General features: G+C 63.9%; 57 protein-coding genes and 2 pseudogenes (1 of these 59 cut by a window edge). 25 read left to right on the forward strand and 34 right to left on the reverse strand.

Translation table 11 applies throughout. The features are described 5' to 3' along the window. A protein-coding gene (locus tag AC3A35_RS11015) for a DsbC family protein (protein WP_487436124.1) crosses the window boundary here: on the reverse strand, positions 1 to 37 show its 5' end (the start). 770 nt of this gene lie to the left of the window's left edge; only the first 37 of its 807 coding nucleotides appear in the window; the start codon lies at positions 35 to 37; the stop codon falls past the left edge of the window. A 26-nt stretch (positions 38 to 63) separates the two neighbouring features. Between AC3A35_RS11015 and AC3A35_RS11020 the strand changes: the two genes are divergently transcribed. Next, positions 64 to 366 carry a hypothetical protein gene (locus AC3A35_RS11020; protein ID WP_487436125.1) on the forward strand — a complete coding sequence of 101 codons (303 nt, stop codon included), beginning with the start codon at positions 64 to 66 and terminating at the stop codon, positions 364 to 366. An 8-nt stretch (positions 367 to 374) separates the two neighbouring features. Here AC3A35_RS11020 and AC3A35_RS11025 read toward each other — a convergent pair whose 3' ends face one another. From AC3A35_RS11025 to pilL2, 19 genes are all read right to left on the reverse strand, one after another. Further along, entirely contained in the window at positions 375 to 1,988 is a 1,614-nt protein-coding gene (locus AC3A35_RS11025) for a conjugal transfer protein TraG N-terminal domain-containing protein (RefSeq protein WP_487436126.1), read from the reverse strand. Between the two features lie 14 nt (positions 1,989 to 2,002). Beyond that, positions 2,003 to 2,365, reverse strand: coding sequence for a hypothetical protein (locus AC3A35_RS11030; protein WP_487436127.1), 363 nt, complete (start codon positions 2,363 to 2,365; stop codon positions 2,003 to 2,005). A gap of 2 nt (positions 2,366 to 2,367) precedes the next feature. Further along, positions 2,368 to 3,681 carry an integrating conjugative element protein gene (locus AC3A35_RS11035; RefSeq protein ID WP_487436128.1) on the reverse strand — a complete coding sequence of 438 codons (1,314 nt, stop codon included), beginning with the start codon at positions 3,679 to 3,681 and terminating at the stop codon, positions 2,368 to 2,370. A 2-nt stretch (positions 3,682 to 3,683) separates the two neighbouring features. Then, complete coding sequence (locus AC3A35_RS11040) at positions 3,684 to 4,214, reverse strand: hypothetical protein (protein ID WP_487436129.1); 531 nt, start codon at positions 4,212 to 4,214, stop codon at positions 3,684 to 3,686. After that, positions 4,211 to 7,063 carry a conjugative transfer ATPase gene (locus tag AC3A35_RS11045; RefSeq protein ID WP_487436130.1) on the reverse strand — a complete coding sequence of 951 codons (2,853 nt, stop codon included), beginning with the start codon at positions 7,061 to 7,063 and terminating at the stop codon, positions 4,211 to 4,213. Before AC3A35_RS11045 ends, AC3A35_RS11040 begins: the two co-directional genes overlap by 4 nt. 13 nt (positions 7,064 to 7,076) lie before the next feature. Beyond that, positions 7,077 to 7,604, reverse strand: a complete 528-nt coding sequence (locus AC3A35_RS11050; protein WP_487436131.1) for a TIGR03751 family conjugal transfer lipoprotein — start codon at positions 7,602 to 7,604, stop codon at positions 7,077 to 7,079. Continuing rightward, positions 7,537 to 8,985, reverse strand: coding sequence for a TIGR03752 family integrating conjugative element protein (locus AC3A35_RS11055; protein WP_487436132.1), 1,449 nt, complete (start codon positions 8,983 to 8,985; stop codon positions 7,537 to 7,539). The genes AC3A35_RS11050 and AC3A35_RS11055 overlap by 68 nt, the downstream gene beginning before the upstream one ends. 9 nt (positions 8,986 to 8,994) lie before the next feature. Beyond that, positions 8,995 to 10,080: a TIGR03749 family integrating conjugative element protein gene (locus AC3A35_RS11060; protein ID WP_487436133.1), complete on the reverse strand. Its 1,086-nt coding sequence runs from the start codon at positions 10,078 to 10,080 to the stop codon at positions 8,995 to 8,997. Positions 10,081 to 10,084: 4 nt separating this feature from the next. Next, a complete protein-coding gene (locus AC3A35_RS11065; RefSeq protein ID WP_487436134.1) occupies positions 10,085 to 10,861 on the reverse strand; it encodes a PFL_4703 family integrating conjugative element protein in 777 nt (258 codons plus the stop codon). Between the two features lie 15 nt (positions 10,862 to 10,876). Next, positions 10,877 to 11,311 (reverse strand): TIGR03750 family conjugal transfer protein, encoded by a 435-nt coding sequence (locus AC3A35_RS11070; RefSeq protein ID WP_487436135.1) that lies wholly within the window; start codon positions 11,309 to 11,311, stop codon positions 10,877 to 10,879. 9 nt (positions 11,312 to 11,320) lie between these two features. Further along, positions 11,321 to 11,752 (reverse strand): TIGR03745 family integrating conjugative element membrane protein, encoded by a 432-nt coding sequence (locus AC3A35_RS11075; RefSeq protein WP_487436136.1) that lies wholly within the window; start codon positions 11,750 to 11,752, stop codon positions 11,321 to 11,323. A gap of 82 nt (positions 11,753 to 11,834) precedes the next feature. Then, complete coding sequence (locus AC3A35_RS11080) at positions 11,835 to 12,071, reverse strand: DUF3262 family protein (RefSeq protein WP_487436137.1); 237 nt, start codon at positions 12,069 to 12,071, stop codon at positions 11,835 to 11,837. A gap of 7 nt (positions 12,072 to 12,078) precedes the next feature. Further along, on the reverse strand, positions 12,079 to 12,390 hold the full coding sequence (locus tag AC3A35_RS11085; protein WP_487436138.1) for an integrative conjugative element protein, RAQPRD family: 312 nt from the start codon (positions 12,388 to 12,390) through the stop codon (positions 12,079 to 12,081). A 10-nt stretch (positions 12,391 to 12,400) separates the two neighbouring features. Further along, positions 12,401 to 13,168 carry a TIGR03747 family integrating conjugative element membrane protein gene (locus AC3A35_RS11090; RefSeq protein ID WP_487436139.1) on the reverse strand — a complete coding sequence of 256 codons (768 nt, stop codon included), beginning with the start codon at positions 13,166 to 13,168 and terminating at the stop codon, positions 12,401 to 12,403. Next, entirely contained in the window at positions 13,165 to 15,300 is a 2,136-nt protein-coding gene (traD, locus tag AC3A35_RS11095) for a type IV conjugative transfer system coupling protein TraD (protein WP_487436140.1), read from the reverse strand. Before traD ends, AC3A35_RS11090 begins: the two co-directional genes overlap by 4 nt. A gap of 192 nt (positions 15,301 to 15,492) precedes the next feature. Continuing rightward, a complete protein-coding gene (locus tag AC3A35_RS11100) occupies positions 15,493 to 16,074 on the reverse strand; it encodes a lysozyme family protein (RefSeq protein WP_487436141.1) in 582 nt (193 codons plus the stop codon). Next, positions 16,071 to 16,568: a hypothetical protein gene (locus AC3A35_RS11105; RefSeq protein WP_487436142.1), complete on the reverse strand. Its 498-nt coding sequence runs from the start codon at positions 16,566 to 16,568 to the stop codon at positions 16,071 to 16,073. The genes AC3A35_RS11100 and AC3A35_RS11105 overlap by 4 nt, the downstream gene beginning before the upstream one ends. A gap of 9 nt (positions 16,569 to 16,577) precedes the next feature. Then, complete coding sequence (locus AC3A35_RS11110) at positions 16,578 to 17,264, reverse strand: hypothetical protein (RefSeq protein WP_487436143.1); 687 nt, start codon at positions 17,262 to 17,264, stop codon at positions 16,578 to 16,580. Beyond that, entirely contained in the window at positions 17,261 to 17,734 is a 474-nt protein-coding gene (gene pilL2 / locus AC3A35_RS11115) for a PFGI-1 class ICE element type IV pilus protein PilL2 (protein WP_487436144.1), read from the reverse strand. Before pilL2 ends, AC3A35_RS11110 begins: the two co-directional genes overlap by 4 nt. 598 nt (positions 17,735 to 18,332) lie before the next feature. On the opposite strand from pilL2, the gene AC3A35_RS11120 reads away from it, so the two are divergent. The 7 genes from AC3A35_RS11120 (at position 18,333) to AC3A35_RS11150 (ending at position 25,836) form a co-directional block, all read left to right on the forward strand. Beyond that, entirely contained in the window at positions 18,333 to 18,794 is a 462-nt protein-coding gene (locus AC3A35_RS11120) for a hypothetical protein (protein WP_487436145.1), read from the forward strand. Between the two features lie 3 nt (positions 18,795 to 18,797). After that, complete coding sequence (gene mobH / locus AC3A35_RS11125; protein WP_487436146.1) at positions 18,798 to 20,906, forward strand: MobH family relaxase; 2,109 nt, start codon at positions 18,798 to 18,800, stop codon at positions 20,904 to 20,906. Positions 20,907 to 21,122: 216 nt separating this feature from the next. Next, positions 21,123 to 22,025 (forward strand): ParA family protein, encoded by a 903-nt coding sequence (locus tag AC3A35_RS11130; protein WP_487436147.1) that lies wholly within the window; start codon positions 21,123 to 21,125, stop codon positions 22,023 to 22,025. Continuing rightward, complete coding sequence (locus AC3A35_RS11135; RefSeq protein ID WP_487436148.1) at positions 22,000 to 23,496, forward strand: hypothetical protein; 1,497 nt, start codon at positions 22,000 to 22,002, stop codon at positions 23,494 to 23,496. Before AC3A35_RS11130 ends, AC3A35_RS11135 begins: the two co-directional genes overlap by 26 nt. Positions 23,497 to 23,539: 43 nt before the next feature. After that, positions 23,540 to 24,094, forward strand: coding sequence for a DUF2857 domain-containing protein (locus AC3A35_RS11140; protein WP_487436212.1), 555 nt, complete (start codon positions 23,540 to 23,542; stop codon positions 24,092 to 24,094). 192 nt (positions 24,095 to 24,286) lie between these two features. Further along, positions 24,287 to 24,679, forward strand: coding sequence for a hypothetical protein (locus tag AC3A35_RS11145; protein WP_487436149.1), 393 nt, complete (start codon positions 24,287 to 24,289; stop codon positions 24,677 to 24,679). 11 nt (positions 24,680 to 24,690) lie between these two features. Next, entirely contained in the window at positions 24,691 to 25,836 is a 1,146-nt protein-coding gene (locus AC3A35_RS11150; protein ID WP_487436150.1) for a PFL_4669 family integrating conjugative element protein, read from the forward strand. A gap of 61 nt (positions 25,837 to 25,897) precedes the next feature. Here the strand turns inward: AC3A35_RS11150 and AC3A35_RS11155 are convergent, their stop codons facing one another. Further along, the gene (locus AC3A35_RS11155) at positions 25,898 to 26,263 is read right to left on the reverse strand and encodes a hypothetical protein (protein ID WP_487436151.1); all 366 of its coding nucleotides are present in this window, start codon (positions 26,261 to 26,263) and stop codon (positions 25,898 to 25,900) included. A gap of 89 nt (positions 26,264 to 26,352) precedes the next feature. Between AC3A35_RS11155 and AC3A35_RS11160 the strand changes: the two genes are divergently transcribed. Both AC3A35_RS11160 and AC3A35_RS11165 read left to right on the forward strand, forming a co-directional pair. After that, positions 26,353 to 26,766, forward strand: a complete 414-nt coding sequence (locus AC3A35_RS11160) for a single-stranded DNA-binding protein (RefSeq protein WP_487436152.1) — start codon at positions 26,353 to 26,355, stop codon at positions 26,764 to 26,766. A gap of 355 nt (positions 26,767 to 27,121) precedes the next feature. Beyond that, on the forward strand, positions 27,122 to 27,844 hold the full coding sequence (locus AC3A35_RS11165; RefSeq protein WP_487436153.1) for a DNA/RNA non-specific endonuclease: 723 nt from the start codon (positions 27,122 to 27,124) through the stop codon (positions 27,842 to 27,844). A 739-nt stretch (positions 27,845 to 28,583) separates the two neighbouring features. Here AC3A35_RS11165 and AC3A35_RS11170 read toward each other — a convergent pair. Continuing rightward, on the reverse strand, positions 28,584 to 29,609 hold the full coding sequence (locus AC3A35_RS11170; RefSeq protein ID WP_487436213.1) for an IS110 family RNA-guided transposase: 1,026 nt from the start codon (positions 29,607 to 29,609) through the stop codon (positions 28,584 to 28,586). A gap of 608 nt (positions 29,610 to 30,217) precedes the next feature. Here AC3A35_RS11170 and AC3A35_RS11175 point away from each other — a divergent pair. The 5 genes from AC3A35_RS11175 to AC3A35_RS11195 all read left to right on the forward strand — a co-directional run bounded on the left by AC3A35_RS11175 (position 30,218) and on the right by AC3A35_RS11195 (position 35,060). Continuing rightward, positions 30,218 to 31,474: a hypothetical protein gene (locus AC3A35_RS11175; RefSeq protein WP_487436154.1), complete on the forward strand. Its 1,257-nt coding sequence runs from the start codon at positions 30,218 to 30,220 to the stop codon at positions 31,472 to 31,474. 212 nt (positions 31,475 to 31,686) lie between these two features. Then, the gene (locus tag AC3A35_RS11180) at positions 31,687 to 32,652 is read left to right on the forward strand and encodes a hypothetical protein (RefSeq protein WP_487436155.1); all 966 of its coding nucleotides are present in this window, start codon (positions 31,687 to 31,689) and stop codon (positions 32,650 to 32,652) included. Between the two features lie 951 nt (positions 32,653 to 33,603). Next, entirely contained in the window at positions 33,604 to 34,026 is a 423-nt protein-coding gene (locus AC3A35_RS11185; protein WP_487436157.1) for a hypothetical protein, read from the forward strand. Positions 34,027 to 34,399: 373 nt separating this feature from the next. After that, positions 34,400 to 34,828 (forward strand): hypothetical protein, encoded by a 429-nt coding sequence (locus AC3A35_RS11190; RefSeq protein WP_487436158.1) that lies wholly within the window; start codon positions 34,400 to 34,402, stop codon positions 34,826 to 34,828. Between the two features lie 19 nt (positions 34,829 to 34,847). After that, positions 34,848 to 35,060 (forward strand): hypothetical protein, encoded by a 213-nt coding sequence (locus tag AC3A35_RS11195; RefSeq protein ID WP_487436159.1) that lies wholly within the window; start codon positions 34,848 to 34,850, stop codon positions 35,058 to 35,060. A 56-nt stretch (positions 35,061 to 35,116) separates the two neighbouring features. Here AC3A35_RS11195 and AC3A35_RS11200 read toward each other — a convergent pair whose 3' ends face one another. The 5 genes and pseudogenes from AC3A35_RS11200 to AC3A35_RS11220 all read right to left on the reverse strand — a co-directional run bounded on the left by AC3A35_RS11200 (position 35,117) and on the right by AC3A35_RS11220 (position 35,991). After that, entirely contained in the window at positions 35,117 to 35,317 is a 201-nt protein-coding gene (locus AC3A35_RS11200) for a hypothetical protein (protein WP_487436216.1), read from the reverse strand. Next, a complete protein-coding gene (locus tag AC3A35_RS11205) occupies positions 35,314 to 35,472 on the reverse strand; it encodes a type II toxin-antitoxin system RelE/ParE family toxin (RefSeq protein WP_487436214.1) in 159 nt (52 codons plus the stop codon). Before AC3A35_RS11205 ends, AC3A35_RS11200 begins: the two co-directional genes overlap by 4 nt. After that, a pseudogene (locus tag AC3A35_RS11210) lies at positions 35,468 to 35,515 on the reverse strand (hypothetical protein); the annotation flags it as partial. The pseudogene AC3A35_RS11210 and the gene AC3A35_RS11205, both read right to left, overlap by 5 nt. A 6-nt stretch (positions 35,516 to 35,521) precedes the next feature. After that, positions 35,522 to 35,653 (reverse strand): hypothetical protein, encoded by a 132-nt coding sequence (locus AC3A35_RS11215; protein ID WP_487436160.1) that lies wholly within the window; start codon positions 35,651 to 35,653, stop codon positions 35,522 to 35,524. Positions 35,654 to 35,859: 206 nt separating this feature from the next. Continuing rightward, a complete protein-coding gene (locus tag AC3A35_RS11220) occupies positions 35,860 to 35,991 on the reverse strand; it encodes a hypothetical protein (protein WP_487436161.1) in 132 nt (43 codons plus the stop codon). 250 nt (positions 35,992 to 36,241) lie between these two features. Between AC3A35_RS11220 and AC3A35_RS11225 the strand changes: the two genes are divergently transcribed. From AC3A35_RS11225 to AC3A35_RS11250, 6 genes are all read left to right on the forward strand, one after another. Next, positions 36,242 to 37,417: a DUF3616 domain-containing protein gene (locus tag AC3A35_RS11225; RefSeq protein WP_487436162.1), complete on the forward strand. Its 1,176-nt coding sequence runs from the start codon at positions 36,242 to 36,244 to the stop codon at positions 37,415 to 37,417. Positions 37,418 to 37,766: 349 nt separating this feature from the next. Continuing rightward, complete coding sequence (locus tag AC3A35_RS11230; protein WP_487436163.1) at positions 37,767 to 38,699, forward strand: IS1595 family transposase; 933 nt, start codon at positions 37,767 to 37,769, stop codon at positions 38,697 to 38,699. A gap of 98 nt (positions 38,700 to 38,797) precedes the next feature. Then, positions 38,798 to 39,721 (forward strand): polyphosphate kinase 2, encoded by a 924-nt coding sequence (gene ppk2 / locus AC3A35_RS11235; RefSeq protein WP_487436165.1) that lies wholly within the window; start codon positions 38,798 to 38,800, stop codon positions 39,719 to 39,721. Positions 39,722 to 39,883: 162 nt separating this feature from the next. Then, positions 39,884 to 41,404 carry a CYTH and CHAD domain-containing protein gene (locus AC3A35_RS11240; protein WP_487436166.1) on the forward strand — a complete coding sequence of 507 codons (1,521 nt, stop codon included), beginning with the start codon at positions 39,884 to 39,886 and terminating at the stop codon, positions 41,402 to 41,404. Between the two features lie 328 nt (positions 41,405 to 41,732). After that, a complete protein-coding gene (locus AC3A35_RS11245; RefSeq protein WP_487436167.1) occupies positions 41,733 to 42,416 on the forward strand; it encodes a hypothetical protein in 684 nt (227 codons plus the stop codon). A 96-nt stretch (positions 42,417 to 42,512) separates the two neighbouring features. Continuing rightward, positions 42,513 to 42,854, forward strand: coding sequence for a hypothetical protein (locus AC3A35_RS11250; RefSeq protein WP_487436169.1), 342 nt, complete (start codon positions 42,513 to 42,515; stop codon positions 42,852 to 42,854). A 90-nt stretch (positions 42,855 to 42,944) separates the two neighbouring features. On the opposite strand, the gene AC3A35_RS11255 is transcribed toward AC3A35_RS11250, so the two are convergent. Both AC3A35_RS11255 and AC3A35_RS11260 read right to left on the reverse strand, forming a co-directional pair. Then, entirely contained in the window at positions 42,945 to 43,454 is a 510-nt protein-coding gene (locus AC3A35_RS11255; RefSeq protein WP_487436170.1) for a CYTH domain-containing protein, read from the reverse strand. A gap of 662 nt (positions 43,455 to 44,116) precedes the next feature. Beyond that, positions 44,117 to 44,863 (reverse strand): CYTH domain-containing protein, encoded by a 747-nt coding sequence (locus tag AC3A35_RS11260; protein ID WP_487436172.1) that lies wholly within the window; start codon positions 44,861 to 44,863, stop codon positions 44,117 to 44,119. A 494-nt stretch (positions 44,864 to 45,357) separates the two neighbouring features. Between AC3A35_RS11260 and AC3A35_RS11265 the strand changes: the two are divergent. Continuing rightward, a pseudogene (locus AC3A35_RS11265) lies at positions 45,358 to 45,984 on the forward strand (diguanylate cyclase domain-containing protein); the annotation flags it as partial. 91 nt (positions 45,985 to 46,075) lie between these two features. Further along, complete coding sequence (locus tag AC3A35_RS11270) at positions 46,076 to 46,873, forward strand: putative bifunctional diguanylate cyclase/phosphodiesterase (RefSeq protein WP_487436173.1); 798 nt, start codon at positions 46,076 to 46,078, stop codon at positions 46,871 to 46,873. Positions 46,874 to 46,927: 54 nt separating this feature from the next. Here AC3A35_RS11270 and AC3A35_RS11275 read toward each other — a convergent pair whose 3' ends face one another. The 3 genes from AC3A35_RS11275 to AC3A35_RS11285 all read right to left on the reverse strand — a co-directional run bounded on the left by AC3A35_RS11275 (position 46,928) and on the right by AC3A35_RS11285 (position 50,761). Next, positions 46,928 to 47,083: a hypothetical protein gene (locus tag AC3A35_RS11275; protein WP_487436174.1), complete on the reverse strand. Its 156-nt coding sequence runs from the start codon at positions 47,081 to 47,083 to the stop codon at positions 46,928 to 46,930. Positions 47,084 to 47,213: 130 nt separating this feature from the next. Then, positions 47,214 to 48,836 (reverse strand): PEP/pyruvate-binding domain-containing protein, encoded by a 1,623-nt coding sequence (locus tag AC3A35_RS11280; RefSeq protein WP_487436176.1) that lies wholly within the window; start codon positions 48,834 to 48,836, stop codon positions 47,214 to 47,216. Continuing rightward, on the reverse strand, positions 48,833 to 50,761 hold the full coding sequence (locus AC3A35_RS11285; RefSeq protein ID WP_487436177.1) for a phosphate transport regulator: 1,929 nt from the start codon (positions 50,759 to 50,761) through the stop codon (positions 48,833 to 48,835). Before AC3A35_RS11285 ends, AC3A35_RS11280 begins: the two co-directional genes overlap by 4 nt. Before the next feature lie 928 nt (positions 50,762 to 51,689). Here AC3A35_RS11285 and AC3A35_RS11290 point away from each other — a divergent pair. Together AC3A35_RS11290 and AC3A35_RS11295 are read left to right on the forward strand one after the other, a co-directional pair. Beyond that, positions 51,690 to 52,217 (forward strand): CHAD domain-containing protein, encoded by a 528-nt coding sequence (locus AC3A35_RS11290; RefSeq protein ID WP_487436178.1) that lies wholly within the window; start codon positions 51,690 to 51,692, stop codon positions 52,215 to 52,217. Then, entirely contained in the window at positions 52,163 to 52,399 is a 237-nt protein-coding gene (locus AC3A35_RS11295) for a CHAD domain-containing protein (protein WP_487436179.1), read from the forward strand. The genes AC3A35_RS11290 and AC3A35_RS11295 overlap by 55 nt, the downstream gene beginning before the upstream one ends. A 143-nt stretch (positions 52,400 to 52,542) precedes the next feature. On the opposite strand, the gene AC3A35_RS11300 is transcribed toward AC3A35_RS11295, so the two are convergent. Further along, positions 52,543 to 52,971, reverse strand: a complete 429-nt coding sequence (locus tag AC3A35_RS11300) for an NUDIX hydrolase (RefSeq protein ID WP_487436180.1) — start codon at positions 52,969 to 52,971, stop codon at positions 52,543 to 52,545. A 280-nt stretch (positions 52,972 to 53,251) separates the two neighbouring features. Next, complete coding sequence (gene ppk2 / locus AC3A35_RS11305) at positions 53,252 to 54,175, reverse strand: polyphosphate kinase 2 (RefSeq protein WP_487436181.1); 924 nt, start codon at positions 54,173 to 54,175, stop codon at positions 53,252 to 53,254. Between the last annotated feature and the right edge of the window lie 1,058 nt (positions 54,176 to 55,233).

A 55,233-nucleotide genomic window follows, 5' to 3' on the forward strand; every position in this document is an offset into this window, starting at 1 on the left:
GGAGGGTGGCGTATGTTTTAAGGTGGGTAACTGTCATTGAATCAATCCTCACAGGAGACACGCATGAAGACCTTGGCGAGTGTTGGCCGCGCGGTGTTCGTCTGCGCCGCCGTGCTCATGGGGGCGGCGGCGAGACTGCTGGACTTCTTCTTGGTGACCGGGCGTGACGAAATGAAGCGCAGTGAGCGCGGTGCTGGCGTATTTGGGCGGAATGACATTGCGCCGTTCGACTGCGGGCCCGGTGGGCCCGAGAACGGGGATTACTGTAATGTCGGTTACACCGAGCACGGGCGCGAGCCCGTCGCCGTGGGGCGCGATGGGCAGCGGGTTGGAGCGTATTCTGGGGCTCCAATCCTCCATTACTGACCATGCGATCATCGTCGTGGTCCCCGCTGTTGCGCCTGCCGAGCTGCGCTAAGTACGCGGCCGAATTGCCCTAGGCGACCTGACAGAGCGAACGTGCCTGTCTGCCCGGCGGTCATGCCAGCATTGATGGCACTGGTTTTCATGGAATCGATGCCGTGCACTACGTGCAGGCTGGCCCAGGCCATCATCCCGCTCCATACCAAAGGCAGACCCACATACAGACCGATCAGCAAAGTATTGAGCGTGCTGCGCTTGAGGGCGGTATCGAGCTCGAGGTGCAGGATGTTGTGGAACAGCGTCTCGGCGGACGGGTACATGGCCACCCACAAGTGCTCGTCGAGCCAGGCGGCGATGAACCACATGACGGCCCACATCTTGACTGTGAAGATCGCGAGCGCTCCGAGGAACATGATCGACAGGCTGTAGCGCCCGAAGACGAGGATCAGCGGCAGGAACATGTAGATCGCCATCAGGATGAGGGGCTGAGCCATGGTGGCGAACTGGATGATCGGGAAGCGGGACGCCTGGGTATGGATCGCCTTGTTCACCATCCCGGCCATGCCGGCCACGTCTGGTACGGCGCTCATCAACGCCTGATACCAGGGCCTGCTATCGGGAAGCATGGTTTCCGGCGCGATCACGGGGCCCGAGCGGCCCATCGCGAGGCGGGCGAGGCCGTCCTGCCGGACCTCGGCCGAGACGGAGCTGAAAAGAGCGGCGACTTGCTGGGGGAGTGTGTCGTCCAGTGCGCCGCCAATTCCGATGCTTTGGGCAAGCCGGGCGCGCAGTCCGTTAGTGCCGTCCTGCCACCAGTGGAGGCACGTCGGCCGTCCGTGGTCCGGGACCACCGTGTTCGCGTCTAGGTCGGCGTCCCCATCGCCGATGTCCAGGGGAAAGCCGGCCACGCCGGACCGTGCGTGCAACGCCGGGTACAGGTTGGGATCGGCCTGGAGCACGTGGCTGCCGATCCAGTCCGGATCGGCCGGACCGAAGGCGGCGAGGGCTGTTTCAGCCGCCGGCGATGGCTCGTTGGGGAGATACCGTGAGCGTGCGGGCAGGTAGCACTCGTTGTAGAAGCGCTGCGTCTCGGCGCGCAGGGCAGGATCCTCGATCGCGGCGGTTCTCGCCAGATCCTCCACTTGCCGCAACCCGCTCAAGCCGCCCGAGATGCCCCCGCGGACGGCATCGTTGAACCCTGCGGACAGGCTCATCACCGTGAACCACCACGGCGGCAGGGCGATCTGCTGCGGCACACCTTTGAAGGCCTCGTCGAAGGTGCTGTCCGAGACCGATCCGGTGGCTTTCAAGGGCGCCGCGCTCACCGCTGTGGCAGGCGGGGTGTAGTAGAGATTGACGTTCTGAAGGCTGGCCCCGACGGGGGTGAAACAGAAGGCGAGTACGAAGACGGCGCTCCAGAACTCGACCTCCATCTTCCGGACCATCCATGCCGCATCCGCCCCTTCGCCGATGTTCATCTGGTGGGCATGGAGCCAGGTGCCGATGAGCACGATGAGGAACGGCAGGAAGATGAGGCCGGTGTCCACCAGGATGTCGCGGATCACACCGGCGAAGGCCCAGCCGTACATCGTGGTGAAAAGCTCGAGGTAGCTGTCGACGCCCATCGCTTGCGTACTCGTCAGAGAAGGTTGAAGGGGACGCCGAGCACGACCACGAGCTCGACCAGCAGGAGCCCGATGCAGATCCGGTGACGGGCCGCAAGCAGAGCGGCCCGGGCGTCTTCCGGCCAGCGCGTAGGAAGCCGGTCGACAAGCCATGGCCAGGCAAGCCACAGGGCGGCGATCGCCGCCAACTGGAACAGCGCCAGCCACGGCGTGGCCGCCTTGATCCGGTGATGCGCTGCCAGCAAGGCATTCTGCTGTCCGAACACGACGACGGCGAGCACCATGCAGACAATCAGCGACAGGACGACGAGGGCGGCAATCGCGGCCGTCCGAAGGAAGCGCCGCGGGCGCCGGGCCGACGGGTGCAGCGGATGCACGGTCACTTCTTCACCCGGCCGTCGATGAGGGGACGTTTGTCGACGGGCTGCTGGACGGAGTTCGCGGCCGATGCCGCGCGCAACGCGTGGTAGCTTTCGAGCAGCGTTCCGGCGGTCTCCGAGATGACCCGCTTGCGGAGGTTGGACTCGTACAGCACGTCGTCGATGTGGCGGTTCAGTTCGGCGAGCTTTGTCTCGATCTGCAGATTCGCGTATTTATATACTTCTGGAATCATCCGTCCGGTTAGAAGCAGGTTCCGGATAATCAACGCGTTGTCCACGGTTCGAGCCAGAGCGACGTCTTGCACCAGCCGCTCCTTGGCGATGTGGCGCTCGATGGGAGGCAGCTCTCGGATTGCGTCAATGACTTCGCGGGTGATTACAACACCGGGGGCGGAAGCTGCTTTCAGGGCGCTGCCTTGCGGTACGGACGTGCCCAGCAGAGTCTCGATCTGCGTGTGAGCGTCGGGAATCTCGAGTTCGAACTTCTGGACAAGTCCGAGCCCCAGTTTCGTCTCCGGCTCAGGGCAACCCTCAACGCATGTCGAGGCTTCGATGTCACCGAGAACGTCGGTTGCGTACAGGGCGGCCTTGTCCGGAGTCGCGAAGGCGTCCGTGAGCTTGACAGGTGGGTACGCAGCAGCGGTAGCGTCCGGTGAGTGGCCCATGGTCACGTTGAACCCACCGACGACGGTGTCGTAGACCACCCGGATAGGGTCCTGGCCCATTCCTCCTGCCTTTTTACCACCCAGCCACGTCACACCACCATTTCCGTCGCTTGCACCCACGTTCTCCTTCGCCTGCACCACATCCTTCCCTCCGGCGGCCTCCTTCTTCCATGCCTCGCCGCGCGCTACACGAATGAAGTCCTCATAGGGATCCTCGCCGGCCTTGACCTGTGCTTCCATTTCCTCGCAGGTCTTGGTGGCGATCTGGATGGCCACCTCGGCCTTCTTCGCGTAGGTCTGGAACAGCTCGTACAGCCCCGGTGAGGCGCGCTGGAACAGGTACAGCGGCAGGGCGGCGATGCCGGCCTGGACGGCATGGGTTACCTGGGTGCCAAGGTGGGCGAACTGGTTCATGAGGTTCTGGAACGACACCTCGAAGTCGTACGCACCGCAGGCGTAGTGCATCCTTGCCACGCCGGAGAGTCCCAGCTTGTACGGCACTCCGGAGGGGTTCGGCGCCCGCGACGCGGGGTCGCCGCCGCCGAGGCGGTAGTAGAGGGTGGATCCCGAGCTCGGGATCTCCACGGCCTCGGCGGACGTGGTCGCCACGCCGAAAGCGAGGAGTAGGGCGAGGGCGGTGGCGCGCATGGTTATGGGTCCCTTCGTGGTGTTTGGACGGCATGGTCGGCGAGGGTGGCGGCCATAACGCCGTCCGGGGCGTCGCAGAACTGCGAGACCGCCACGGCGCGGTGGCGCAGGCCAGCCAGGAAGCATCGGGCGTGGCGGGTGCAGGCAACGGTCAGGGGGAGATGGGCCGCGGCCCAGTCGAGCCACGCGAGGAACGGCTCGCCGAGTCGCTCAAATGCGATATCCGCGCCGGCGACGAGGACGAGGGTGCGTACCGTGAGGACCGTACGTAGGGCGTCGTCCAGGCCGTCGCCTTCCACGTCGTAGCCGGCGACGACGCCCGAGACGAGGTCTCGGCCATCGGCATAGAGATGGAGGTGAGCTACGTCCTCGGGCTCGGCGAGCGCTCTCGCGCGAGCGTAGGGCGCGAACGCGGCGTCCGGGACATGCTCCACGAAGAGCAGCCGGTGATGCGGCCTAGTCTCGGTCACCAAGCGGTCGAGCCGGACCGCCAAGGATGACTCGCTGCACGGGTGCGGATGGATGGCCATCATGCGGCCCTCTTTGCTGCCAACTCGCGGGCAATCGCGTAGGCCGCCTCGAGCTCCGTGCACCCGGTGGCGTTCATGATGTCCTGTCGCTGCGCCTTCTCGTGCTTCTCCGTCATCGCCAGCGCGATGGCGAGGGGCGGCGGGACGTTGCGGAAGAGCGCCTGCATCTTCGGATTCAGGATGACGCCCTCGGTGTACTTCGGCGGCTCCTTGCGCGCCGACTCCATCAGGGCGCGTTGCTCGGTGGTGAGGGTGCGGAAGCGGCCGACCTGCTCGATCTCGTCCCGGTCCATGGTGAGCAGCATCCAGTGCTCGCACATGTTCAGCATGCGCGAGGCGCTCTCCGGGAAATCCTTCATGTTCTGGGTTCCCAGCCAGAACCACGCACCGAGCTTGCGCCACATCTTGGTGATCTTGACGACATAGACGTTGAGGAGCTCGTTGATCGTCACGATGTGGCCCTCGTCGGTGAGATTTACGATGGGCCGATGGTCGTGCTGGGTGGCTTCCGCCAGGGCCTGAACGTGGTTCACGAGCGAGGTGTAGGCGACGGCAAGGGCGTCCTCGTAGCCCTCGTGGGCCAGGGTGCCCATCTCGACGATGGTCACGTCGACGTCCGGCCAGTTCATGCCATAGCGGTCGAAGAGACGCCCGCGCAGACCGTCGCAGAAGACCATCATCGCCTGGCCCATCTCCTCGGCCCGATCGCGGCGGCCGAGCCCGAGAGCGTCGTCATTGCGCATGGCCATGAGCGCCTGGGCCACGTCCTGGGCCCGTGGATGGGGCTTTCCCTCGTCGCGTGCACGCCGCGCCGCGGCCAGGATGCCCTGCGCGATCAGGTAGCGATCGGCGCGACTCATCTTGCGCATCTCGCCTTCCTCGCCCCCGGTGATCATCAGGGTGGCCGCGATGATCATCTCGCCCAAGACATCCCGTTTGCTGGGGTCGGCGCCTTCTTCATCGTCGTCATCCTTCACCTTCCGCGGTGGCTCCGCGTTCTCTGACGGAAGCGCCTCGAGCTCGGGCGACTCCATGGCGCGCGCGAGCGCCTTCTCTTCCTCTTGTTCGAAGAGCCGGGGGGCCATGACGAAGGGCGGCAGCGACAGGTCCGCGTCGGGGGTGAGCTCCACCCGGTGGACGTCGAGGCCGTGGGCGCGCAGATGGTCGCCCAGCAAGCCGAAGGAATTTCCCGCATCGACGATGAAGAGCCGCGGGCGGTAGATGGCCATCACCAGCATCGCGAGGTAGCAGAGGGTGGCCGACTTGCCGGCTCCCGTCGGACCGAGCGTGAGCAAGTGGGCGTTCTTGTTGCGATCGCGGGGGTTCAGCGGATCGAAGAGGAAGGGCTCGCCGCCGCGGTTCCACAGCCAGAAGCCCGGATGTCCGGTCCCGCGGGCACGCCCGTAGAGGGGGAGCAAGGCGGCGATCTGGGAGGCGAACATCAGCCGGCTGCGGCGGAGCTGCTTCCCGTCATAGGCAGGGTCGAAGCACATCGGCAGTGCGCGCAGAAAGACGTCGCAGCCCTGCAACTCGTCGGTGGGCCGGATCAGCTTGAGGCCCGACGTGTGCAGCACGGCGGTGAGATCGGCCACCTGGCGGCCTAGATGCTTCACGTCCTCGGCGCACACGAAGAGGACGAGGTACAAGGGGTAGAGCTTGTCGGCGCGCATGTGGTCGAGGACCTGCAGGGCCTCGTCATGGGTGTGGATCGCGTCGATCGTGTTGGCGCGCGAAGCGCTCATGATGCCCTCGACCCGTCGACGCATGGTGTCCTGCGGGTGTATCACCACGGTCGCGGAAAGCATGGTTCCGTCGGGGAGCCGCTCGAAGCGTGCGAAGTGCTTGCCGGCGTGCTCGCGTTCCGCAGTGAAATGACCGATCTCCGGCATTTTCGATACGGACTGGAGCGCAAGGGCGCGCACCGGACGACCGTCGAAGAACCACAGCCCGGCCTTGTGATCCGAGTGCGGCGGGGAGAGGAAGATGAGCTCCGCGAGGTCCAGCCCCTCCGCCGCCACATCCTCGGTGGGGTAGGTGCACAGGCGCAGCAACTCCCCGGCCGTGGCTGCGAAGTCCGGCTTGGGATTGAAGAAGGGCAGCAGCCACGCGTAGAAGTCCGCGGCGTTCATCGGCCGGGCCTTGACGCCCGTCTGGCCGAGACCGGCGATCAGGCCCCGAGCCGTCTGCTGGAGCTTCTCGACGGGGTCGAGGTCTTCCCGCGAGAAGTCGAAGCCCTCGGGAAAGCGGCGGTAGATCGCGCAGCGCACCCGCCGCAACTGGCCCCGCCAGCGATTACCCGATACGCCCTCATCGGTGAAGAGCCCTTCCGGTCGCGACACCTGGGCGAGGTGCTCGGCCATCTCGCCGAAGAAATGCCCGGTGAAGTCGCTCTCGAGGATGGCGCGGGCTCGCTCCGGGGCTTTCTCATGCACCGAGAGGATGTAGTCCCGAAGGCGCTCGATCTGCCACGAGAGATCCGTGTCGTCGTTGCAGAAGAACTGCACCACCCAGGGCGCCTCGTCGTACTCGGGCAGCGCCTGCAGCGCTGACTGGATCTCGATGCAGCGGGCCTGCAGGTACTGATTGGTGCTGGCCTCGGTGGCGATGGGCTCGAGCTCGAAGAGCAGAGCACGGGAGACGCCGTCCTCCAGGAGGAAGGTGTTCGTCTCCGGCTCGTAGTCCACCCAGGGCAGCTGATCGGTGATGCTGGGCGGACGCGCCGCGAAACGGCGCCGGTCGCGAATCCGGAACGGCTGGCGGGGCAGGACGGGCGCGCCGGACCGGGACGCATCGGCACCTGGCAGATCCTCGTGGCGCGGACCAAAGCCCAGCATGCGGGTGAAGCCGAACATGCGCCGTCTCCTCTTATTCGCCGCCCGCGGCGCGGACGGTTGTTTCGCTCCCGCCCGGTGCCGAAGGCACGGCGGGCGTCGCTGGACGGGGCGGGCCGTCACCTTCTCCAGGGAGCAGGTACTCCACCGATTCGTGCATGGGGAAGGCGGTCACGTACCCGGGCACCGGATACTTGCCGCGGGCGAGGTGCGGGAAGACGACCATGATGAGATCCGGGTTCTCGAGCCGCGCGAAGCGCCGCTCGATCTGCTGCAGAGCCGACTCGCGCACAGGCCCAGGGCGGATCTCCGCCGCCGGGCGCATGGGCAACGCCTCCCGTGCGCGGTTGCGGTCGGCCTCGCCGGTGCGATCCCGGTAGATCTGGTCCATGGTCGGCCCGTCCGCGGGCAGGGGAGACGAGCGCGGCCCGGCGCCGCTGCAGGCTGTGACAATCATGGCAATCAGGAGTGCCAGGACGATTCGGAAGGTCGGGTCAGTCGAGTCCATAGTAGGTGCCTCTGAGTTGGGAGAGCCGCGCGGAGCCGGTGTCCAGGCGCCCATAGTCGAGCCGGCGGGCTTCGGGGGATTTGTCGATCGGGATCTCGGCGTCGATGTGCACCACGACTTCCCCGCCGGCGGGAACGACCACGGCGTCGAAGGAGTTGGTCAGCCGCCGCATGATCCAGCTCGTCACCTCGTCGGTGGCGCCGCCGATCATCTGGCCCAGGATGTAGGTTCCCTTGTCGCCGGTGACGCGGCTCGTCGTCGTCCCGAACACGTTGCCCGTCTGGGTGGTCTGCGCAGCCGCGGCGGCCTGGCCCGCGATCGCCAGACTCCGCAGCCCGATCGCATCGGTAAGATGAGCCGGCGCGTTCGTGACAAATCGTCCCGGAATGCAGGGGTTCCCGTAGCGGTCGGAGATCCATCCGAGCTTGGGTGCCGCCGCGAGCGAGGGCATGTTCCCGCCTGAGCTATCGGTGGCGCCGAACAGGGGCGTGGTGCCGTTATTGCGTCGGCTCACGGTCTGGATGCTCCCGTCGTTGAACACGAAGGTGAGCGACTGGACGAGTCCCTCGGCGCAGGAAAGGGTCATGTCGCCGATGGCGATGCCGGAGACCACCACGCCCCTCAGGTTTCGCGGCAGGTAGTGACCGTTGGCAGCCAGGTTCTCCGGGCCCAGGAGCAGTTTGAACTGCATGGGATCGGTCACCTTCCCGTCCACTGGCACCCGGCCAACGATCGCCGTCATGTTGGCGACACCGGTGAGCGTCGCGTTCTCGGGGATGGTGTAGAAGGGGGTTGCGGCGGGGGCCGTCTTGCGTGCCTGGGAGGGAGCAGTGTGGGCGCGCCTGGCGGCCGCGGTGTCTGCCAGTGCCAGCTTGCGAACGACGCCCTCCTTACCATCGGCACCCTTGCCCATCTCGTACCCCAGTGGCAGCACGCGGGCCGGCATTGCAGCGACGGTCGTGGTCCCGCCGGCGTCGCCAGCTTTCGAGCCGCTGTCGAAACCGAAACCACGGGGGAGGTTGCCGGGGCCGAGCGCCGATTCGAGGAGTCCGCCCGCATCTGCCGTGGGTGCCTGGCTGCGGTTCAGGGACTCAATCTCGGCCGTCATCTCGGTCCGAAGCTCCTTGCGGAGTTGCTCACGGATCCGGTCCTCGGTGCGCTGCTTGCGCGTGTTCTCCTCGCGTAGGCGCTGGTTTTCGTCTACCAGCGCCGCTACGCGATCGTTGAGCTCGGTGTAGCCGGCTACGACGGTCTTGAGCGTCTCCTGGGGTGTATCGGCGTCGGCTCCTTTCTGGGTGGGCGGTAGGGGGACCTCCGTCATCGGCGCGCCCGGCGCGACGCCCGGATGCTCGCTCTGTTTGTAGAGGATGTAGCCCGTCACCGTCAGGGCAACGGCCGTGAGGACGGGTACCAGCTTGTTCTGGGTGACATGCATGATGAGTTCCTAGCGCCAGAGCGGAACGGCCGCGAAGGGGCGGTCCGAGACCAGGTACACGGCCGTGGTGTCAGCCTCGGAGCCGCGCGGCAACAGCCGCCAGTGCTGCGGGGTGGCGGCGATCCAGCGCCCGCGCAACTGCTCAAGGTCAAGCTCCAGGGGGCGGTCCGAACGGTTGGTGAAACGCACCGCCGTGACATGGAGTGGCCCGCTCGACCAGGCGCCCAGCGGGGCGGTCTCGATCTCGCCGCCGCGGTAAAGCCCGGACACCGCTTTGCGGTCTACGGGCTCCTGCTGCACGCCCGGCAGGACGGGCACCAGGCGGCTGGGGGCGTAGAGTGTCTGGGCCGCATAGCGGGTGAGCTCGATCATGTCGACGGTCGGCGCCTCCCGCGATCCGGTGGACGTTTCATCGTCCGCATCGCTGTCGCCTGGAAGATGCACCTGGAGCATGGGCGCCACCGCCACCCCGTCCGCCGCCTCGATGTCGAGCGGGATCTTGCTGGTGCCGTCGATCGCCTGCACATGCACGCGGGCTCGCGGGAATGGGGCGTTGGCGGTGAGATAGGCCGTGTCCTCAATGATCTGAACCTCGAGAAGCCCTTCGAGGCTGGGTGGCAGGTCCATCAAGGCCACGAACGGGAAGTGCACCAGACGCTCGGCGTCGGCGGCGAGCAGCACGTGAATCGGCAGGCGTTCGAAGAGCACGTGTTGCGTGCGTCCGTTGTCATGAGGGGCCTTGCGGACACGGGCAGTGGGTTTCGATGGCGCTTCCTCCGTACCGGGCTGCGGCGCGATACCTTGCTTCTCGGGCGCCGCGGCGCCTTCTTGAGCGGAAATGGGGGCAGGCGCCGGCGGCGGCGCCGCTTGCGGTGTGGTGCCCGCTTGCGGTTGCAGCATCCGCCCTTGCGGCAGCGCCCCCAGGCCCAAGGATTCCGCGCCTGCGCTCGAAGTGGCCGGCACGCCGGTGCTGGCAGGCGCGGTGAGCAGCACGGGCGTCGCGGGGCCTGGCGGCTGAACGATTTGCTGCGCCATGGCAGGTGCGCAGAGCGGCACACACGTGCCGGCGATCATGAGACGGGATGCGACAGACATTCGATCACTCCTCGGATTCGCCCGCCCTTGCGGCGGCAGGCTGCGGGGGCAGGGCGGGCGCTTGCGGCGCGGGCGCCAAGTCCGGCGGCTTGACGGTGCGGGGCAGGGAGGCCGCGGGCTGCGGCAGCGGAGCGGCCGGTGTTTCCAGGACCTGCGGGTCGATCCGCTCGGGATGGCGGCCTCCGAAGCAGTTGAGCGCAAGGCCCCAGGGGTTCTTCTCGCGGTCGACGTCGTAGCGCACGACGTGGAGGGGGTAGCGGACGAAGGCGTCTTTCACAGGCATGCCGCGGGACGTCTCGATGAGCTGCGCGTCAATGAGCACCGTCCAGCCGCCGTTGCCGTGGTTGGAGACGCGATTGGCGCTGTACCCGTAGCCGGGGATTTCCATCAGGGCGCGCGTGCGCTGGATGAGCTCGGCGTCGCCCGCCTTGATCCGCAAGTCCTGGAGGAGCTGCTCACGGCACGAGGGGGTGAGGTAGTGCTGCAGGGCGAAGATCTGCGCGCCATAGTCCTTCGAGCCGTCCTTGGCCCAGCGGTTGACCTGCTGCCAGATGTAGAACCCGAATCCATACACGTTGGGCTGCGGCACTTCGGGCACGTGACCCAGCCGCAGCGTGGTTCCGCGGGAGAGATCGGGCGGCACATGGGCGGTGACGTCGGTGGCGGTGGTGCGCCAACTGACCAGGGCGATCAGCAGCAGCACCATCAGCGCTGCGATGAACCACGCCTGGCGGCGGATCGTCGCGTCACGGTTGGCGAGGGCGGCGGTGAGTCCGGACATGGCCATTGTTCCTAGTCAGAGAAGCCGGCGCCGGCGGACCTTGCGGTCCGGCACGGGAGGAAGCGTACGGCCGATGTCCCATGCGCCCGAGTGCGCGACGAAGGGCGAGCGGATGAGGTGTATCGCCGCGAACCAGTGCAGTGCCAGGTGGATGTAGTAGTAGTCGGGCCGATTGCGCTTGACCGTGGCCATCTGTCCCGAGGCGAGCCACGCGGTGGCGAGCGGCCCGGTGACGATGACGAACACCGCCATCGGGAGGCTCCGAAAGGCGAAGCCCAGGACGCCGCTGACGGGAAACCAGAGGAGAAAGGCCAGGCCGATGACCCACACTGACTCGGTGGACGAGAGGCCCCGAATGATGGCGGGTTCGGCGTTAACGCGATCGGGCAACGGCACGCCATGCGCGCCGAAGCTTGCGTCATGCTGGGGCAGCGGACTGGACGGTTCCACGGTGGGGGCCTAGGTGATGATGACGGCCGCTTCGTTGAGCAGGTACATGACAAGAACGAGGATCACGACGCCGAGGACGGCGAACATGCCCAGGTCACCCAGTTCCGCTCGTCCTGTCCGGAAACTGTTGAACATGGCGAGCAGGCCGCCCCCGACATTGAGGAATGCGATCACGGCGATGATCAGGCCCAGTGCGAGGAGGCCGAGCTTGAAGTACTGCTTGAGAATCTCGATGTAGTCGCCGGACGCGGCCCCGTTGGCCGCCACCGCGGTGGGGAGGTCGGCGAGGGCGGGATCGGCCGTCAGGGCGAAGGCGAACATGCCGGCTGTGACGGCCGAAGCGCGGGCGAGGAGCCGGTGAGTCGGCTTCGCGGGCGCTGCGAAGTGGTGTATGGGCCGTGCCGCCGGGACGGCGTTTGCCTGGGAGGAGAAAGGGTTCATCGTGTCGTACTCCGGAGGTTGATGCGCCGCGGCTGAAAATCGCCGGCAGACCCGCGGCCCGCCTGCCGGTCTGGCCGTCGATCTAGGTGAGGAGGTAGATCAGCAGCAAGACCATGATCAGGACCCGCAGCTTGTAAAAGGTCATCTGGGTCAGCCGCCTGGGGTTGTCGATCGCCTCCATGCCGAGGCGTCGCACCATGTCGGCTGCCCACAGGACGACGACCGCTCCCACGAGCAGCGCCAGGACATCAGCGATATCGCCGGCCGGCAAGCCCGCGGCCTGCGCGAAGGCGGTCACCTGTTCGGAGGACATGGCCATGACGGAATCAGCGGCGGTAGTCGCCCTTCAGCGGCTCGACTGGGCGAGGCTGACGGGGCGCGCTGAGGTGGTCGGCGATGCCGGCGCGGATCATCTCCAGATCGCGGGCGAGGTCCTGGTACTGAAAATGGATCCGGGCGCGCGTTGGCGCGTCGGCCCGGGCGGCGCGGACCTCACGGGTGAGGAGGGCCAGTTCGTGTTCGAGGCGGGCGAGGTTCTCACGCTCGCGATCCTCGTCGGCGTAGGCGACGGAGAACGGTGCGATGGCGGCGATGGCGATGGCGAGGGCGAACGGCAGACGTCGGAAGGATGGGCGCATGATGACTCCTTCAGAGGTACTTCTTGAAGGTGGAGGCCGTGGTCGAGACCGACGCTGCGGCCAGGAGCGCGAAGACGAGGACGAGGTAGGCCGGGTTGAAGCCCCCGAAGGGCCAGGCCAGATAGGCGGTGAAACCGGCGGTCAGGAACCACCAAGTGAAGCGTTTCGCGTGGTGGTAGACATAGGAGGATTCCCGGCCGCCCGACCATTTGCGCAGGTCGCGCCGCACCAGCCCATCGATGAGGCCGATGCAGACCGCCATGACGAATGCGGGCAGCGCATAGAAGGCAACGGCAAGGCGGATCGCCGTGTCCCGGGCCACGTGGAGCGAGATCTCCATCCAGCGCCCGCCTTCCTTGATCGTCCGTACCGCGATGCGCGCGTGGCGGTTGGTCGCGCCGTCCGGCCCCACGGCCTGTGCGCGTGCGATGAAGGCAGGAGCGCCCAGCCACGCGTAGGGGCGCGTCATGCGCTCGGCGAGACCGGCGGCGAAACCGACCGTGTCCTCGACCATCAGCGAACGCGGGAAGCCGCGGATATACCCGAGATCCTCGTCGACCGCGGCCCGTGCGCGATCGAGGCCGCGATCCTTCCAGAAGGTGTAGTCCCCGAGGATCATCAGCGCCGTCCCGAAGACCCAGGAGCTGAAGGTGGCGAACACCAGTCCGAGCACGAGCCCCGCGAGCGCTCCGAGCGGGCCGCGTGAGCGCGCGGCGCCGGGGGCGGCGGGGGCCGGGGGCGGCGGACTCCGGGTGGCCGGGTTTGCCGCGGCGATCATGTGGCCTCCGCTCCCGGCGCGTCGGCAGGCTTGTCATCTAAGCCGAGCGGCGTGACGAGTCCGACCGGCATGTCCTGCATCCAGTCCGTCTGGGCTGCCCAGTGCTCGGACGTCCTGTACTTGGCACGTATCTGCACCGCGATCTCCTGCAGCGACGCGGGGATGAAGCGGTCATTGGCGGGATCGGGGAGCGGGAAGCGAAGCTTGAAGAGGCGGTTGCCTTCCAGGAGCGCGAAGGCCTGGCCCTGGGGCAGCGCCATGATGTCGGCGTGTGACACCATCGGCTCGCGTAGGGTGGTGAGACGGTCCTCGTTCCGGGAGGTGAAATCGGTCTCGGTGGAGCCGTCCGTGTCGCTGACCCCGGTCACCACCATCAGGTGCTGGACGTCGACGGCGGGCAGTTGATTGCAGAAGAATTCGGCGGTGCCGGGGTCCTTGACCCGCAGCATGATCAGGTTGTTGAAGTTGCCCAGCACCTGGCGCGCCTTGGCGGCGTCGCCGAGGCGGGCTTCGATGTCCGGGATGGTCTGCGTGTAGGCGGTGATGCTGAAGCCGGAGCCGCCCAGCTTGTTCACCATCGGCACGAACTCGGGGCCGGCAATCTCGTTCACCTCGTCGAAGTGGCAGGCCACCTCCGGCAGGACGATCCTGCCCGTCGGGTGATGCGGATCGAGGCCGGTCTTGTAGAGCTTGCCCCCGACGCTGACCAGATCGGCGAGCATGGAATTGCCGACGGCTGCTGCGACCGTGGCATCGGAGAGGGCGTCGAGACCCACGTACACGATGCCGTCCTGGCGAATCACCTGCATCCAGTCGAAGATCGGCCGGGTATCGGTCGGATCGAAGTAGTCGGGGGAAATGAGCTTTCCGACGGGGCCGGTGGTGAGCTTCTCGAGGAACGGCCCCAGGGAGGCGACGATCTTCTCGAAGAAGCTCCGCTCGTAGCGCACCGCGGTGGCCAGCCCCTGCAGGACCGCGTCGGGGAGTTGCAGGTCCTTCAGTACATGCACCAGGGCGACCAGGCGCTCGCTGCGGTCTTGAAGCGCGCGCGGCACACTGAGCTGCCGCTTCTCGATACGGGTCTGGACCTGCTCGACCAGCACTTCCCAGTTCCCGGGGCCCTGGGTCTGGAGCGTGTGGGTGGCGTAGCGCAGGAAGAGCGGCTCGATGTCGGTGATATCGCGCAGCAGCAGGTCGTAGGTCGGGACCTGTCCCAGGGCGACCTGCGCCTGGGCGACGAGATTCGTGAAACGCCAGGCGAACTCCTTGAACGCGGCGGAGTTTCCGCTGGACGGGAGCGGATTGGTGGTGCGGTTCGCCACCTCGGTGATGCGGGCGAAATTGCCGATGCCGTTGTAGCGGGCGGAGATGTCCGGGTAGCCGAGGTGGAACAGATAGAGCTGGTCAAGGCGGCCGGCCCGCGCCGCCTCGGCATGGACACGCAGCATGAGATCTGCGTCGCCCTTCGGGTCGATGACGATCACGACCTTGCCGTCGCGGATGTCCTGGGTGGCCAGGAGTTCCATGCCGCGCGTCTTGCCGACGCGGGTCGTACCGAGTACGAGCAGGTGGCCGGGGCGATGCTTCTGCCCGAGCGTGACGGGGACCTCTTTCGGCTCAACGCCGTGCAGGATCGGCGTGCCGCCAAGGTCCGGCGGCTCCGACAGCGGGTTCCACCAACGCGGCAGCATGAGCCCTGCCGCGAGGGGCTTGAGCGGCGTGGCGCCAAGGGCCCGGAGTGCCGCCCGTGTCGTGCGGATGAATCTGCCCTCCACCAGATACGCCTGGGCCTGGGGACGCGTCGCATCCATGCGCCGTTGCGTATGCTGCTGTCCCCAGGCGAAGCCCTCGCCCAGGTAGAGCTTGCCGGGGATGCGGGGAAGCCGGTGGGGCGCCACGGCAGTGATCTTGTAGCGCGTGAGCCCGTACTGATAACGCCAGACACGCCAGGCCTGATTCCCGCGAAAGCCGGCGAAACCGAAGGCGAGGGAGGCGGTTGCAAGGCCCAGTTCGGCCGGCATCATCAGCGCCCAGGGCGCCGCCACAGCGACCAAGCCGCATCCCGCCGAGGCCGCGGCGCTCCAGATCTCGATCGGCGGTCGGAGCCAGGCCTCGATCGCGCCGCGGCTCATGTGCTCGCCCTCAAAAAAACAGGCACAACCGTGGCCGGGGGGGTGGGCAGGGAGGAGGCCCGGTGGGAGAGTGACCACGGTTGTGCCGAAACCGCCATTGCGGCGGGGCGAGGGGAGTCGTAGGCGCTACCGTGACGCGCCGCGGTGAGCACGACGAGCGCGAAGGGCGTCGGAGCGGAGAAAGGCGCGCGTTCAGGCATGGCGGATCCTTCCGATGTGGCGAAACACCGACCGGGCGTAGCGGTCCGCCCGCTCGGCATTACCGGGGCTGTGATAGGCGCCGATGGCGTTGAACCAGTTCGGTGTGGCTGCGCGGCACTCCAGGAGGATGAAGCCGGCCACCCTCAGGTTGTGCCAGGGCTCCAGCGCAAGCGCGGGTGTACGGAGCTTGTCGGCGTGATAGCGCCAGTTGACCTGCATGGTTCCGCAGTCCACGTTGCGCACGCCCTGCGCCAGGACTCCCTCCAGGTCGGCAACCGCCGCTCCGTAGGCCTCGTAGCGACGTGGGACGGCGCGCACATTGAGGGTCCAGGGCCAGGGCAACGCGACCGTTCCCCAGCGCATGACCGACTCCTGGATGGCGACGCCATAAAGGATCGCCGGGGGAATCGCGAGCGATTCGGCGACGTGGCGATAGGCCGGCGGGATTGGCGGATAGGCGAGCGGTGTCTTGCGCGCCTGCGCGCGGGTGTGGGCGAGCGAGGGCATGGCGAGCAGAACCAACGACGCGGCGGCCTGCCCCACGAAGGCGCGGCGGGCGGCATCGGGGATCATTGCGCCGAACCCCCGGGCGAAAAGAACCAGTTGGGCAGCGTTTTCCCCGTGCCTGCGGGGCGGACGAAAGAAAAGTCGACCACCTTCCCGCTTGGGTAGAGCCGGCGCATGGCGCTATCCCCGGCGCGCTGCCATGCCAGCACCCGTTCGGTGTCCTCGTGCAGGAGCTTCGCGAACAACTCGGCGTAGCGGTCGCGTTCGGCGTCGGATCGCGCGTGGACCCCGAGCACCTCGACCGGACTGATGCGCGGGTCGCTGAAGGCGCCGCGCGGGCCGCGCATCAGATGCCGGGCGCGGTGCAACTCGTCGAGGCTGATCCCCCAGTACCTGGCCTCCAGGACATCGGTTCGTGACACCTCAGTCTGGGTGCGTTCGGATCGGCCGGCGTCCGTGGCGCCGCGTCCGACGGTGTCGATTCGGGTCTCCCCCGTTTCCACGGCGCCGACGTTTGTCAGCGCGATCAGCAGGGCGAGGGCGGGAAGAGCTTTTCTCACGACATGCCCTCAGTCCCGCACGCCGACGGCGGTGACCGTGCCGTTCGGGAGGCGCAGGTGAACCTGACGCGCCTGTGCGTCGATCCGCTGGATCTTTGCCACACCGATGGTGTCGCCCTCACGGTAGAAGGCGAGATCGTCTTTGGCGTCGCGGATCGCAACGGAAGGCTGACCCCCCCAGATGTCGACCGAGACCACTGCGGGCATCCTGGTTTTCGTGGCGACGCCGGTTCTGGGCGCAGCCTCGCGGCGCGCCGGGACGGCGGCGGGTTTGCGCGGCTGGGTCAGGGCATCGAGGCGGGCGCGAAGCTCGTCGTTCACCTGGTGGAGCGCGACAAGGCGGTGGTTGATCTCCGAGAACTGTCCGTCGATCGACTCCACGGTACGAGACAATGCATCGACCCGCTCGGCGAGGCCGTCCAGGCGAGGTGAGCCGATTGGATCGGCGGGGGGCAGCGCGTCGAGTCCCCGAGTGGCCGGCATTTGCTGTCCGGCCGCTTCGATCGACGGGGCCTCCGGCAGCGGCGCGGGCACCGCCGGTTGCTCGGACGCAACGAGCAGGAAGGCGCCGCCGGCGAGAACCAGGGCCGCGATGAGGGTCAGGATGAGAGCACGTCTGTCGCGGGCGATCGTCGCGAGTCGTGATGCGATGCGCGCCGTCGATTCGCTCGCGGCCGGTGCCAGCGGGACGCTCACTTCAGCGACTCCAGCGTCGCGCTCTGCGGTACGAGCGGCGGCCGAACCGCGACGACCCGCCCGGCGTTGCCGCCTTCATCAATCAGACCAATGGACAGCGTACGATCGACCGGGGATATCTGTACGCGATAGGGCGCGCCGACCAGGACCTCGAGAATCGCCTTGGCGGGATAGGGGCCGAGATCGCGGTGGGACTCCGGCAGGGGCATGTCGAGGAGCGCACTTGCTGCCAAATCCGTCGATTCGAGCCGAAAGCCCGTGCGAAGAAGCAGGAAGGCCACCGCATCGCGCACGGTGTGCACGTGCTCGCGGGGGAAATGGACGGTAGCGACAACCGCCATTGGATCTGCCACGGCCGGGTCCGGCATCGCCGACGCAGTCGTGTAACGCGCGAGGCGGACAGGGTCCGGGTCTGTGGCCCACGCCGTGGTGGCAAGCAGCAGAAGAGTGATTATGGCAACACGATCCATCGAGCTGCTCCGTGATTGAAAAAGGCATCCCCGCCGGTGAGGCGCCGTCGGGGATGCAGGCTGCGTTCAGCGGCCAGTCACGGCGCAAAGTGTGGCGAGTGCCCCCGGATGACGCATTCGTTTAGTCGAGAAAGGTTTTTCGACTTTATGCTTGTGCGGATGGCGAAAAAAAGGTAATCACTGAAACGGTGCCAAAAAGGCGGCGGCCCGGTGGCGGTCCGCTGTAACGGGCTACCGGCCCAATCCGAAAGGGCGCCCAGCCCATGAATCCGGGCTTTGGCGAAGGATTAACGGGCATGGGATGCCTGCGGCAAATGCCAACGGGTTAGGGGCGCGGTAGCGTGCCGGGGCACGCTACCGCAAAGGCAAAAAATGGACGGTCACGCTCCAGGCGGAGTGTCAAGCGTAAAGTCTCGGAATCTTTCGCGACTTTTGGGATGACGAAAAGGAAGGTCTGTCGCACCCTATTCGATTGGCCGCTGCAAGGCGCACGGATCGCTTAGGCCGGCATCTGACGAAAATAGTGTGCGGCGAGTGCATGGCCGGGCGCGAAGGCATACAACAAGGCAACGGACAGCATTCTGGAGATGGAACGCTGATGAACGAAATGCCGCCACCACCGATCCCGCCGCATCAGGCGGACGCCCGAACCCGGGCGGTCATCACCATCGGGCATTTCCTCGAGGGCCTCGGCGAGCGCGGCTGGCGGAGCATTCTGCTGCGCTGGCTCGGGCAGTACGATGGACTCGAGGCCTACCTCTACCCGGAGGACGATCCTGTTCTCGCCGTGCGCGACCTTCTCGCCGGCTATGTGGATCGCCTCGAGCCGGCGGACCCGGCGCGGTTGGCCGCCGACCTGTCGGGGCTGTCGTTCTGCCGCTTCCGCGCACAGCGCGGAGGCGAGAAGTGGGAGCCCCTCGTTGAACCTTTCACCGCCTTTTGCCGGGGCGCGACTGTCGAGGTCTGGGAGTCCGAGCGCCCCCACCCACGGCGGGAAGTGCTCCAGAACTGGCTGCTGACCCAGTTCTGTGCGGCACAGGTGCATGAGCGCCGGGGTTGACCCATGGCCGCGCTGGCCGCCGGATTCTTTCTCGTTGCGGCAGTGTTGGCCGTCTGGCTGATCTGGGCCAGCCGTCATGGCGTCACCCACCTCCGCGCTGCGGGGCCGGCCGCATCGGCCGGTGACGTGCGTGTGGTGGCGGCCAGCCGGCCGGGATGGCTCCAGGTCCTTGATGCCTCCACACTGATCCAGGTCTGCAATCTCGCCGGTGCGCTGCAACAGATCCACCGCGAATCGAAGCTGAGCCAGGCCGTCTGGGAGCGGGATTTCGCGCCCGCAATCGGGCAGACCTTGCGGTTCGTGCAGCTCCTGCCGGCGAGCGAGGCGCATCACCACGCCCATGTCGGCGGACTCGCGGCCCACACCGTGGAGGTGGTGCATGCCGCGATCACGATCCGCAATGGCTATCTGCTCCCGCGAGGGGGCGCTGCCGAAGTGGTCGACCGGCAGCGGGACCACTGGACCTACGCGGTCATCTTCGCCGCGCTGCTCCACGACATCGGCAAGCCGATGACCGATCTGCGGGTCGCACTCGCGGAACGCGCGGACGGACCGTTGCGCCCGTGGTTGCCGATGGCGGGGGACATGGTGGACGCTGGCGCAGCCGAGTACGAAGTCCGCTTCGCGCCGAAGGCGGAGCGCGACTATGGGGCGCACCGCCGTCTGCCGCTGGTCCTGGCGCCGCGCATCGTGCCTGCCACGGCGCTCGCCTTCCTGGCGCGTGAGCCCTCGGTCATGCTCGAGCTGCAGGCGGTGTGGTCGGGCGATGACGCAACGAGTGTGCTGACCGAGATCGTGCGCCAGGCCGATCGGCGCTCGGCAGCCAGCAATCTGCAGCAGGGTCCGCGTGGCCAATTCGGGGCTGCGACAACCGTCCCGCTGATCGAGCAGCTGATGGCCGCGATGCGACGGCTGCTGCGCCAAGGGGGATTGCCACTCAATCGGGATGGTGCCGCAGGCTGGGTCGTCGATGGCGCAATCTGGTTCGTGGCCAAACGCCTGGCGGACGCGGTTCGCGAGGAGATCGCGCGCGGGGAGCCCAGCGGCGGCGAGAGCCTCCCGGGCGCGAGCAAGAACGACCGCCTGTTCGACACCTGGCAGGACTATGGCGTGCTCGAGCGCAATCCGGACACCGGGCAGGCCGTTTGGTACGTGGAGGTGCACGGCGCCGACTACGCGCACGAGCTCGCCATGCTCCGGTTTCCGCTCGACAAGCTCTTCGACCGTGCGGACGCGTACCCGGCTGCGTTCGAGGGAACGCTGGTCGTGAAACCGCCGCGCAACGCGCGCGACCGGCGGGAGGCAGGTGAGGGCATGGAAGCCGGGCAGGGGGAGACCTTTGCGCACGATATCGAGGAAGCGCAGCAGCGACCCGGCAGGAAAAGCCAACGTCTCGATATTCCCGCGCCGCGGCCGGCGCACGCCGCTTCCAGACCGGCAGGAACGGCGGATGCACAGGCGCCGCAACGGCGCCCGGCAGCACCGGATCCCGACCCGACGGCGGATGATGACGAGGACGGCTTCCTCGCGGATGACGACTCGGTCGCGGCACAGGACGACCCGAAGCCGAAGTCGCGCTCCCCGATACCCTCGCCGATGACCGGCCCCGTTACGCCATTCGTGCGTGAGCCAACACGATCCGCGCATGCCGGGCGGCTGAGTGAGTCGGACAACCAGCGCCCAGTACCGAGCGATGCCGCACTGCGCTTCATGACGTGGCTGCAACAGGGCCTCGCCGACGGCTCTATTCCATACAACGAGGCAGGCGCACCCGTGCACTTCGTGCCCGGAGGGATGGCGCTGGTCTCGCCGCGAACATTCCGCGACTTCGCGGCACTGTATGGCGATGACTGCACCGGCCCGCCGGGCGCGCCAAGCGGGGACAAGCTGGGAACCGGTATCCAGCGGCAGGTCATCAAGGCGAAGTGGCACATCGTCGGCTCGGGCAATGCCAACGTGCTCCACTACACGGTGCTCGGGCGGGGCGGGAAACCGGCTGGAAAACTGGCCGCGGTGGTCATCAAGCATCCCGAACGCTGGATCAATCCGGTTCCGCCCGTGAATCCGAACGTTGTGCCGTTCGCCGAGAAGTTGCCGCCGGGAGCGAAATAGCACCATCACGTCGGGTAATTGCATTTGCCATGTCAGACGCTTGACATGCCGGGATGCATGACCAATCCTATTCACTGATAGGCAAATTCCATGTGGGACACCGCTCGTCGCAACGCGAGCGCGTGCCGACGCTCACCCCGCCGGCAACTGCTTTTCCCATTAGCTCTCCGTCCCTTTGCGATTCGCCCCCTTCTGTCTTTTTTCGAGGAGGGTTCGATGATCGTCTACAGCGTCGTTTCGACCAAAGGCGGTGTCGGCAAGACCACCCTGAACGCCAATCTCGGCGCGCTCCTGGCAGACCTCGGCATGCGGGTGCTGCTGATCGATGCCGATGTGCAGCCCAGTCTCAGCCGGTATTTCCCGATCGGCCGATTGGCGCCGCATGGGCTCACCCAGATGATCAAGCAGGGCGCGCTCACCGAGGACTGCGTCTCGACGATCGATCTTGGGCTCGCGCCCGTTGCGCCGCGGGGAAAGCCGCGGCTCAATCCCTGCGGATGCCTCGATCTTGTCGTCTCGGATGCGCCCGAGGGCACCCTTCAGGACTGGCTTGCGCCGCGCATGGACAGCGCCCTGCGGATCAAGCTCGCGCTCCGCAACCCTCTCATCGCCGAGCATTACGACGTCGTGATGATCGACACCCAGGGCGCAGTGGGTCACCTCCAGGATGCTGCCGTTCTGGCCGCCGACAGGCTGCTGTCCCCGATCTCGCCCGACATTCTGTCGGCGCGGGAATTTCTCGACGGTACGCAGAAGCTGCTCGACCGCGTCGAGACCGCGAGTGCATTCGGATTTTCCGTCCCGGCCATGCAGGCCATGATCTATCGCCAGGAGAACACCCGGGATGCACGCGAGATCGCGAAAGCCATTCGCGACGAATATCGGAGGCTGAAGTGCCGCGTGAGTGTGCTCGACACCGTCGTCCCGCACGCGGTGGCCTACAAGAACGCCGCGACCGCGCAGCTTCCCGTTCACTGGATCGATCCCACGCGGGCGCGGGAAACGATGCATACCCTCCTGTGGGAGCTGATCCCCAGTCTGGCCGGGAACCACGCGGGTGGTCCCGCGGCCGATTCGCGTACCGAGGTGGGTGATGACATCCAAGACGCGACTGCCTGAAACCATCTCCATCAAGGACCTGGCCCAGCAAATGGAAAAGCAAGGAAGGCTCCGGGCGCCCAGTCCCGGATGGTCGAGCGCCGCCGAGCGCCGGGCGCTCCTCACCGCCCACAGTCTCACCGTGAAGGGCCCTGAGAACGCCGCGGCTGACCTCAAGGCCGGTCAGGATGCCGAGGGCTGGATGATGCTCAGATGCACCGACGTCGATTGCTACGACCGCAACCCGCGCTTGCGGACCAATCCCCTGTACGCGGACATCCGGGCCTCCATCAAGTCCCGCGGCGGTCTTCATGATGCGATCGCCGTGACCCGGCGTCCCGGTGCTGGGCGGTACATGTGCTATGCCGGCGCCAACACCCGGCTGCAGGTCGTGCAAGAACTCTGGCGTGAGACCCATGACGCTCAGTACGAATGGGTGCGCGCCGTCTTCCGGCCCTGGGTGAGCGAGAGCGACGTCCTTGCTGCGCATCTCACCGAAAACCAGACCCATGGCGAGACGACCTTCTGGGAGAAGGCCCGGGGCGCGGCCGACCTGAAGGCCCTGCTGGAATTGGAACTGGGGGCGCCGCTGAGCTTGCGTGCCTTCTCCGAGCGCGCGGGGAAGTACGGCTTGAAGCTTCACACGGTGACCGCGGTGAACTACCTCTTCGCCGTCGAGCGGCTGGCGGCTTTCGGTGCTCACCTCACCAATGAGAGCACGGGCGCGATCCGCGGCCGCTTCGGTCACCTCGAGAAACTCGCCGAAGCCCTCAACCTGGATCCCTTTGTCCGCCAGACTGAGTTCCAGGAACTCGTGTCCGATGCCGGCGCCGCGATCAATGCCGTGCGTGAGCAGGACAATCCGCCGCGGCTCACCGTGATGGAGGTAGAACGCGTCCTGGCGCAGATGAACGCTCAGTTCGCCCGCCAGGCCAACTGCCCGGTTTCGGCCGTGGAGCAAACGCTGCGCGCCGTGATGGGGGCGACCAGACCGCTCTCTGCGGCCGAGATTCGTGTGCGGCTCTCCGGCGGTGCGCCAATTGAGCATTCCGTCGAAGTTCGGGCGACGGGCGACGGCGATTCCGGCCTCAATGGTGTCTCCGTGCAGCAATCGCCACCGTCGCAGCCCAAGCGTGCAAGCCGGTCAGGCGCCACCAGCAGCGGCCCCGCGGATCACATCAACTTTGCCGATGCGGTCGACGGCTTTTCGGCGCAGTTCCGGATTTCGTCGCTGGTGCGCAGAGATGATGAGACGCAGCGGTTTCGGGTCGAGCCGCTGTCGGATGGCGATCTCACGACGGACGGGGAGGAGGGGCGCGCGCGGCATGCAGCGCATCAACTCCTGCTCCGCCTGTCGGACGACGCAGGGGGACGCGAGACCGACGCCCAGCACATCGTGTCCCTCCTGCTGCAGCCTGCCTACTGGTCCTTGATGCGAACGCTGATGGACGCGTATCACCGTCGCGGTGTGGCGGACAGAAGCGCGGAGTAATGGCCGTGGGCGCCGAGACTCAATGCAAGCGGGGTGCTTGCGCATGATCCCGATCAGGAGCGAACAGTTGCGGGTAGCCGTGTTGTCCCACCTGATCCATCTGCTGGAGGCGGGTGAGGTGGAGACGCTGCTCGAAGCCGGTCTGAGTCCCGACATCCTCGACACCCTTCGCGCCGCCTCGGTCAGAGACCTGCATGCCATCGCCGGCATGCCCCAGTTCGATGTCTCCGTGCACTTCGACCCCGTGATGCTTGAGGCGGCCTACCGGCGGCACGAGGCCATGACCGAAGCCCGCGAACTGCTCGAATATCACGTCAGGCACGGGGCGCACCCGCAGTTGCTGGTGCATCTCTTCAGAATGACCATGGAGCAGGTCCGCGAGCACCGCGCCTTGCTGTGCCCGGGCCCGCTCCCGCGCGGGCGTCCCTCGCTTCCACGGGCCGAGGTTCGCGAAGCCGTCCAGCGGGCATGGCCTCAGATACGCAGCAGCTATCCACCTAAGCAGCAGTATGTCGAGCTGCATCGCGCCTTTCCCTCGATGTCGATCGCGACGCTTTGGTATGTCGTCCACGAGTTCGACGACTGCGAGGCGGGCTGAAATGGCCGACGCTCCCACACCGCGCGCTCGCCATGCGGACCACGCTGAACGCGGACGCGGCTGGGTGCAGTCGCGCGAGAGAACTTGCCGTCTCGCTGGGTTCAATCGACCCAGCGGAAATGCCATTGTCGCTGGGTTCGATCGACCCAGGCGACGATCCACTGTCCGGTGGAGTCATCCGGTCCATCCGCCATGACCTCACTTGCCTCCGAGCAACAGCTCACGCTCGATCTCCTCGTCCGGCTGGGCGGCGACTATCCCGCTACCGCCATGCTGCTCGCCCTGCTCTGGCGGTCCGCAGATCGAATGCCGGTGCAAGTTTCTAGTCGCAGCCTGGCCGCCTGCACCGGCCTGGGCTACCAAGTGGTGCAGCGTGCGCTGCAGCGTCTTGAGCGGCGTTCCCTCGTCATCGCCAGAAAGATCCCGCGTGCCACTGCCGCCTATCAGGTCAATGTGCCGGTGCTGCGCCAGCTGTTGGGCCGTCCGCTCCCGGACGCTGCCTTTGTCCCCGGCTTCACGCCGATTCCCGCGCTCGCCCGCTTCCGCGACGTGACGGAAGCGGCCCCGCCAACCCCCTTTACATGAAGGAATGCCTCATGGCCTCTCCCGACCCCTCCACCCCGGCCCCGCCGCCTTCTCGCCATCTACCGGCCGATCATCCCGGCCTCAGCGATCCGATCCTCCCGGGCGGCAGTCCCATTCCCTTCGAGACCGAGGAGCGCTCGCCGTTCGACGACCGCTACAGCCTTTCAAAGGAGCGGGAGAAGCTCATCGAGCTTATCGAATCGGAAGACCCCGATCCCACCGATCCGCGGTGGCCGCGCTACGAGCTCTACCTGCAGCGGAGCGACTGCCTCAAGCAGATGGAGGCGGACTACCGCGTGACCGAGGGTGCCGATGCGACCGTCGAGGCGGGCGTGGCAACGCAGCTGCGCGACCTCGGCGCGCTGGTCGATGATGGCGTCGATACGATGACGCTCCACACCAAGGAAGGCTTCCGGATGTTCATGGGACGTCGGCGCGACCCAGCGGGTCAGTACAACGCCATCCCGGGCGGGAAGCGGGTCGCGTCCAGCCTCAAAGCGTTGTGGACGCTGAGCCGCAACAACAACCCCTACGCAGACTGGGCACTCCTGCGGGCCGACCACCGGATTCCCGAGCTACGGCGTGGCCTGGACCAGCAAGCACAGACATTCGACGCCGAGATCCGGAAGCGGGCCGACAAGGGTCTGGGCTTTGCGATCCTCAAATCGCGCGAGCCCAAAGTGCTCGAGCTCGGTTTCCGAAGTCCTTACGGCTACGCCATCGCCGAGCTGATCGTGGAGTTCGACTACTACGTGCGCGTCGTCAAGACGCTCGGACGCAAGGCCATGTTCTCCGACAAGCAGGTGCACGACGCGATCCGGCAATTCACCCGGCCGATGCGTGCGGCTTTCGAGGAGTTCATCCGGTTCGAGACATGGCTCAGCAAGCCCGAACTGCTGCCGCTCAGCCGAACCGACTTCCTGCCGGGTGCCGACGCCGCCGCCCAACGGCGCGTCGCCGCGGTCACTGGCATCTTCGGCCCTGTGCCAGCCGCCATCTACGCAGGCCACCAGGGCTCGCGTCACTCCCAGCGCCGTGTGTCGATCTCCGACACCGAGAAGGCCATGCTCGAGCGCATTGCCGCGGAGCTTGCCGGCATCCACCAGGAGCGTGGCGCAGCCGTCGATGAGCCAACTGACGATGGCCTGGTGGACTGATCGCGCAGGCCCGCCGATGGCGCAATCCAATCCGCCGAGGCGTGCCGCAACATCCCCTGTATCAGGTCAACCGGAGTGTGGCGCAAAGGGCCTTACGGGTAGGGGCGAAGCCCCGGCTGACGTGCGACAGGCGGCTGCGCGTGTCGACAAGATTCATCGGGCCCAGGCAGACCTGTCCCGGCAGACGCGGCAAGTGCGAGGACGCACCTTCTACCTGTCGATCCATCGGCGCAAGGGAACCGGCCAGCTGCATCTGCGCTGGCGTTCCGGCGGCGCCGGTCCCCATGCTGGCCACATTCCGTGGGTCGAGATCGAGCTCCATTTCGCCCGCCTTCCAGGGGTTCTCCGGGAGTGGTACGAGCAGACACATCGGTGTGCGCTCGAACTCAATCGCCGTGAGATCGAGGCCCGACTGGCGCTGCGGCATGCCCAGGAACGTGGGCGGTAGGGCTTTACACGGTGGGAGCGCCGGCGTCCGCTTCCAGCGTGTTTCAACGCGACGCCAAGGAGAGAAACATGCCCAACGTTTTCAAGGGGAAAGGCAATCTCGGCGATGCCCCCACCCTCAAGCACATCCCCGTCAACGGTGTCGATGAGGTGGTGGCCGAGATGCGTGTGTTCTTCGACGACTACGCCTACGACGAGGCCAACGACGAGTATCAGCAGGTCGGCGGATTCTGGATGCGCGTTTCGTTCTGGGGCCAGCGCGGCGAGGACGCCGCCCGTCTGCTGAGGAAGGGTGCCCGCGTTCAGGTTGAAGGGACGCTCAAGCAGTTCATGTATCTGCCCGAGGGGGCGCTGGAGAAGGTGCCGGGCTTCCAGGTCACGGCCGACGACATTACGTTGTGCCTGGGGCGAGTGTCCCGTGTCGAGTACAAGCCCAAGCGCGAGGTGGCGGGGGTTGCGAGCGAAGCACATCAAGATGCTTGAGCGCTGAACGAATTGGCCAGTCACAGCCAGGGCGAAAAGGACGGGGAAGATCAGCAGCGCAGCGGTGCGGCGTACGATACGGTCGGCGATCATCGTCGCAACGACTGCTGCCCGGTAGCACGGTGAGGCCGCGGTGACTTACCGTCCAACTTTACCCGACCTGCGCCCGTCGGCTAGGATGCGCGGCCTTTCGTGAGTACGGCAATGGTAATAGATGGAAGCAGCTCCTGCGACAACGATTGGTCCGTGGGACTGGGTAGGCTCTGAAGGGGAGAGCCGCTCCGCGCGCACCGTCCAACGGGCTGACACTGGGCGCAGCCGAGAATCGGCGGGATATCGAAAACCGCATTGGCGATTGTTGCTTACTGCCTTTGTCGGACTGGTGCTTGCGACGAGCGGCACACCGGCAACGGCCCGCTTCCGAGATTGCCCTCACGCTTTCCCGACAACGCCCCCGGTTATATCGCTCGGCGCGTCGTGGAAACTGCGCGAACTCTGCTACGACGCGTTCGCGGTACTACATTCGGGCAAGACACGGACACCAGTCTTTGTGGTCGAGCGGCTGACCCGCGCTCGGCTCACCGACGCCAAGGACGAAGTACGCACCGACCGATTCTTCGCCGACGCCCGTCTTCCGCGAGCGCACCGCGCGCAGTTGGCCGATTATCGAGAATCGGGTTTCGATCGCGGGCATATGGCGCCGGCGGCTGACATGCCGACCGCGCAGACGATGGCGCAGAGCTTCTCATTGGCAAACGTTGTGCCCCAGGCGCCCAACAACAATAGACGGATCTGGGCGAAGGTGGAGCGGGACACGCGCGCGTATGTCAAGCGGAGCGGCTCGACGGTCTACGTTTTCACCGGCCCCGCTTGGGAGGGGGCCATGCAGGTGATCGGCTCTGGCGTCGGCGTGCCGACCCATCTGTATAAGCTGGTCTATGACGAGACGCGAAATCGAGCCTGGGTGCACTGGGTCGCCAACGCTGATGGTGTCCGAGTGGGAAGACCCATCTCGTACGAGGACCTGACGAGGCGCCTGGGATTCGAATTGCTGCCCGGCAAACAGCCGAGCCGATGACCGGGGGCTCTTCCCCACACGGCAGGCTTACGTAGTCATTTCGTGACACAGATCCCCAGCGAAAACACAAGCGTCGACCGACGTATCGCGGTGGCCGCTCCACCGCAAAGCGCAACTCACCCTTTTCGCCCAGGAGCTGCCGGTCGAGCATTTTCGAAGCGGTCATTCGCCCCGCAACTGACGCGACGGAAGCGGCCGTTCGATTCATCGAAGCGTCTTTGGTTGCCTGAGCAGCGGGTTTGAGGTCGGACCGGTCAGTGAGGGTGGGATGGCGCCGGTCGGCCACCGGCCGAGGCTGTGTAAAAACGGGAAAATCGGGCTCATTGGCTGAAGACATTCCCACTCACACCCTCATTTTAACGGCATAAATAGCATAAGACCCCACTTTATACGCGTAGTCGTCGGCTATTTGAACCGCGTTTCCCACGGCTGGTAATGAACGGCACGTTTTTACACATAGATGGTCGCCCCCGGTTTGCAAGGACTCTCATTCCGATGATGGTGCGAAGGTGGAGATTGCGGCCATAGATCCGGACTCTAATCGAGGCCGCAGCCCCGGTCCCTGATGGAATGCGCTGGCAGGTTCCTCAACAGTCTCACGAGCTCGATGCTCTCTGTGTAAAGTAGGTTTGACCTGCCACGGTCTGACCTGTCTTGCCATCACCTGGTGATTGCCCATGCAATCGGTCGAGGTTCTCCTGTCGAAGTTTGTACTTTTGAAGCACCAAGCGAGCCGCGTTCAAACGGCCAGCCGGTGATCGGATACGTACTCACGATCATGCGCGAGCAACGCCCAGATCGTTCGTGCGTTCTTGTTGGCCAGCGCCACTGCGGCCACATTCTTGTTCCGTCGTAGCAGCAATTGCTTGAGCCAGGAGTCCGCGCCCGGTTTGGCTTCGGCGATCCGGACTACCGCCCGCGCCCCGTGGATCAGTAGTGTGCGCAGATACGTGTCGCCGCGCTTGCTGATACCCAGAAGCGTCGATTTCCCGCCTGTAGAGTGCTGCTTGGGTACGATGCCGAGCCACGCTGCCAATTGACGGCCATTCTTGAAGTTCCTGGCGTCGCCGATGGACGCGGCCATCGCACTCGCCGTGAGGGGGCCTACACCGGGAATCCGGACCAGTTTCCGGCTGGCCGCATTTTCCCTATGCCAGAGCTGGATTTCGCGTTCCAACTCGCTGACTTGGCGGTCGAGCTCCTTAAGGTGATCAACCAGCCGCAAGATGAGGAGCCGGAAACTACCGGGTAACTCGTTTTCACCGTCCTCGATGATCTCCGGCACCCGCTTGGTGATGTGGCCAATGCCTTGTGGAATGGTGAAGCCGTACTCAGCCAGTAGTCCCCGGATCTGGTTGGCCTGGGCGGTCCGCGCCTTCACGAAGCCTTGCCGGGCACGATGCACACTCAGGATGGCTTGCTGACTGGGATCCTTGATTGGCACCAATGGCATGTTCGGTCGCGTCACCGCCTCACAGATCGCTTCGGCATCTGCCGTGTCGTTCTTGTTGCGCTTGACGAAGGGTTTCACATACTGCGGTGGGATCAAGAGCACCGTATGACCCAGTGCCTCTAGCTTCCTTGCCCAGTAATGGGCGCTGCCGCACGCTTCCATCCCGATTTTGCAAGGCTTTAGGTTCGCGAAAAAGGGCAGTACCTGTGCGCGCTTGAGCTGCTTTTTGAGCAACGCCCGCCCCCTATTGTCAGCCCCATGCACTTGGAAGACGATTTTTGCCAAGTCCAGCCCAATAACCGTAAGCTCCATTTCGGTCACCTCTTTCGAGTAAGTGGTTGTCACGCAACTCCACTTTGGCACAGTGATGCCGTCTTAGGAGGGGGCGACCATCCCATTAGCCTCGGCCATGAGCGGCCGTTGTCCGTTACATTTCACTTGCAGGTCGATTGCACTCGTCTATCTTGAAGCAATGTCATGACATGAGGCTCTTCGCGGCTGAGGTTGTGTAAAATCGTCTGGACCGATTCGCGAAGTGGGAAGCGGACTTCTTGTATCACGCGCGAAAGCTATCCAAGTGGTGGTGTGCCCTTGCGTCGCACACCATGAATGGCATAAGTGGGGAATTTCTCAGGGAGCTGCCCGAACTTTCATGTTTTTTGCACAGCCTCGGCCAAGAGCTATCCGTCGCTGTTACACATCATCTGTTCAACATAGAAGCTTGCGGGCCCTTTGAAGTGACTCGAAGCCCCTGCAGGGTTTCGCCGCTCGGTTAGGTCCTTGTATGCATTGATATGCAACATAGGATTCTATAAAGCGGTGCGATACCGACGCAGGGTTTCATTAGTTGAACGCAACTTCACGGACGAATCCGAAGACCTGCGGAACAAGACATGTTGAGCCCGACGAAGGATTGAGCAATGTCTCATGCAGAACAACATGAACAACCCTCTGGGAACGATCCAGCCAAGATGTCAGTTTGGGCGCTTCTCTCACGCCTCAACACTGGACAGATTGTGGGAATTCTGGGAGTACTTGCCACGGGAGCTGGGGCATCATTTTACTTAGGGTCGCAGTTTGATCCAAGCGTCCAGGCATTGAGGATTGAGAACTCAAGATTGACATCGACACTCGCAAATGCAGAGATTGAAGGAGGCAAAGCACGCGAACTGTCAATCGATGCGTTCATTGCGCGGTCGCCAGCCCAAGTAAATGGATTAGCTTCATTGATTGATGAGAGACTATTTGCCCCCAAGCTTTCGCGGGAGTGGATTCCATTTCAGGGCGATCAAACTTCGGGAGCAAGGAGCAAAGAGATCAGTAACGACCTGAGTCTTTTGGCGAAAATTACCGGCCTACCAACTCAGTCGGTGGTCGACATCTTCCCCGCAACGTCTGCCTTCAACGTCAAGAATCCGCCTCGAATCTGGACAATTGCGCAAAGTCCTAGCCTGCCTCCGTACGGGCCATGGATTCCATATATACAAGTATCCGTAATTTCACGCGCCGACGCCCAGGACCTGATGAGTGCAGTAAATGAGGACAGCGAAGCGATTGCCCCTAGAGCAATCGACGGCATTAGTCAGCTAGTTCATCGACATTTATCAGCGGATGGCGGCAAAGCGTTTAATGACAGAATGAATCGGCTTGTCGACCCAACCTTTGCGCTACAGGTACTAATGCAAGGTGCGTTCACGAAGGCCGAGCAAGATAGTATATTTTCGACCTTTGGCCCGACCGAGAAGGAAAGGCAGGCTCGAATGGCGAGGATAGCGGATGAGGCCAAGGAGTTTTTAGCTAATCATTTCAGAGTACCCATGGAACTAATTGACAATGGAATGGGGAGTTTAACAGAGGTAACGCCCGAATCAGGATTGCTTCTTGGGAGGTTGCTTTTCTACGTGATGGCGGTAGCTGACAAGGGAAGAGTTGATATCGAACACCTCACTCTAGGATATTCTGGATCCTATGCTCGAACTAGGCGCGCCGTAGACTTTTCAATAGGTAGTGGTAAGACTACAAAAGCCTATATCTTTGACCACATCCTGATTCTTGCAACAAAATCCGATTTCTGTCTTATTCATATTCGAATGCCGCATTTGAACGAACAGCTGAGAGAAATTGATAAGGATGTACAGAGCTGGTTGCGTCAAGTTCGCATGCGGGAATTCAGATAGAGACCTCGGAAGACGCGGTGACAGCCCAGCCGAATTCAAGAGTTGGAACCTCCAGCTAACCTGGGGCGATTCAGACTGTAATCCCCTGCCGGGTTGCTGAAGACGAGCAGGGAAGAGAAGCCAGAGGACAGGAATTGCCCAACCCATCACTCCACCGGACTTGCGCGAAAAAGCCGCACGGAGCTGTGAATTCAAGGGATCTCAATCACGCCATGGACGTCACGAAGCGCAATCACTACAACCCCTGTTTCTGGACCGCACTCTGGAACGTCGCCTACTACGAGAACGCGGTCACCGGCATCGTTTCGGATGAAGTAGCGCGCAAGCAGGTCGTTTACGCGCTCAACGCCAACTCGCAGAAAATCTACCCGGCAACCGTCGAACGTGTGCACTTCGACAAGAACATGGGGATCGCCCAAATAACCAAACCAGCCGCAGAGGACTTCGTGCGGCGTTACCACCCTGATCAGTACGACCGATTTGTCTCCGAGAGCGAGACGGCCTCCTACCCGGTCTACATCGACTTCGAGAACATCCTCTCCGGGATTGAGGCAACTCCTGCGTATCAAACCTTGCTCAAGGTCGCGACTACGCAGACTGTAGACAACCTGATCGAGAAGTCCTTCCTCGCGTCATTCGTAGTGCTCCAAAGCCTCCGCAGTCACTCGATCATGAATGCGATGATTGACTGGCATGAGGAGAATGGCTGTGAAAAGTTCGAGCATCTGATAACGCTCAAATGGATGTTAAGCAATCGCGACTTCTTGTTCAGGATGGTCCATCCCTTAGTTTCCTCGCGCTGGAGCCTGTACACGTCCCCCGACCACTGTCTGCCGCTCTGTGATTCACCGATCCTTGTGCAACCAAGGAGCGTGATGGTCGCTCTATCCCCTCGCTTGTTACTGGAGATACTCACCGACACTCCTGCATCCGAAGCAGCAATGCCGATCTCGCAGAAGATAGAGGGTGGGAGGCTGGAAGAGCACCGCAAACGAACCATCGGCAACACGTTTCGCGAGATCATCGGTGAGTCGGAGCAACTTGAGAGATGGAAAGCTAGTTCGGAGTTTCAGGCCCGCAGTGAGTTGATGAAAGACGTTAAGCGGTACAACACAATGGTCCAGGCCGCAGGCAATCGAAAGCTCTGGCATCTGAACGCGTACGGCAATCGTCGGTAGCGGAGAGGCATAACCCCTCGTTGTTAGGGGCGGCCGATTTCCGCACAAATATGACGTCGGCGAAAAAAGTGAGTACGGAGACTGCTTACTTGAAGCTGGGTCAAGGGCGGGCGATAGCCCGGCGAAGCAACCCCTTGGCGCAGCGTAGAGTCGAAACGCTGGCGATGTCCGTAAGCACGGCGCTCTTGTGGTTACGGACATACAGACAAGCGGTTTTCGACGCCAATTTTGTGCGGATTTGCACCGCCGGCAACACTCGTTCGGCAGTGGTCAACAATTCGCCTGCATCGTGGAGCAAATGAAAGGAATAACTCTAGGCACGCCATACGGAAAGCACATAGCCCGGCGGTCAACCATACTACCTTCGGTCGCTGCGCAATGAAGCTGCGCAGCGCCGGTTAGCTCCACGTTGAACGACAGCTTTCCTCAGGGCGCCGATGACCGCAACGGGTCGAAATGACTCATCGGCGAGCGGCAGCTTTCGGGAAGCGAACCTCCAACGGCGGCTTTCCGGCGGTGAATCCGAGGAGGCGTCGGTCGCAACCCGACCCAGACCTGCCGGTCGAGCATTTTCGAAGCGGCCATTCGCCGCAACACCCGACGCATCGGAAGCGGCCGTTCGTTACGTCAAGGCGATGTGGCCTCGTGAGCGGCAGGTCTGAAGTCGGACCGGTCAGTGACCGAAGGCTGGCGCCGGTCGGCCACCGGCCGAGGGTGTGTATGTCACCGACCGGCACATAGGAGCCATTTGATGATCGGCACAATGGAGCCACCCTGTGATCGGCACATTGAGGCCACGCCGTGACCGGCACAATGAAGCCAGTCGCGGATCGGCACATAGGAGCCAGCGCCAGATCGGCGTAATGGAGCCAGTGATGCACTGACGGACGTCTCGACTTTGAGCGGCCCATCGCTACCCTACCGGGCTTTTTGTTCGGCAGGAGGCAGGCCATGGCCCGCAGGAGCATCGAGATGTACGAGTACCGCCAGGCCCTGATGCGCATGCGTCAGGGCGACTCCGAGCGCGAGATTGCGCGCTCGAAACTGATGGGGCGTAACAAAGCGGCCCGCTTTCGCGAGTTGGCCCATGCCCTGGGTTGGCTCGATCCCGCCCGCCCGGTGCCGACGAACGCAGAGATTGCCGCCGTGCTCGGGCAGCCCCGGCTCCCAGTGTCCGCACAGTCATGTCGGACTCGAGCGATCGTCGCTCGCGACGTGGAAAAGCGAGGACAGATTTGGTCGGTTTCGAGGCGCACAGTGGTTCTATGCAGCGAAAAATCGGGCGGATATGGACCGCTTCTCCCGCTGGCGCAGCAGATCGACCTAAAATTCGACAGGCTCCCGAGGTCACTGATCGGGCATCCTGCTCTATAGTCGAGGTTGCCTCTTTCGAGCTCACCGGTGGCGTGAGCGGGGCTTGTGACGGACCCTGATTTCATGAACTTCAAGACCGTGTTCTCGGCGATCCCGGCCGCCGCCCCATCCGCTGACGTCGATGAGGAGCAGGAGGGCCATGTCGCGCCGGGTTCGCTGTTGCGTCGGCGCGCTGGATCTCGGCGAGACCGCGGGCGTCGCGGTGCTCGGCTCCCATGACCAGGTCAGGATCGGTAAGGCCGGTTTTAGGAGGCAACCAGATGCACTGGCCCAGAGAGATAGAATGGCCCGACCACCAGTGTCGCCATCATCACGGTTGAAACGCGGGCGCTGGCCGCCAGGCGCGCGCTCAGTTATCGATGAGGCCCAGGAGATGAGTCCGGCGGTGCTCTCGGAGCTGCGCCTCTTGGCCAGCGCCCGCTTCGATTCGCAGCCGCTGCTGTGCGTGGTCCTCGCCGGCGACGCACGCCTGATCGAGAAGCTGCGGCGCGAGGAGTTGATCCCGCTGGGTTCGCGCATCCGCACCCGGCTCGCCACCGAGCATGCCAGCCGCGAAGAACTGCTCGCCTGCCTCAATCATCTGCTCACCGGCGCCGGCAACGCCAGCCTGATGACGCCCGCGCTCACCCACACGCTGTGCGATCACGCTGCCGGCAATTACCGCATCCTGACCACGCTCGCCGCCGAGCTGCTCGCGGCCGCCGCCCAGCGTGACTTGCCCCAACTCGACGAGAAGCTCTACCTCGATGTCTTTGCCCAGCCCGAGACGCCCGCGCCACGCCGCTTGGCGGCCGCCCGCTAAACCCATGAGAGACCTTCCCATGCAACCCGATTGCGCTCCTGCCGAACTCTGTCTGCCGACCCTCGCCGATGAAGCAGTGGTCGAGATCCACCACTTCCTCAACGACTTCCTGCTCCGCTTCGAAGCCCATTACGGCGGACAGATCCATCGCTTCTACCAGGATCGATCCCGCGAGAACCTCGTCCAGCCCGACTTGTTCCGATCCCACAACCCTGACGAGCCGCCCTTCTGAGTGACGCACCAAAACGCCGTAGGCATCCGACGCCTGCGGCGTGCCCCTTTCCGACATCACCCCCGGCGACCATCACCGTGCGTGAACATCGGGCCCTCAATTCGGGTGACCACACTCACCTGCGCCTGGCTCATTTCGGTACGGGTAAGGTGGTTCTTCCGCGCCGTCAGCAGGACAGACCGCAGCTTTATGTTTTCCGCTTCTTCCAGGGTGTCCTCGATGGCATCCCGGACGCAGGCAAATTGTTGGTTGCTCATTGGCCTGGCTCCTTCAACAAGTCGCGGTAACGTTTGGCGGCCAAATCCACATCGGCCTTGCTGGTCTTCTCTGTCTTCTTCTGAAAGCAGTGAAGCACGTAGACGTGCATCAGCGAACTTGGCAACGTAGAGGACTCGAAACGCCCCGGCGGCATCTCGAATCCGAATCTCCTTCACCCCCTGGCCCACGGTGTTCATGGGCTTCTAGTCGTCCGGTTCCTGGCCGTTCAGCACCTGGTCGAGATGATGACCTGCCTCGCGCTTGGCCGCGAGCGGGAAGGCGCGAAGATCATCAAGGGAACTGCCCGGGAACTCGACGGGCTTGGGATCGGTCACGCCTAAAGTATGCAAATCATGTATGTTTTGGCAAGCTGGTTTGAGGAGCAACAGAACAGGCAACCCGGCTTAGGGTACGACTTTATCCGTCTCCTGAGACGCCCCCACGACCGCTCCGCGACGAATTGGCGGTGGCCAGGGAAGCGGGGCAATGCGCCGAGGCACTGGGCCAGCTGCTGCTCGGTGAGATGGTCGATCCGGGCATCTCACCGCGCCCCGATCCGCCGGATCGCACGCGAGTACGCTTCGACCGACTTCGGCTGCAGCCCCTTGAGCTTCAGATGCTGCAGGTGCAACGCGTAGCTGCGCTCGAAATCCTTCCCATTTAATGCCTTCATCGTAGAATGACCTCCTCGTTTGTCATCGGACAGTCCCCGTCAGAGGGGGGAGATCAGATTGTGAATCCGGCTCGGCGAAACGGCCTCCTCCGCGTAGCGGCTTCGTCCAACAGGCTGATGCAAAAGCGCTCGACACCGCGCCAACCAGGGCCCTCCGATTAATGCGCGGGCGTAACTCCAAAGGCAAAGTGGCGCTCGCGACCAGTTCGTTCGTGTTTCAATCAGCTTCCCAAGTGCGAGGTTCCTACTCATGAAGCAGATCGGTGGTGCGACACTGGAGTTCGACCGTAGGCTGAGCATGCTCGGCGGGCGCAAGTCATTGCGGCAAGGGCTATCCGTCGTTGCGCGGACAGGTGACAGCCTGTGGCTGGCGAACGACGAGACAATCACGATAGAGCGACTCACGCTTTCGACTGGGTGTGACAAGCACGAGCCGCGCTTCGCCGACCACCGGCAGTTTGCGCTGCACGATTATCTCAAGCTTCCGATACCGCGTTCGGATTCCGGCGAGATCGACGAAGCGGACATCGAAGGCATCGACTTCAGTGGGGACTACCTGTGGCTGGTCGGCTCACACAGCCTGAAGCGCACCCGGCCGCGAGACGACGACTCGCCGCAACAGAGTGCCAAGCGCCTGGCAAAGCTCAGCCGGGACGGCAATCGCTTCCTGCTGGCTCGTATTCCCATCGTTGACGAGGGCGACGGCCCGGTTCCCAGAAAGAAGGTAAAGCTCAACGGGGCAATGCGCAGCGCGGCAATCCTGCGCGGTGATGCGACGGGCAACGATCTGATGGGCGCGCTGGTTGAGGACATCCATCTACGCCGGTTTCTCGGCGTTCCAGGAAAGGACAATGGGTTCGACATCGAAGGACTGGCGGTCGTCGGCGAACGTCTGCTGCTGGGCTTGCGCGGACCGGTCCTGCGCGGATGGGCAGTGATCCTCGAAATCATGCCGATCGAGGTCGCCGACAATCCCCGCGCCCTGAAACTGATGAAATTCGTGCCCGACAAGCAGCCCTACCTGAAGCACTTTATCCAATTGGATGGTTTGGGCATCCGCGACCTGTGCGTCCATGGCGAGGATCTGCTGATCCTGGCGGGGCCGACGATGGAACTGGATGGGCCCGTGAAGCTTTTCCGCTGGCCTGGTGGCGCCAACTCCCCGCGGGACGCTGCGGTCTGCCGCGACGACCTCGAGTTGCTCGGTGCGATTCCACACGGCCAGGGCGATGAGGCAGGCATGGACCACGCGGAAGGAATCACGCTGCTGGCAGACGACGGCGATCAGGCTCAGTCGTTACTGGTCGTCTACGACAGCGCTGCTCCGCGCCGTCAGGGGACCGAGGCTGAGACGGTCAGGGCTGACATCTTTGCTTTACCGGAGCGGCATCCAACGATTGCCATCGGCGTCAAGGCCGATCCCTGAAGCTGGTGCCTGCATCGCTGGCGCAACTCTCGCCGGCCGTCGTTCCGCTGGAGTTCGCGTCAACGCCGGTGTCCTCTGCCATCCGGATCGAATTGCGCGGGCGCACGGTGAGCGCCACGATCAGTTGGCCGTTGTCGGCCGCCGATGCCTGTGCCGCATGGGTGCCGGCAGTGCTGCGATGATTCGCGTCGAAGTGGTGTGGCTCGCGGTCCGCTGAAGGCCAAAGAAATTGGCTATGTCACCGCTAAGTGTTGAACTGTCGCGGCCGAGAGCTATATTTTTATATAGCTCTATTGGTGCGGAGAGGCGGTGATGAGAACAGTTGAGTTCGAACGCGTGTTGAAGCCGTTTGGGGCAGTTGTCACCCCGTCAGCGAAGCAAGGTCGTTGAAGTCCTGAGGCGACCGCATGATGGCGACCAAGCGGCAGCGCACCTTCAAGCGTGCTTTGAATCGACTCCGAAATGCCCACACTGCGGGCAGTCGCGGCTGCATCGACATGGCCAGGCAGACGGTCTTCAGCGCTATCGCTGCCAGACCTGTGGCAAGACCTTCAATGCTTTGACTGGCACCCCATTGGCGCGGCTACGACACAAATCGAAGTGGCTGACCTATCTGCAAGGGATGCTGACTTCGCAGACGGTACGCCAGGCAGCCAAGAATACCGCGGTACACCGCAACACCAGTTTCCGTTGGCGTCACCGCTTCCTGGCCTGGATTAAGAACGACCGACCCTCACATTTGCATGGCATCACCGAAGCGGACGAGACTTACTTTCTCGAGTCACAGAAAGGAGCCCGAAAACTACCTCGACCGCCCCACAAGCGCGGCGGAGCCGCAACCAAACGAGGACTGTCGAACGAACAGGTGTGTGTGCTTGTCGCGCGCGACCGGACCGGACAAACGCTGGACTTCGTGACCGGAAAAGGGCCTGTCAGCAAAGCGCAACTGCGTCAATGCCTGCCGCCGGTACTCGATGCGGACGTGTTGCTGGTCAGTGATGCCAATGCAAGCTACCGATACTTCGCCAAAGAAGCCGGTATCAGCCATGAATCCGTCAATTTGTCAGCCGGCATGCGCGTCAAAGGCGCGTTCCACGTGCAGAACGCCAACGCCTACCACAGCCGACTACGCCAATGGATTGGGCGCTTCCACGGCGTCGCTACCCACTACTTGCCCAACTATCTCGGATGGCGGCACGCCCTCGACGCTCACCACCTTCCTACACCCCAAGCAATGCTGCTTGCCGCCATCGGCACATTCCCACACTTAGCGGTGACATAGCCAAGAAATTTGCGCATCCTCCACCATGCATCGACGATCTGTAACAAACATGGCAGAGCCTTCGTTGTTACATCACTGCCACCTTCCTGCGGTGTTCCATGGACAAACAGGACATAAGCGATCTACACCGGCGTCTTGAGCGCGAACTCCTCGACACCTATGACGAGGAGCTGGAACTGGAGATGGACGACCGTCGGCTCGACGAGATTGGCAACAGGGACGCCCTCCCGCCGTCAGATCTCGAGAAGATTCAGCGTCGTCGATACTTCAGTGAATTGCTCCGCCTGCAGGGTGAGCTGGTCAAACTTCAGGACTGGGTTGCCACCACCAAGCACCGTGTCGTGATCCTGTTCGAAGGCCGCGATGCCGCAGGCAAGGGCGGCGTCATCAAGCGCATTACCCAGCGCCTTAACCCCCGCGTATGTCGGGTGGTGGCGCTGCCGGCACCCAACGATCGAGAGCGTACCCAGTGGTATTTCCAGCGCTATGTACCGCACCTTCCCGCTGCTGGCGAGATGGTCTTGTTTGATCGCAGTTGGTACAACCGTGCGGGCGTCGAGCGCGTGATGGGCTTTTGCACCGACGACGAGTATGAAGAATTTTTCCGATCGGTACCGGAATTCGAGCGGATGCTGGTTCGTTCGGGGATCCAGCTGATCAAGTACTGGTTCTCGATCACGGATGATGAGCAGCACTTCCGCTTCCTGTCGCGCATCCATGACCCACTCAAGCAGTGGAAGCTCAGCCCGATGGATCTCGAGTCACGCGCTCGCTGGGAGAAGTACACGGAGGCCAAGGAGATCATGCTCGAGCGCACTCACATCGCCGAGGCACCCTGGTGGGTCGTACATGCCGACGACAAGAAGGCGGCTCGTCTCAACTGCATTCACCACCTGCTGGAGCAGATTCCCTATTCGGAGATACAGCGTCCGATTATAAGTTTGCCTGAGCGCGTTCGCCATCCGGACTATAGTCGCCACGAAGTGCCACCAGAAATGTTCGTACCGGACTACTTTCGCTGATCACGACCTGGAGGATGCGCGAAGCAGCCGCCGAACCGCCGCGTCTAGCCTTGAGCTTGGGTTTGCCGCCGCAAGAATTGCATGGGCAATCATGTGAAGCATTGAGACTGAGGGCTAGAGTACCGGGTGTGAAAGCGGTCGTGCCGGTGAGGGAGTGCCACGATGAGTGCGAAGGTCGAGCTAAGGCTCATTTTGCCCCCTGACGCCGTGCCTGCGCTAAGGAGGCATCCGGTTCTTTCCGAAGCATCGGTGCCCGTCACGGACGACGACGACGCGGAGGAGACCTACTACGACACGCCGGATTTTCTCCTGAACGCGCGGAGACTGAGCGCCTGTCTTCGGCGCCATGGGGTGATCTGTGAGCAGGTAATTTCGCCCAGGATGCAGCCGGTAGTTGGACTATCCGTTGCGCCTGTATGGGTCCAGCCTTTTGACGGCGTTTTCGATTGCGCTCACATCGACGATACCCGTCTGGCTCGCCGGCTCCAGAAGCATAGGGCAAGCCTCGTGGCGGTCTTTTGCGCCAGATTGCGCCGAACGTCGTGTCGTCATGAGTCCCGTGACGGCGCGACGATTCTGATGACGATCGAGGAGGGCATGATGGAAGCCGCCCGGCACAGCGCGCCGATCGGTGAACTCGTACTTTCGCTCGAAGCCGGGCATCAGCTCGATCTATACCGCCTCGCAGTCGAATTGGCGCGTGACCTCCCGTTGATACCGTGTGACCTCTCGATTGCGGATCGCGGCTATCGACTGCTTCTCGAGGAGAGCGTGCTCCCATTGCGCTCACAAGGCTCGGGAATCGGGGCTGACCAGACCGTGGTCGATGCCTTCGTGACCCTGGCTCAGGCTTGCGTGCGCCAATGGCAGACCAACACGATCGGGGCGTCGGAAGTCAGTCGCGACCAACGACCGGAGTTCATTCACCAGTTGCGGGTTGGGCTGCGGCGTCTGCGCTCGCTGCTAAAGCTCTTCAGGCCCGCCCTGCCGGTTGAATTCGTCGCCGAATGGCGGGCTCGCCTGCGCGACAACGCGATTCGTTTCAGTGCCGCTCGTGATCTCGACGTTTTTCACGACGAACTACTGGACCCGGTGTCGTTCGAGCGGCTCATGGACACGGAGGTGATCATGCGCTTGAGGGACAGGGCTGACGGCGCACGTCGGGCGGCCTTTGAGGAAACCGAACGGAGTCTCGATCAGGGGGAGCAGGGTCGGCTGATCCTGGCGTTCACTACGGCCCTGTTGCGCCTGCCCGACGTAAGCGTCGATATCGCTGCGAACCTGCGGCGCTTTGCCGCGCTTCGCCTCGGACGGCTACTAAAGAGTGGCCGCCGACGCTACGAGCAGGCGACGGAGCTCCTGCCTGAACAGTTGCACCAGTTGCGTATCGCCACGAAGGAACTGCGGTATGCAATGGAGTTTTTCGCGCCGCTCTTTCCACGGAAGTCCGTGGGTCGCTACTTGAGGCACCTGACGCGCGCGCAGACAGCGCTCGGATTCCTCCAGGACATGGAGGTTGCGCGCGTCCGATGCGAGAACTGGGTGCAGGGCGACCCGGCACTTGGGATGGCGGCCGGCTTTGTGCTCGGCTGGCATGCCCAGCGTGATGCCGAGACACACCAAAAGGTCCTGAAGATCTGCAGGGCGGTGCTCTGGGGCGCGGTCCCCTGGAAGGCCGGGTAACGATCGAGCGGCGTGCGGATTGATTGAGGCGCATGCGTTCCCTGAAGCGTCGTTGCAACCACAGGCCGGAATCGCGCGGTCGCCTTGATTGCGCATGTGCTGACACACGCACAGCCTGGCCACTATTTCTCTTCATCCCTTGCGCCGTCCCTCCGAGAATAGAATAATAAAGTATTACGATATCACTCTCGGAAAGCAGGTCGCAGCACGACGAAGCAGACCACTCATTCAAACCACGCTTGCGGCCAGTTTGGTTGCACGTCGTGGTCTGGGGCGTGGCAGATGCCGTGCGCGAACGCTGCTCTCCTTATTGGCCGAGGAGAGAGACATGACCACGAGCAGGAACACCCAGTCCGCACTGCGCGCAACACTCAAACAGGAAGATGCCTCGCTGATTCAACGGCACCCGGATGTCATGAAGACGCAAACGCCTGTTTCCGACCCACAAGAAACGCCCGAGGCGCCGGCTCAGCAGATCGAGGCCGGTGCCACCCGTGTTGAGGCCACGATGAAGAAGGGGGTAACTGCGCGAGAGACCGTCAAGAAAATTGCTGGAACACCCGAGGTGGTCAAGGCAAACAAGCGCGCAACCGTGACATCGGCCAAGCCGCGCGCCAGAAAGTCTTCCCCGACGGTTTCTGCAGCGGAGATCACCGCGCCCGTGAAAAAGACCGGCGTGAAAGCAACCGTGAGGGCGGATCAAGTCGCGCCAGTTTCTGCTCCCGATGCGGCGAAGGACCCCCGCAAAACCATCAAGGTCAAGGTCGCGCCCACCAAGAAGCCGAAACCTGAGAAACGGGTACGGGACTCGTTCGCGCTTGCTGCCAGCGAGGGCAAGCGGCTCAAAACGTTGCGCGACGAGGTCAAGGCGGTCGGGCGTCGGCCGACGAAATCCGAAGTGGTTCGGGCTTCGATTTCCGCGCTCTCGGTTCGCAGTGGTGCCGAAATCATGGCCTTGATCGAGGCGCTGCCAGCCATCGCCAAAGGCAGGTCCGGCAAGAAAAAGCGTTGATTTCGGACATGCAGAACGTTGCCGGTCCTCGATCCGGCGTTCGATACCCAGCGCCCATTGAGCGTGGCCGAGGATGTTCTCTTGTAGGGGGTAACCATGAAACTCAATGATGCGGCGGAGATCACGGCCAGGATGCAGGCGATCGATCAGATGCTTGAGGCGGCGGGCGTCCCGACATACACCCAGATGTGGACGACGAACGCGCAGTTGCAGGCCGAGCGCGATCGACTCATCGACAGGTGCGAAATGGCCAATGTTGCGCTGTCGAAAACCCGGGGTGATCTCCTGCAGGGAGAGATGATTATTGGCACGGCCGCGAGTGTCGCGCAGATCAAGCGTCAACTTGCCAGGATGAAGGATGCGCGAGACACGCTCGAGCGCAGCCAGCATGAGCGGTTCGACCAGCGGTGGGGTCGCGTTCGCGAACCGGGTCGCTGAACTGCAGGTAAGCTGCCGCCATCTCGCGAGACATTGCGAGACGATTGCCGTTCAGAACCAGATCTGAACGGCAATCGATGTAGTGGCTTCTTACTGATCGTGGTGCTGGCTGCCGCTCAGCTGTCCTCGGCGGAGGCGATGGTTCCGCTCGATCATCGCCAGCGTGAAGTTGCTGTAGCAGGTGTCCAGCGTAACCTCTTCGCCGACCCAGACCGGAAGGCTCACGGTGGTGTGTTCGTGCGGCAGTTCCACTTCCGCCACGATCAGGCCTGTATGGCGCCCTTCGAACACATCGACTTCGAACACATGGTGAGCGTGATCGATCAGGTAGCGCGTCTTGCGCACAATTCGTCCGGCACAGTGGTGGTCGATCATCGCCTGTGCGTCGGCGAGTGGGATGGCGTATTCGAACTCGTCACGGCTGAAACCCTGCTTGGATGACTTCAGGGTGAGATAAGCACGTCCGGCACGGATACGTACCCGCGTCGACATCGACCCGGCCTCCTTTGCAATGTAGCCCTGAACGATGCGCTCGCCCTTGCGGCCATCGAGGACCCGAAGGTCACGGACCAGGAACCTGCGCTCGATTTCTCGCGCCATAATTTGAAATTCAACTTTGCAAGAATGCAATTGTAGCGAAGAGTTCCGTCGGTGACAGCCGCAACACAGTTTTGCAAGGATGCAGTTATAGCGAAGAGTTCCGTCGCTGTTCCGCAACACGGCAGTGCCGCATCCAGTGCTGTCAGGCGCTGGCGCTACCGCCGACCGGTTCGCCCCGCTCCCGAAACGGATACGCTCGCCTGCATCGCTGCGGCGGTGTTTGGCTCGGCGGCAGTGGGGGCGCCGGCTTACGTTCAAAACGGAGAACCGTTCCGGCCCCACAGTCAGCGCTGCACTCAGCAATGAATGATTGCCCACGCTCGCGCCTTCGGCGATGAGGGCTTCAAATGTTCCTTTGTCATACAGGTTGAGATCTGAGCGTCAGAAAAACACAGGATTCGCATTTCAAGGGCGCCGTAGACCACTCCATAACCGTTAGATCTTCAGGTTATTGCGCGTCGGCTACAGCCTCCGCGCTCTACGCGCACATTGAGGCTTCGGCGTGCCGGATGCAGTGAAATCCGGAGCACATCGCCACATGTTCAGGCTATCGCCCGCCTCGCTCTCAATCAAGCTGACGTTACAGGGGGTGTCAGTCGACTGGGGCAGCGCGTACGCCTCATCCAGGCGCAACGGCTTCGTCGCCTCCGCCGGCCGCAGCCTTACTGGCTGCCCGGTCCTGGCGGAAGGCTCGAAGCGGCGGCCCTTGCGGCGGGCATCGACCACCCATCGGCACGCAGGTCGCTCCCTTCCAGTCGTGCCAGCGAGAGATTCCCGTAGCGTCTGTCGTGCGTGACCTCTTCGCCGATCCAGGGCGGCAGCGGCAAGGCGGCGTTCTCATGGGGAAGCTCGGCCTCGGCGAGAATGAGTCCTGAATGCCTCCCCTCGAAGACATCGACCTCGAAAACGAAGCCCGCGAACTCGATCAGATAGCGCGTCTTCCGAACGATCCGATCGGCACAGTGCAGGGCAAGAATTTGCTGGGCATCGGCGAGGGGGATCGGGTACTCGAATTCGTCCCGCGCCAGCGACAAGCTGTGACGAGCCGCCTTCAGCGTGAGGAAAGCCCGCTCGGCGCGGATCGGGACCCGCACGGACATCTCCCCCGGCGCCTTGGCGAGGTAACCCTGCACGATACGGTCGCCCGTGCGCCCGTCCAGGATGCGCGTATCACGCACCAGGAACTTGCGTTCAATTTCCCTTGCCACGCGGATGGGGCTCTGGAGTACTTCAGAAGCGCGAACATAGGCGTGTCCTACCGTGTGTGCCGTATGGACGGCCGGTGCAGGGTCGTCCTTGCGGCTCAGAGCGGTGGCGCGCCGCACCGCGCAGAATCCGCTTTCAGGGAGAGGGACGTGGGTCGCGCAACGACGCGGTTTCGCCTCGTAGCCGCTGGGCTTGACCGGCAAGCGTCGCCATGGTTCCATATCCCGTTCATGGTGGGCCGTTACCCTCGAAGCGAATGGGTGCGATCCGGGCTCGAGACAGTGTGCGCAAGCCGTGGTGGACCGCGAATCGGACGTGCCGACAGGCGCCCGGGATTTCAGGTGAAATCATGCCCCCCACGAACGAAGGCCGCCCCCCGGCGAGTGTCCAAACGGCGCAACCGGCGCTGCCGCTCCGGCCCGCCGCCCGCCGGCTCTCCTACCTGAGACCCAGGAACCTGCCCGATTCGCCTAACGTCAAGCAGCTGTGCCGATGGGTGGCGCCCATCCGGGAGAACATGCGCTGCAGCGACGTGTTCAACCGGCTCATCGAAGATCCGTCGCTCTTCGTGTTGCCGGTGGTCGATGCCAACCAGGTTCCATGCGCGCTGGTCGAGCGGCATGCCTACGTCGACTATTTCAGCCGTCGATTCGTGCTTGATATCCATGGCAAGAAAACGCTCGCCGCGCTCGGCGAAATGGAGACGGCGATCAACAAGCCCCCGGTCGTTGTCGATGCCGCCACCAGCATCGACGACGTGGCGCGCATCATCATCGATGCCGGGATGCAGCACATGGTGACCGCGTTCATCGTCACCGAAGGCGAGCGGTATCTCGGCGTCGCGAACAATCACGATCTGCTCCAGTACATCGCCGAGCGCAAGCAGGAGGAACTGTATTACCTGGCGCACTACGATTCGCTCACCCGACTGCCCAATCGGCTCCTCATGGCCGATCGCCTGACCATGGCGTGCCGCGAGTCGATCCGTAACGGCACGCTGTTTGGGCTGCTGTTCGTCGACCTCGATCGCTTCAAGCAGATCAACGACACTTTGGGGCATTGCTTCGGTGACCATCTCCTGCAGGCGGTGGCGGAACGCCTGGAGGGATGCCTGCGGGCCATCGACACCGTGTCGCGGCTGGGCGGGGACGAGTTCGCGATCGTGCTGGAGCAGTTGAAGGCCGCCGGGGACGTCGATCTGCTGCTGCAGCGCATCGTGGACGCGCTGCAGCAGCCCTTCCGCGTGCTGGAGCGGGACATCGTCGTGACGGCCAGCATCGGCGTCGCGATCTATCCGTGTGACGACGTCGACGTCGAAAACCTCTTCGCCAAGGCCGATGCCGCCATGTACGATGCCAAGAAGAGCGGCCGCAACGCCTTCCGGAAAATGCGTGCCCGGCCTGTCGGCGAACTCCATGGAGGACTTCGTCCTGGAGGCCGACCTGCGGTACGCGCTCGAACGCAACGAACTGCTGCTTCACTACCAGCCGCAAATCAGCGTGCCGACCGGCGCGGTCGTCGGCGTCGAGGCACTGCTGCGCTGGCAGCATCCCAGCCGCGGCATGGTGTCGCCGGCGGTCTTCATCCCTATCGCCGAAGAGTCGGACCTCATCGTCGACATCGGCACCTGGGTCTTGCGCCAAGCGTGTCGCCAAACGCAGCGGTGGTCGCAGGGTGGGGGCCCGCCGCTGCGCATCGCCGTCAATATTTCCGCGGTGCAGTTCCGCTGTGCCGATTTCGTCGAGCGGGTGCGGGACGCGGTCGAGGCCGCCGGCATCGACCCGGGATGCGTGGAACTGGAGTTGACCGAAGGCATCGCCATGCAGCGCGCACCGGACGTCCTCGACACCCTGCTGAAGCTCAAGCAACTGGGGGGGCGGCTGGCCATCGACGATTTCGGTATCGGCTTCTCGAGCCTGAGCTACTTGCAGCGCTTCCCGATCGACACCCTGAAGATCGATCAGTCCTTCATCCGCGGCGTCGATGCCATGCCGGCCAATCGCTCCATCGTGCAGGCGATCGCGGCTATGGCCAGGAGCCTGGCGCTGGAGCTCATCGCAGAGGGGGTGGAAACCCGCTCGGAGTTCGATTTCGCCCGCGCCTGCGGATGCGACAAGGTGCAGGGCTATTTCCATTGCCGGCCAGTGCCGGCGGAGGAATTTGTCGTGTGGCTAGGCGCGCGGAGCACGGCGCCGGGCTTCGTCGGCCGATAGCGGGGGTGAGGACGGGCCCACCTGCGAGCCGGCGCTCATCACCGTCCCATCGGGTCAACCCCGCCTGCCGCGCAGGCGATCGAGACGTTCGAGCAGATCCTGCGGCACCTCTTCCGTGATCCGCGACGCACCGGCAAGTACCGCGCCCTCGTTGCCGTCGAGGGCGATCGTGGCGCCCTCGGGGAGCTCCGTGGCGCCGATCGCGAGCATGCGCCGCGCCTGGTCGATGACGAGCGCTTCGCCGCCGACCAGGCAGACCTTGCCGAGGTGGCGAGCGACGCCAGCGTGGGAGACCTCTTGCTCGCACCTGACCGGCTGCCCACCGACGTGTTGTTCGCGCTCAGGCGCAATGTGCAGCGCGAAGGGCCTGCAAGCGCTCGATCAGATCGCTGGGGACCCGTTCCACGATGCGCGTACGCCCCGCGTAGATGGCACCGCTATTTCCGTCCAGCGTCAGGAAATCGCCCTCGCGCAGGGTGATGTCGCCCAGTCGGATTGATCGGGTCGCGTTGTCGATCTGCAAAGCCTCGCAACCGACGAGACAGACCTTTCCGAGCTGCCGTGCCACAACCGCGGCATGCGAGGTTCGGGCGCCACGCTGTGTCAGCAGCCCTTGGGCGAGGTCGAGTGCACGGATGTCACGCGTCTCGGCATCGTGGCGAACAAGCACGACCGGCGCGCCGGCGCGGGTACGCTCGCACGCACGCGCCTCGTCTAGCACGATTTCTCCGCAAGCCACGCCGCTGGCCGCACTCGGCGCATGGGTCAGCGGCGCGAGTTCAGCGCCTTCGTTGGTGCTGATGTAGCGCTGGGCGAGAGATCGGGCGTCGAGTCCGGTAACGCGTTCGCACGTGACCTGTGCGCTGATTTTGCCTTCTTCGAAGAGATCGAGCGCAATCCGCGCGGCGGCTAGCGGCGTGCGCTTGCCATCGCGCGTCTGCAGCAGATACAGACGGCCGTCCTGGACCGTGAATTCGAAGTCCTGCATGTCGCCGAAGGCACGTTCGAGTTGGTCGACCGCCTGCAACAGCGCGTCCCAGACCTGCGGCGCGACCGCGGCGAGTTCGTCATGGCCGAGCGCACTGCGGCGACCGCTGACAACATCCTCGCCCTGTGCGTTGAAGAGGAAATCCACCCAGGGCTGCGTCTCGCCGCTGCTCGGATCCCGCGTAAAACCCACGCCGGCGCCCGACAGGCCGCCGGCGTTGCCGAACACCATGCTCTGCACCGTGACCGCCGTTCCCATGTCGTGCGCCAGGCCGTGCAGGTCTCGGTAGATGCGCGCCTTGTCGGCGTTCCAGGAGGCGAAGACGGCGGCGATCGCCTGCTCGAGCTGAACGCAGGCGTCCTGCGGGAAGGCCTCGCCCGCTTCGCGCCGATAGGTTTCCAGATGCCGCCCCGCCAGCGTGCGCAGGTCCGCGAAGTCCAGGCTGCGCTCGTCCGCCTCCCCCCGCACGGCCCCGAGATCGTCCTCGAAATGCTGTGCGTCGATACCGGCGACGACTTCGCCGAAGCCGGCGATGAGGCGGCGGTAGGCGTCCCAGGCCAATCGCGGATGACCGTTGATGCGGATGAATCCGGGCAATGTCGCCTCGGTGAGGCCGATGTTGAGCAGCGTGTCCATCATGCCAGGCATCGACACCGGCGCACCCGAGCGTACCGACAGCAGCAAAGGATGGCGGACATCGCCGAGCCGGAGCCGGGTCAGCCGCTCCAGTTCAGCCAGGGCGGGTTGCCAGCATTCGCGGCCCACCGAAGCGGGCGCCGCGCACCAACCCGTGCCGAGCACAAATGCCGGCGGCACCGGCAGGCCCAGTGCAGCCATGCGCGCCAGGTTCCAGGCCTTGAAACCGAGCTCTTCGGGGCTGGTGGTCGCGGCAAGCGGATGGTCCGCGTGGATCAGGCGTACCGTCCTGCGATCGTTGCCCGTCGTGCGCGGTGCCGTTGCCCCAGGCGTGGTCATTGGCCCACCCCGGCCCGGCTGAAAGCCAGTCGCCGCAAGCCGTAACCGGTGGCGAGCAAGGCGTCGGTCGCCGACTCCAGCGCCTGAGCGAAATCGGTGCTCAGGTGAAGGGTCGCGGCATCGGTGACGTGTTCGGCGAGCGCGCGGCGCACCGCGCGCAGCAGGATGTCGCTCTGGCGCTCCGCATTGAGAACACGCCAAAGCGCGGCAACGAACTCCTCGTGGTCCTCGGCACTGCTTTCCTCGCTGAAGCCGCGGGCGATCGCCAGTGCCTTGACGTGATCCTGCACCGCGCCGAGCACCGTGTCGGCCAACTGCCGCATCGACTGGTGTACTTCCCCCAGCCAGCCGTGATGGTGCCCGGCCGCAATCAGGGAGAGCAGGAAGGCCGCTTCTTCAAGCGCATCGGCGACGTCGTCGACGGTTTCCACCAGCGCGGCAACGCTGGCCCAGCGCGGGCGCGCTTCCGCGCGCGCGCGCGCATCCATCACCAACTGGTCGGCACGCCGCTCCCAGTCCTTCGCCCGCTCGGCGAAGATATCGGCGGCCTCGCGATCACACTCATGGCCGTGGGCCAGCGCGTCGCGCAGCCCTTCGGCCAGTGCATGGCAATAGGCCGCGTGCTCGGCGAGGAGGTCGAACGCGTCGTGACGGCTCATGTAACGCACGAGCAGCAGCCGGACATCGTCGACGATCAACGCGATCGGCTGGTGCTGCTGCATCGCCTTCGTCGCGAGCGCGAATGCATCGAGCAGGAAGGCCGTCGCCCGCTCGACGCCCATCACGTCGTCGAGCCGATCGCCAAGGTGGAAGTAGTCCGGACCAAGCGCTTCCATCGCACCGAAGATCAGCTTCTCGCCACCGGCCGCCAGCCAACTCATGTGACCGACACGGCGGCCGGCTGCCTCGGTGAGTACAGCCAGCGCAGCCGCCTTGCCGACGATCTGTTCGAGCCGCTTGCGGGCCCGATTCCAGTCGATCAGGAAGACGATCCGGGCGCCGATGCCTTCGAGCACCCTGCACAGCTGTTCTTCGTTATCACAGGCAAAGGTGGCGCTCCCCACGTAGTAGGTGTCGCCCGCATTGAGTCCGGCGGTGGTCCGCGCCTGCGGTGCGGACCAGGTCGCTTCCACCTCCTCGAGCAGGGCGCGGAAGAAGGCGAAACGCCGATGATGCAGATCTGAATACGTCAGGCCGACGTTCAGGCCCTTGACCTGAATCACCAGGACGTGGGCGTCGTTGGTGCCGATATCGTTTTGCAGCAGCAGATGCTCGCCGTCGCGCGTGGCGGCAGTATCGAGCCCCGGATGATCGAGCTTGAGGGCGCGGGTTAGATTGACGCCGCGCATGAAGGCAGCCACGCGTGGCCGGTCTGCCTCGTCCAGTTGCCAGACGTGCGCCCCATCGATATCGTCGCTCGACAGTTCCGTGGCCATCCGGTTGAGCGCCTTGTGCAGATCCATGATCAGCAGATGGACGCTGTCTTCCTTCCCGCGCTTTCCACTGATCAGGGCGTGAAGTTGCTCGGGCGAGAGTTCATCCGGGGTCAGCGCTTCCAGCCAGTCGGTCCAGTGTCCCAGGCGGGTATCGAGATCCGTGCAGCCTTCGAGCGGCCGCGCCATCGTGCGCAGATCCTCGCGCAACATCGCATACAGGTGCGCGAGCTCGGGAACATGCAGCGTCCTGCCTTCACGATAAGCACTGACGGGCAGGTCCGCGAGCCATGGCAAGTTCACGCCAGCCGACATGAACTCGCGGGAAAGGTCGAGTGGGGGCGCGTCGGCCCTGTCCGCGCGTTCCGCGGCGGCTTGGACCACGCTGAGATAGAGTTTGAGGCGATCGTTGGCCGCGAGCGCGGCCTTTACCCGCGCAGGCTTCAGTAGCTCGTTCTGCCCCAGGGTCGCAAGTGCATCGATCTTTTCCATGGCGAGCTCCAGCACCTTTTGCCGGATTCTCGTGGGCCAATGTGACAGACATGTCACCGTGGCAAATCGCGGAACCGTGTTGGTGTCTCCCCTCACGTCACCTGTCTGCCACAGCCGCGTCACGGGTATGAGTTCGTCCAGCACTTGCGGTTCCGTCCTTCCCGGCAGTGAGCCTGGGACAGGCGTTGGGGAGCGACGGGGAGGAGCCCGCGATAAGTGCGAATCACAATGGCACACCCGATGGCCGCGTCGTTTATCGGAACATCACCCGAGTTCACGACGGCATCACGGCGACGATCGATCCGTTCGGGGTGACCGCGCCGCTCCTCCACGTCCAGACCGCCTCGCTGCAACACCCGCAGGAACTTGCCGAGCGGGGGGTGCAGATGTCGCTGGACGTTCTCCGATTGCAGCGGCACACCTACGATTGTGCGCTCGGTGTGCCCCACCACGAACCCGTGTGGCCGTAAGCTGACGATCCGCGTTTTTCCGATCCGGTCAGGACCGAATCGGCGACGTGGGATCGCGTGGAGGACTGGTATCTGGCCTTCACCCACCACGTACAGGACATGCCGTTCGAGCCCCGTGGATTGTCGGGCCAGGAGCGCCGTCGGGTCGCACTCTGGTGGCGCGAGTGACTCAACGCGGTCGCACCGAAAGCAGCCGTCCAGCGACGGATGATCGGTATCCCGCCCTCGCGGCGGCCCCTGAACATGCGATCTTGAGTCATAATTTCTGGCGCAAAACGAGAAATCTTGAAGGCAAGACGCGCTGCATCTCTCGGTGAGACTGCGATGACTCGAAAGTTGGACATCAAGCAGGTTGGCGGCGAAGCACCGCAGCCGTTGCGCGCCGAACGCTCTCCGCTCAAACCCAAACAAGCGATGAGTGATGCCTGTGTCGCGCTCGCACAGTCCTGCGTGCGCCAGTGGCAGGGAAACGTGAGCCGCGCGGCGCAGCGCAGGTCGGAGCCGAAGAGGCTGTCGAGTTCATCCACCAAGCGCGGGTCGCACTTAGACGCCTGCGCTCAGTGCTGAAGGTCTTTACCCCGGCGCTATCTGCAGAATTCGCGGATGTTTTGCATCCGCGTCTGCGCGACAACGCCGACCGTTTTGGCCCGGCCCGCGACCTCGACGTGCTGCGGACCGAACTGCTGGAGTCGGTCGTACCCGACGGGCTGCTCGGAAGCCAGGCGTTTCGGGGTCTGCTGGCGACTGCCGACACGGAAAGTCAGGCCGCCCACGCCAGCGCACGGAAGGCCATCGACCCGGATGAACAAGGTCGCATGATTGCTGCGTCCACCACGGATCTGCTACAGCTTCAGCGAAACGCGTTTGGCAATGACATCGCTTTGCCAAGCAGCGGCTTGCACGTGTCCGAAAGCGAGCCCTTGAGCGCTTCGTGGGGGCTTCCGAGCGTGTGCCCGAGCAGCTGCACGGACTTCGTAATGGCGTGAAGGAACTGCGCTACACGCTTGAGTTCTTCTCCCCGCTGCTCCCCGAAGAAGCGGTGCACGCCTACGCCAAACAGCTCACGCGTACCCAGACCGCGCTCGGATTTCTACAGGACTTGGACGTGGCGCGTCGCCGACTCGAAGCCGGGGCGCAGAATAATCCAAGCAGCTTTGCGACTGGCTGACCGGCGATGCCGCGGTCGAACAGTTTGGCGACGTGATCACGCTGACCGACAATAATGCTCGCCCGCCGCAGGAGGCGGCACCCGGCCAACTGCTGCCCTGCACAAAGCCGATCCGGGTGTTTCACGGAGCGCGCACTTCTTCATTAGCGGACTTTGTTGAGCAGGCCTTGCTTGATCGCAACAGTGGTCGGGAGATTGAACTTTGAAGGCAGGCTGCGACGTTTGAACCAGCCGTAGTTGGAGTGTTCGCGGTTCAGTCGAGGAACGAGCTCGCGTTCGACCTCGAGCAAGTAATAATGCAGCTCGCGATCGTCGGCGTCGCGGCATTTGACTGTTGAAACCCGGCTGAGATGCTTCGGTTTGATCCGGATGCCGGCTTCTTCGGCAAGCTCACGCATCAAGGCGCGGCTCGGCGCCTCTCCACAATCGATGCGGCCGCCGAAGAAGTTCCACATGCCGCCGTTATTGACGGCGCTCGAGCGCTTGCCAAGGAGGAACTTGTCTGTGGCGGTGCAATGAATGATTGCCCACGCGCCATCGCGGGCCTCCGAAGTTAGACGCTCCTTTGCCATTTGCGATAGCCGATCTCAACAAATACAGGCGTTTGTGGGGAGATGAGAAAACAGTAGAAACAGTTTATATCCGAGAATTGTTGCGCCTTCTTTACAGACGGTAGGGCGCCACGAGCTGCGTCATCAGCCTTGCCAATGAGCTTGCCGAGGGACCGGATTCCATCTCGTCTGAGGTCGACCGCGACGGGTGCAATCACTCATCACCAGTACGTGGAAGTCCGGTACAGGAAAACGAACCCTTCGGCCCGCGTGCTCGCGGCACTATTCCGGCTGCTGGCGGCTAACGGAACCATGCCGGCACGAACATTTCAGGCGACACCGGGTGTCGGGTGTAATCGGGGTGGCGTACTCGCGCCGGCAACTCCACGGTGGGCCGCTGGATTTCCGTATAAGGAATTTCGCCGAGCAGATGGTGAATGCAGTTCAGGCGCGCCGCCTTCTTGTCGTCCGCCTCGACGATCCACCAGGGCGCCTCCGGGATATGGGTGCGTTCGAGCATCGTTTCCTTGGCCACGGTGTAGCTCTCCCAGCGCGCCCGTGACTCCAGGTCCATCGGACTGAGCTTCCATTGCTTGAGCGGATCGTGGATGCGGGACAGGAAGCGAAAGTGCTGCTCCTCGTCGGTAATGGAGAACCAGTACTTGATCAACTGGATGCCGGATCGCACCAGCATGCGTTCGAATTCGGGCACGGAGCGAAAAAACTCTTCGTACTCTTCGTCGGTACAAAAACCCATCACGCGCTCGACGCCCGCCCGGTTGTACCAACTCCGGTCGAACAGCACCATCTCGCCTGCAGCAGGTAGGTGCGGCACGTAACGCTGGAAATACCACTGGGTCCGCTCACGGTCATTCGGTGCAGGGAGCGCGACCACCCGGCAGACACGGGGATTGAGCCGTTGGGTGATGCGCTTGATGACGCCCCCCTTGCCCGCTGCGTCACGGCCTTCAAACAGAATGACCACGCGATGCCTGGTGGTCGCGACCCAGTCCTGGAGCTTGACGAGTTCGCCCTGCAAGCGTAGCAGCTCCTTGAAGTAGCGATGACGCTGGGCCTTGTCGTCTGCTGTCGGCAGCGGCAGCGCCTCGGCTCCGGCCTCGTCGAGCCTGCGGTCATCAAGTTCGAGTTCGAGCTCTTCGTCGTAGCTGTCCAACAGTTCGCGTTCGATGCGGCGGTGTAGATTGCCGACGTCCGGTTTTTCCATAGAGCCTCCTCACCCCACCCTGCTGAGATCTGTCACACGGCCATCGTCTTACAGAATCATGACAATCCGTCGAACGTCCCGGTTTCGCGCTGTCACAGTATTGCAACTGGCCACGCCGACACTCAACGCGTCTCGCGGGTTGGTGACGCGCCCCTACAAACTGCTTCAGGAGCCTGGATGCCTTCGAACAGCAGATTTGATCCTCGGCGCGAGATCGAACAGTACCGGGAAGCGACGTTGCGCCAAGCCAAACTCGCGGGGGTCATGTACCCGTCGTTTCGCTGCCGGAAATGTGGGCAATTCCAGGGGGTGCATGGCCGAAGGCCGGTAGTCCGGGGAACATCGAGGCATGGCTACCACTGCGCGCAGTGCACCAGCCAAGCACAACCCACCTAAGGGTTACGGTTTTTCCAGAACGATCCGACCGGGAACCGCAATTTCTGACATCATGACGGCGCCCACCATTGCAAACCAGTAAAACGATGTCGGACGATCTGCCATCCACCGCACGCTGCGAGGTGTGCGCATATTATCGGGCCGGCAACGGCTTGACCGGTACGTGCCATCGATACCCGCCCGTCTTTGCCGGAACGCAGTCGCCGCGGGAAGACCATCACTGGCGCTTCCCCTCCGTGATGAACCAATCCTGGTGCGGGGAGTTTGCGCCGCGACCCACTGATCGCTGACGCACTCGGGCTAATCCTGCGGAGTCCGAACAACATGGCAAGCTTGCTCGGCAATGGTCTCCAGGTGGACCAGCAGGTATTCCGGCGTCTGTTTGTATGGCACGACACGAACGCCGCGCTAGGCAAGCCCCGCGGGTGTCGTGTCGTCGGGCATACATGTCCCAGTTCTCCAGTTTCCAAGCATCGCGTGGATTCCTGCGTTCCTCGATCCGGGCTTTCAGCGCTTCGATGGGCCGATGTAGATAGACCTGGGCAAGCCGCACGGTGCCCGTGAACCCCAGCGCCTCGGTATCAGACAGCGCGCCGGACTCGAGCGCCTGAGTCCGTGGCGGGAAGCGCGACATGGAACGCCAGTTTGAGCTGCTGGGCGGC

The sequence above is a fragment of the Azoarcus sp. Soil_N_20 genome (assembly GCF_057656155.1).

What these genes read in the sequence shown, in the direction of transcription:
- AC3A35_RS11020 (WP_487436125.1), top strand. Translation starts at nt 64, where the DNA reads ATGAAGACCTTGGCGAGTGTTGGCCGCGCGGTGTTCGTCTGCGCCGCC.
- AC3A35_RS11025 (WP_487436126.1), bottom strand. Translation starts at nt 1,988, where the DNA reads ATGGGCGTCGACAGCTACCTCGAGCTTTTCACCACGATGTACGGCTGG.
- AC3A35_RS11035 (WP_487436128.1), bottom strand. Translation starts at nt 3,681, where the DNA reads ATGCGCGCCACCGCCCTCGCCCTACTCCTCGCTTTCGGCGTGGCGACC.
- AC3A35_RS11040 (WP_487436129.1), bottom strand. Translation starts at nt 4,214, where the DNA reads ATGATGGCCATCCATCCGCACCCGTGCAGCGAGTCATCCTTGGCGGTC.
- AC3A35_RS11045 (WP_487436130.1), bottom strand. Translation starts at nt 7,063, where the DNA reads ATGTTCGGCTTCACCCGCATGCTGGGCTTTGGTCCGCGCCACGAGGAT.
- AC3A35_RS11050 (WP_487436131.1), bottom strand. Translation starts at nt 7,604, where the DNA reads ATGGGCGCCTGGACACCGGCTCCGCGCGGCTCTCCCAACTCAGAGGCA.
- AC3A35_RS11055 (WP_487436132.1), bottom strand. Translation starts at nt 8,985, where the DNA reads ATGCATGTCACCCAGAACAAGCTGGTACCCGTCCTCACGGCCGTTGCC.
- AC3A35_RS11060 (WP_487436133.1), bottom strand. Translation starts at nt 10,080, where the DNA reads ATGTCTGTCGCATCCCGTCTCATGATCGCCGGCACGTGTGTGCCGCTC.
- AC3A35_RS11065 (WP_487436134.1), bottom strand. Translation starts at nt 10,861, where the DNA reads ATGTCCGGACTCACCGCCGCCCTCGCCAACCGTGACGCGACGATCCGC.
- AC3A35_RS11075 (WP_487436136.1), bottom strand. Translation starts at nt 11,752, where the DNA reads ATGAACCCTTTCTCCTCCCAGGCAAACGCCGTCCCGGCGGCACGGCCC.
- AC3A35_RS11080 (WP_487436137.1), bottom strand. Translation starts at nt 12,071, where the DNA reads ATGGCCATGTCCTCCGAACAGGTGACCGCCTTCGCGCAGGCCGCGGGC.
- AC3A35_RS11085 (WP_487436138.1), bottom strand. Translation starts at nt 12,390, where the DNA reads ATGCGCCCATCCTTCCGACGTCTGCCGTTCGCCCTCGCCATCGCCATC.
- AC3A35_RS11090 (WP_487436139.1), bottom strand. Translation starts at nt 13,168, where the DNA reads ATGATCGCCGCGGCAAACCCGGCCACCCGGAGTCCGCCGCCCCCGGCC.
- traD (WP_487436140.1), bottom strand. Translation starts at nt 15,300, where the DNA reads ATGAGCCGCGGCGCGATCGAGGCCTGGCTCCGACCGCCGATCGAGATC.
- AC3A35_RS11100 (WP_487436141.1), bottom strand. Translation starts at nt 16,074, where the DNA reads ATGATCCCCGATGCCGCCCGCCGCGCCTTCGTGGGGCAGGCCGCCGCG.
- pilL2 (WP_487436144.1), bottom strand. Translation starts at nt 17,734, where the DNA reads ATGGATCGTGTTGCCATAATCACTCTTCTGCTGCTTGCCACCACGGCG.
- AC3A35_RS11120 (WP_487436145.1), top strand. Translation starts at nt 18,333, where the DNA reads ATGAACGAAATGCCGCCACCACCGATCCCGCCGCATCAGGCGGACGCC.
- mobH (WP_487436146.1), top strand. Translation starts at nt 18,798, where the DNA reads ATGGCCGCGCTGGCCGCCGGATTCTTTCTCGTTGCGGCAGTGTTGGCC.
- AC3A35_RS11130 (WP_487436147.1), top strand. Translation starts at nt 21,123, where the DNA reads ATGATCGTCTACAGCGTCGTTTCGACCAAAGGCGGTGTCGGCAAGACC.
- AC3A35_RS11135 (WP_487436148.1), top strand. Translation starts at nt 22,000, where the DNA reads ATGACATCCAAGACGCGACTGCCTGAAACCATCTCCATCAAGGACCTG.
- AC3A35_RS11140 (WP_487436212.1), top strand. Translation starts at nt 23,540, where the DNA reads ATGATCCCGATCAGGAGCGAACAGTTGCGGGTAGCCGTGTTGTCCCAC.
- AC3A35_RS11145 (WP_487436149.1), top strand. Translation starts at nt 24,287, where the DNA reads ATGACCTCACTTGCCTCCGAGCAACAGCTCACGCTCGATCTCCTCGTC.
- AC3A35_RS11150 (WP_487436150.1), top strand. Translation starts at nt 24,691, where the DNA reads ATGGCCTCTCCCGACCCCTCCACCCCGGCCCCGCCGCCTTCTCGCCAT.
- AC3A35_RS11155 (WP_487436151.1), bottom strand. Translation starts at nt 26,263, where the DNA reads ATGCCGCAGCGCCAGTCGGGCCTCGATCTCACGGCGATTGAGTTCGAG.
- AC3A35_RS11160 (WP_487436152.1), top strand. Translation starts at nt 26,353, where the DNA reads ATGCCCAACGTTTTCAAGGGGAAAGGCAATCTCGGCGATGCCCCCACC.
- AC3A35_RS11170 (WP_487436213.1), bottom strand. Translation starts at nt 29,609, where the DNA reads ATGGAGCTTACGGTTATTGGGCTGGACTTGGCAAAAATCGTCTTCCAA.
- AC3A35_RS11175 (WP_487436154.1), top strand. Translation starts at nt 30,218, where the DNA reads ATGTCTCATGCAGAACAACATGAACAACCCTCTGGGAACGATCCAGCC.
- AC3A35_RS11180 (WP_487436155.1), top strand. Translation starts at nt 31,687, where the DNA reads ATGGACGTCACGAAGCGCAATCACTACAACCCCTGTTTCTGGACCGCA.
- AC3A35_RS11185 (WP_487436157.1), top strand. Translation starts at nt 33,604, where the DNA reads ATGGCCCGCAGGAGCATCGAGATGTACGAGTACCGCCAGGCCCTGATG.
- AC3A35_RS11190 (WP_487436158.1), top strand. Translation starts at nt 34,400, where the DNA reads ATGAGTCCGGCGGTGCTCTCGGAGCTGCGCCTCTTGGCCAGCGCCCGC.
- AC3A35_RS11195 (WP_487436159.1), top strand. Translation starts at nt 34,848, where the DNA reads ATGCAACCCGATTGCGCTCCTGCCGAACTCTGTCTGCCGACCCTCGCC.
- AC3A35_RS11200 (WP_487436216.1), bottom strand. Translation starts at nt 35,317, where the DNA reads ATGAGCAACCAACAATTTGCCTGCGTCCGGGATGCCATCGAGGACACC.
- AC3A35_RS11205 (WP_487436214.1), bottom strand. Translation starts at nt 35,472, where the DNA reads ATGCCGCCGGGGCGTTTCGAGTCCTCTACGTTGCCAAGTTCGCTGATG.
- AC3A35_RS11220 (WP_487436161.1), bottom strand. Translation starts at nt 35,991, where the DNA reads ATGAAGGCATTAAATGGGAAGGATTTCGAGCGCAGCTACGCGTTGCAC.
- AC3A35_RS11225 (WP_487436162.1), top strand. Translation starts at nt 36,242, where the DNA reads ATGAAGCAGATCGGTGGTGCGACACTGGAGTTCGACCGTAGGCTGAGC.
- ppk2 (WP_487436165.1), top strand. Translation starts at nt 38,798, where the DNA reads ATGGACAAACAGGACATAAGCGATCTACACCGGCGTCTTGAGCGCGAA.
- AC3A35_RS11240 (WP_487436166.1), top strand. Translation starts at nt 39,884, where the DNA reads ATGAGTGCGAAGGTCGAGCTAAGGCTCATTTTGCCCCCTGACGCCGTG.
- AC3A35_RS11245 (WP_487436167.1), top strand. Translation starts at nt 41,733, where the DNA reads ATGACCACGAGCAGGAACACCCAGTCCGCACTGCGCGCAACACTCAAA.
- AC3A35_RS11250 (WP_487436169.1), top strand. Translation starts at nt 42,513, where the DNA reads ATGAAACTCAATGATGCGGCGGAGATCACGGCCAGGATGCAGGCGATC.
- AC3A35_RS11255 (WP_487436170.1), bottom strand. Translation starts at nt 43,454, where the DNA reads ATGGCGCGAGAAATCGAGCGCAGGTTCCTGGTCCGTGACCTTCGGGTC.
- AC3A35_RS11270 (WP_487436173.1), top strand. Translation starts at nt 46,076, where the DNA reads ATGGAGGACTTCGTCCTGGAGGCCGACCTGCGGTACGCGCTCGAACGC.
- AC3A35_RS11275 (WP_487436174.1), bottom strand. Translation starts at nt 47,083, where the DNA reads ATGCTCGCGATCGGCGCCACGGAGCTCCCCGAGGGCGCCACGATCGCC.
- AC3A35_RS11280 (WP_487436176.1), bottom strand. Translation starts at nt 48,836, where the DNA reads ATGACCACGCCTGGGGCAACGGCACCGCGCACGACGGGCAACGATCGC.
- AC3A35_RS11285 (WP_487436177.1), bottom strand. Translation starts at nt 50,761, where the DNA reads ATGGAAAAGATCGATGCACTTGCGACCCTGGGGCAGAACGAGCTACTG.
- AC3A35_RS11300 (WP_487436180.1), bottom strand. Translation starts at nt 52,971, where the DNA reads ATGGCAAAGGAGCGTCTAACTTCGGAGGCCCGCGATGGCGCGTGGGCA.
- ppk2 (WP_487436181.1), bottom strand. Translation starts at nt 54,175, where the DNA reads ATGGAAAAACCGGACGTCGGCAATCTACACCGCCGCATCGAACGCGAA.